Origin of the sequence: Pseudomonas sp. GZJR-8 (genome assembly GCF_002916705.1) — a bacterium.
GTDB lineage: Bacteria > Pseudomonadota > Gammaproteobacteria > Pseudomonadales > Pseudomonadaceae > Aquipseudomonas > Aquipseudomonas synxantha_A.
Window position 1 is genome coordinate 1 of record NZ_JXSI01000020.1, and the last position, 57,671, is coordinate 57,671.

Annotated in this window: 48 protein-coding genes (1 of these 48 running past the window's edge); 25 read left to right on the plus strand and 23 right to left on the minus strand. The window is 60.9% G+C overall.

Features of this window, described 5'->3' with window-relative positions; translation table 11 throughout:
* Positions 1-158 precede the first annotated feature (158 nt).
* Positions 159-779: a TetR/AcrR family transcriptional regulator gene (locus tag TK42_RS26025; protein ID WP_005789320.1), complete on the minus strand. Its 621-nt coding sequence runs from the start codon at positions 777-779 to the stop codon at positions 159-161.
* A gap of 117 nt (positions 780-896) precedes the next feature.
* Between TK42_RS26025 and copC the strand changes: the two genes are divergently transcribed.
* From copC to TK42_RS26065, 8 genes are all read left to right on the plus strand, one after another.
* A complete protein-coding gene (gene copC / locus TK42_RS26030; protein WP_103735470.1) occupies positions 897-1,262 on the plus strand; it encodes a copper homeostasis periplasmic binding protein CopC in 366 nt (121 codons plus the stop codon).
* 3 nt (positions 1,263-1,265) lie between these two features.
* A complete protein-coding gene (gene copD / locus TK42_RS26035; protein ID WP_103735471.1) occupies positions 1,266-2,123 on the plus strand; it encodes a copper homeostasis membrane protein CopD in 858 nt (285 codons plus the stop codon).
* Positions 2,124-2,384: 261 nt separating this feature from the next.
* Positions 2,385-3,647, plus strand: a complete 1,263-nt coding sequence (locus tag TK42_RS26040; RefSeq protein WP_103735472.1) for an OprD family porin — start codon at positions 2,385-2,387, stop codon at positions 3,645-3,647.
* A gap of 170 nt (positions 3,648-3,817) precedes the next feature.
* Positions 3,818-4,636, plus strand: coding sequence for an NAD(P)-dependent oxidoreductase (locus tag TK42_RS26045; RefSeq protein ID WP_032880497.1), 819 nt, complete (start codon positions 3,818-3,820; stop codon positions 4,634-4,636).
* A 30-nt stretch (positions 4,637-4,666) separates the two neighbouring features.
* Positions 4,667-5,542 carry an SMP-30/gluconolactonase/LRE family protein gene (locus tag TK42_RS26050; RefSeq protein WP_032880494.1) on the plus strand — a complete coding sequence of 292 codons (876 nt, stop codon included), beginning with the start codon at positions 4,667-4,669 and terminating at the stop codon, positions 5,540-5,542.
* A 51-nt stretch (positions 5,543-5,593) separates the two neighbouring features.
* Complete coding sequence (locus TK42_RS26055; RefSeq protein ID WP_103735473.1) at positions 5,594-6,556, plus strand: TRAP transporter substrate-binding protein; 963 nt, start codon at positions 5,594-5,596, stop codon at positions 6,554-6,556.
* A 63-nt stretch (positions 6,557-6,619) separates the two neighbouring features.
* Positions 6,620-7,147, plus strand: a complete 528-nt coding sequence (locus TK42_RS26060; RefSeq protein WP_005789330.1) for a TRAP transporter small permease — start codon at positions 6,620-6,622, stop codon at positions 7,145-7,147.
* A gap of 1 nt (position 7,148) precedes the next feature.
* Positions 7,149-8,429: a TRAP transporter large permease gene (locus TK42_RS26065; RefSeq protein ID WP_078821744.1), complete on the plus strand. Its 1,281-nt coding sequence runs from the start codon at positions 7,149-7,151 to the stop codon at positions 8,427-8,429.
* A gap of 578 nt (positions 8,430-9,007) precedes the next feature.
* On the opposite strand, the gene TK42_RS26075 is transcribed toward TK42_RS26065, so the two are convergent.
* The 7 genes from TK42_RS26075 to TK42_RS26105 form a co-directional block, all read right to left on the minus strand.
* The gene (locus tag TK42_RS26075; RefSeq protein ID WP_103735474.1) at positions 9,008-10,153 is read right to left on the minus strand and encodes an HlyD family secretion protein; all 1,146 of its coding nucleotides are present in this window, start codon (positions 10,151-10,153) and stop codon (positions 9,008-9,010) included.
* The gene (locus tag TK42_RS26080) at positions 10,150-11,793 is read right to left on the minus strand and encodes an MFS transporter (protein ID WP_032880488.1); all 1,644 of its coding nucleotides are present in this window, start codon (positions 11,791-11,793) and stop codon (positions 10,150-10,152) included. Before TK42_RS26080 ends, TK42_RS26075 begins: the two co-directional genes overlap by 4 nt.
* A 162-nt stretch (positions 11,794-11,955) precedes the next feature.
* A complete protein-coding gene (locus tag TK42_RS26085; RefSeq protein ID WP_103735496.1) occupies positions 11,956-16,629 on the minus strand; it encodes an SET domain-containing protein-lysine N-methyltransferase in 4,674 nt (1,557 codons plus the stop codon).
* Between the two features lie 111 nt (positions 16,630-16,740).
* On the minus strand, positions 16,741-21,840 hold the full coding sequence (locus TK42_RS26090; protein WP_256584802.1) for an SET domain-containing protein-lysine N-methyltransferase: 5,100 nt from the start codon (positions 21,838-21,840) through the stop codon (positions 16,741-16,743).
* 309 nt (positions 21,841-22,149) lie between these two features.
* Positions 22,150-22,956: a sulfite exporter TauE/SafE family protein gene (locus TK42_RS26095; RefSeq protein WP_005789338.1), complete on the minus strand. Its 807-nt coding sequence runs from the start codon at positions 22,954-22,956 to the stop codon at positions 22,150-22,152.
* Positions 22,957-24,201, minus strand: a complete 1,245-nt coding sequence (locus TK42_RS26100) for an FAD/NAD(P)-binding oxidoreductase (protein ID WP_103735476.1) — start codon at positions 24,199-24,201, stop codon at positions 22,957-22,959. It abuts the gene before it with no gap.
* A gap of 51 nt (positions 24,202-24,252) precedes the next feature.
* Entirely contained in the window at positions 24,253-24,588 is a 336-nt protein-coding gene (locus TK42_RS26105) for a helix-turn-helix transcriptional regulator (protein ID WP_005789341.1), read from the minus strand.
* A 94-nt stretch (positions 24,589-24,682) separates the two neighbouring features.
* On the opposite strand from TK42_RS26105, the gene TK42_RS26110 reads away from it, so the two are divergent.
* The gene (locus TK42_RS26110) at positions 24,683-25,546 is read left to right on the plus strand and encodes an MBL fold metallo-hydrolase (protein WP_032880479.1); all 864 of its coding nucleotides are present in this window, start codon (positions 24,683-24,685) and stop codon (positions 25,544-25,546) included.
* Positions 25,547-25,664: 118 nt separating this feature from the next.
* On the opposite strand, the gene bkdR is transcribed toward TK42_RS26110, so the two are convergent.
* The gene (gene bkdR / locus TK42_RS26115) at positions 25,665-26,153 is read right to left on the minus strand and encodes a Bkd operon transcriptional regulator BkdR (protein ID WP_005789440.1); all 489 of its coding nucleotides are present in this window, start codon (positions 26,151-26,153) and stop codon (positions 25,665-25,667) included.
* Between the two features lie 195 nt (positions 26,154-26,348).
* Between bkdR and TK42_RS26120 the strand changes: the two genes are divergently transcribed.
* The 6 genes from TK42_RS26120 to TK42_RS26145 all read left to right on the plus strand — a co-directional run bounded on the left by TK42_RS26120 (position 26,349) and on the right by TK42_RS26145 (position 32,965).
* Entirely contained in the window at positions 26,349-27,584 is a 1,236-nt protein-coding gene (locus TK42_RS26120; protein WP_005789442.1) for a 3-methyl-2-oxobutanoate dehydrogenase (2-methylpropanoyl-transferring) subunit alpha, read from the plus strand.
* 1 nt (position 27,585) lies between these two features.
* A complete protein-coding gene (locus tag TK42_RS26125; protein WP_005789444.1) occupies positions 27,586-28,644 on the plus strand; it encodes an alpha-ketoacid dehydrogenase subunit beta in 1,059 nt (352 codons plus the stop codon).
* A complete protein-coding gene (locus TK42_RS26130; RefSeq protein WP_103735477.1) occupies positions 28,645-29,907 on the plus strand; it encodes a dihydrolipoamide acetyltransferase family protein in 1,263 nt (420 codons plus the stop codon). It abuts the gene before it with no gap.
* Positions 29,908-29,911: 4 nt separating this feature from the next.
* Positions 29,912-31,291 (plus strand): dihydrolipoyl dehydrogenase, encoded by a 1,380-nt coding sequence (gene lpdA, locus TK42_RS26135; RefSeq protein ID WP_103735478.1) that lies wholly within the window; start codon positions 29,912-29,914, stop codon positions 31,289-31,291.
* Positions 31,292-31,495: 204 nt separating this feature from the next.
* A complete protein-coding gene (locus TK42_RS26140; protein ID WP_005789450.1) occupies positions 31,496-32,515 on the plus strand; it encodes a branched-chain amino acid aminotransferase in 1,020 nt (339 codons plus the stop codon).
* 171 nt (positions 32,516-32,686) lie between these two features.
* Positions 32,687-32,965: a hypothetical protein gene (locus TK42_RS26145; RefSeq protein ID WP_103735479.1), complete on the plus strand. Its 279-nt coding sequence runs from the start codon at positions 32,687-32,689 to the stop codon at positions 32,963-32,965.
* Positions 32,966-33,005: 40 nt separating this feature from the next.
* On the opposite strand, the gene TK42_RS26150 is transcribed toward TK42_RS26145, so the two are convergent.
* Positions 33,006-33,893: a GNAT family acetyltransferase gene (locus tag TK42_RS26150; RefSeq protein ID WP_103735480.1), complete on the minus strand. Its 888-nt coding sequence runs from the start codon at positions 33,891-33,893 to the stop codon at positions 33,006-33,008.
* A 326-nt stretch (positions 33,894-34,219) separates the two neighbouring features.
* On the opposite strand from TK42_RS26150, the gene TK42_RS26160 reads away from it, so the two are divergent.
* From TK42_RS26160 to TK42_RS26170, 3 genes are all read left to right on the plus strand, one after another.
* Positions 34,220-35,116 carry a VOC family protein gene (locus TK42_RS26160; RefSeq protein WP_103735481.1) on the plus strand — a complete coding sequence of 299 codons (897 nt, stop codon included), beginning with the start codon at positions 34,220-34,222 and terminating at the stop codon, positions 35,114-35,116.
* Complete coding sequence (locus TK42_RS26165) at positions 35,113-36,504, plus strand: alginate export family protein (protein ID WP_103735482.1); 1,392 nt, start codon at positions 35,113-35,115, stop codon at positions 36,502-36,504. The genes TK42_RS26160 and TK42_RS26165 overlap by 4 nt, the downstream gene beginning before the upstream one ends.
* A gap of 97 nt (positions 36,505-36,601) precedes the next feature.
* A complete protein-coding gene (locus TK42_RS26170; RefSeq protein ID WP_005789458.1) occupies positions 36,602-37,420 on the plus strand; it encodes an alpha/beta fold hydrolase in 819 nt (272 codons plus the stop codon).
* 54 nt (positions 37,421-37,474) lie between these two features.
* Here TK42_RS26170 and TK42_RS26175 read toward each other — a convergent pair whose 3' ends face one another.
* Complete coding sequence (locus TK42_RS26175) at positions 37,475-37,861, minus strand: DoxX family protein (RefSeq protein ID WP_032880465.1); 387 nt, start codon at positions 37,859-37,861, stop codon at positions 37,475-37,477.
* Between the two features lie 196 nt (positions 37,862-38,057).
* On the opposite strand from TK42_RS26175, the gene TK42_RS26180 reads away from it, so the two are divergent.
* Positions 38,058-39,056: an NAD(P)H-quinone oxidoreductase gene (locus TK42_RS26180; RefSeq protein WP_032880463.1), complete on the plus strand. Its 999-nt coding sequence runs from the start codon at positions 38,058-38,060 to the stop codon at positions 39,054-39,056.
* 71 nt (positions 39,057-39,127) lie between these two features.
* On the opposite strand, the gene TK42_RS26185 is transcribed toward TK42_RS26180, so the two are convergent.
* From TK42_RS26185 to TK42_RS26195, 3 genes are all read right to left on the minus strand, one after another.
* Positions 39,128-40,258: an alkene reductase gene (locus tag TK42_RS26185; RefSeq protein ID WP_032880461.1), complete on the minus strand. Its 1,131-nt coding sequence runs from the start codon at positions 40,256-40,258 to the stop codon at positions 39,128-39,130.
* Between the two features lie 78 nt (positions 40,259-40,336).
* A complete protein-coding gene (locus TK42_RS26190; protein ID WP_103735483.1) occupies positions 40,337-41,014 on the minus strand; it encodes a type 1 glutamine amidotransferase domain-containing protein in 678 nt (225 codons plus the stop codon).
* The gene (locus TK42_RS26195) at positions 41,011-41,640 is read right to left on the minus strand and encodes a TetR/AcrR family transcriptional regulator (RefSeq protein WP_032880456.1); all 630 of its coding nucleotides are present in this window, start codon (positions 41,638-41,640) and stop codon (positions 41,011-41,013) included. Before TK42_RS26195 ends, TK42_RS26190 begins: the two co-directional genes overlap by 4 nt.
* Before the next feature lie 172 nt (positions 41,641-41,812).
* On the opposite strand from TK42_RS26195, the gene TK42_RS26200 reads away from it, so the two are divergent.
* Positions 41,813-42,751, plus strand: coding sequence for a GlxA family transcriptional regulator (locus TK42_RS26200; protein ID WP_032880454.1), 939 nt, complete (start codon positions 41,813-41,815; stop codon positions 42,749-42,751).
* Between the two features lie 179 nt (positions 42,752-42,930).
* On the opposite strand, the gene TK42_RS26205 is transcribed toward TK42_RS26200, so the two are convergent.
* Complete coding sequence (locus tag TK42_RS26205) at positions 42,931-43,437, minus strand: GNAT family N-acetyltransferase (protein WP_103735497.1); 507 nt, start codon at positions 43,435-43,437, stop codon at positions 42,931-42,933.
* Between the two features lie 180 nt (positions 43,438-43,617).
* Between TK42_RS26205 and TK42_RS26210 the strand changes: the two genes are divergently transcribed.
* Positions 43,618-44,490, plus strand: coding sequence for an undecaprenyl-diphosphate phosphatase (locus TK42_RS26210; RefSeq protein ID WP_103735484.1), 873 nt, complete (start codon positions 43,618-43,620; stop codon positions 44,488-44,490).
* Here TK42_RS26210 and TK42_RS26215 read toward each other — a convergent pair.
* The 5 genes from TK42_RS26215 to TK42_RS26235 are packed head-to-tail and all read right to left on the minus strand — an operon-like array spanning position 44,487 to position 48,933.
* Complete coding sequence (locus TK42_RS26215; protein WP_032880448.1) at positions 44,487-45,449, minus strand: Dyp-type peroxidase; 963 nt, start codon at positions 45,447-45,449, stop codon at positions 44,487-44,489. The genes TK42_RS26210 and TK42_RS26215 overlap by 4 nt on opposite strands.
* A gap of 50 nt (positions 45,450-45,499) precedes the next feature.
* The gene (locus TK42_RS26220) at positions 45,500-46,318 is read right to left on the minus strand and encodes a sugar phosphate isomerase/epimerase (protein ID WP_103735485.1); all 819 of its coding nucleotides are present in this window, start codon (positions 46,316-46,318) and stop codon (positions 45,500-45,502) included.
* Position 46,319: 1 nt separating this feature from the next.
* Entirely contained in the window at positions 46,320-47,519 is a 1,200-nt protein-coding gene (locus tag TK42_RS26225) for an NAD(P)/FAD-dependent oxidoreductase (RefSeq protein WP_103735486.1), read from the minus strand.
* Complete coding sequence (locus TK42_RS26230; protein ID WP_032880442.1) at positions 47,519-47,842, minus strand: MocE family 2Fe-2S type ferredoxin; 324 nt, start codon at positions 47,840-47,842, stop codon at positions 47,519-47,521. The genes TK42_RS26225 and TK42_RS26230 overlap by 1 nt, the downstream gene beginning before the upstream one ends.
* Positions 47,839-48,933: a fatty acid desaturase family protein gene (locus TK42_RS26235; protein WP_103735487.1), complete on the minus strand. Its 1,095-nt coding sequence runs from the start codon at positions 48,931-48,933 to the stop codon at positions 47,839-47,841. The genes TK42_RS26230 and TK42_RS26235 overlap by 4 nt, the downstream gene beginning before the upstream one ends.
* A gap of 163 nt (positions 48,934-49,096) precedes the next feature.
* Here TK42_RS26235 and TK42_RS26240 point away from each other — a divergent pair, with 163 nt between their 5' ends.
* Entirely contained in the window at positions 49,097-50,146 is a 1,050-nt protein-coding gene (locus TK42_RS26240; protein WP_103735488.1) for a LacI family DNA-binding transcriptional regulator, read from the plus strand.
* A 627-nt stretch (positions 50,147-50,773) separates the two neighbouring features.
* Here the strand turns inward: TK42_RS26240 and TK42_RS26250 are convergent.
* Entirely contained in the window at positions 50,774-52,735 is a 1,962-nt protein-coding gene (locus TK42_RS26250; RefSeq protein ID WP_103735490.1) for a sigma-54-dependent Fis family transcriptional regulator, read from the minus strand.
* 184 nt (positions 52,736-52,919) lie between these two features.
* On the opposite strand from TK42_RS26250, the gene TK42_RS26255 reads away from it, so the two are divergent.
* From TK42_RS26255 to TK42_RS26265, 3 genes are read left to right on the plus strand one after another with little or no spacing between them, the layout of a single operon-like run.
* On the plus strand, positions 52,920-53,939 hold the full coding sequence (locus TK42_RS26255; protein ID WP_103735491.1) for a Gfo/Idh/MocA family oxidoreductase: 1,020 nt from the start codon (positions 52,920-52,922) through the stop codon (positions 53,937-53,939).
* On the plus strand, positions 53,936-54,715 hold the full coding sequence (locus TK42_RS26260; protein ID WP_103735492.1) for a TIM barrel protein: 780 nt from the start codon (positions 53,936-53,938) through the stop codon (positions 54,713-54,715). Before TK42_RS26255 ends, TK42_RS26260 begins: the two co-directional genes overlap by 4 nt.
* A 19-nt stretch (positions 54,716-54,734) precedes the next feature.
* Positions 54,735-55,661 carry a sugar ABC transporter substrate-binding protein gene (locus TK42_RS26265; RefSeq protein WP_103735493.1) on the plus strand — a complete coding sequence of 309 codons (927 nt, stop codon included), beginning with the start codon at positions 54,735-54,737 and terminating at the stop codon, positions 55,659-55,661.
* Between the two features lie 59 nt (positions 55,662-55,720).
* On the opposite strand, the gene yghU is transcribed toward TK42_RS26265, so the two are convergent.
* The gene (gene yghU / locus TK42_RS26270) at positions 55,721-56,551 is read right to left on the minus strand and encodes a glutathione-dependent disulfide-bond oxidoreductase (protein WP_103735494.1); all 831 of its coding nucleotides are present in this window, start codon (positions 56,549-56,551) and stop codon (positions 55,721-55,723) included.
* Between the two features lie 42 nt (positions 56,552-56,593).
* Positions 56,594-57,671: the 3' portion of an MFS transporter gene (locus TK42_RS26275; protein WP_046072167.1), read on the minus strand. The gene runs 149 nt beyond the window's last position; 1,078 of the gene's 1,227 nt are visible here — the last part of the coding sequence; its start codon lies beyond the right edge, outside the window; its stop codon occupies positions 56,594-56,596.

Sequence of the window (57,671 nt, forward strand, 5' to 3'; positions counted from 1 at the left end):
TCGAATTCCGGCCAGCGTGGTTTAACGGGGCGCCTAAGATCAAAAGCAGATCAAGAGCAGATCAAGAGCGGCTCGCTTCGCATCGTGGTTACTGGTGACTGCTACGAAGTTGTGTAGATACCCATGCTGCGATGGGGCCCTCAGCCTCACCACAAGGCTCAAGGCTCCAATCCGATCCCCCGCAAGATCACACTGGTCACCGTCTGAATCGCCTTTTCGAACTGCATATCCGACAACGGCTGGTGATCATTCAAAATCTTCACCTGGTGATCAAAGTCGGCATAGTGCTGGGTCGAGGCCCAGATCATGTAGAGCAGACTCGACGGTTCCACCGGCAGGATGCGTTTGTCTTGCACCCACTGGCGAATCTTCGCTTCCTTCATCTTGGCCCAGTCGTACAGGCTTTCATCCAGGGCCTCACCGAGCGTGGGCGCGCCGTGGATGATTTCATTGGCCCAGACCTTGGAGCCATACGGCCGCGTACGCGAGCGCTGCATCTTGGCGCGGATGTAGCTGCTGAGCACCACCCGCGGATCATCGAAGGTTTCGAAGCTCAGGGCATCCTGCTTCCACAGCTCCAGCAGGTCGAACAGCACCGCGCTGTACAGCTCGCTCTTGGTGGTGAAGTAATAATGCAGGTTGGAACGCGGCAGTTGCACCTCTTCGGCGATGTCGGCCATTGCGGTGCTGCCGTAGCCTTTTTCAGCGAAGACTTTTTCCGCCGCCAGCAGGATTTTCTCGACGTTGACCCGACGGATTCCGATCTTGTGATTGCCCATAAGGGCTCCCTGACAACAACACGAATTAAAGACTACCACCAGCTCTAGATCGGGGCGACAGGCCAAGCCGAAACTTCGTACACTGCCCGCTCCCTACCCATTGATTGGTATTGAACAATGTTGATCAAGAAAGCCCTGACCACCCTCGCCCTGCTCACCTCCCTGCTGGGCGCCTCGGCGGCATTTGCCCATGCCCACCTCAAGAGCGCAGAACCTGCGGCCAACAGCAACGTCGCCGCACCGAAAGACCTGCGCCTGACCTTCACCGAAGGCGTCGAAGCCACCTTCACCAAGGTGTCCCTGAGCAAGGACGGCACTGAAATCGCCATCAAGGGCCTGGAAACCCCGGACGCGGACAAGAAAGTCCTGGTCGTGACCCCTGCCGCCCCGCTCGCGAGCGGCAATTACAAAGTGGTGTGGAATGCAGTGTCGGTCGACACCCACAAGAGCAGCGGTACATACAGCTTCAAGGTCGGCCAGTAACCCATGGCAACCCTGCTGGTGCTATGCCGTTTCCTGCATTTTATGGTCGTGCTGCTGATGTTCGGGGCTTGCGTGCTCCGACCCTGGCTGCTCGGCGCCCAGGTACAACCGGCTCTGGACCGGCAACTGCTATGCATCACCCGTGGCCTGGCCTGGCTGGGGCTTGGCTCCGGCGTGGCGTGGCTACTGCTGATCACCGCCAGCATGGCCGGCAGTTGGGACGCGGCGCTGCAACCGGCCACCGTGCAATTGGTGCTGGGCAAGACCTTTTTCGGCCAGGTATGGTCCTGGCATCTGCTGCTGAATGTTCTGCTGGTGATCGTGCTGATCAAACCCTGGCCAGCCTTGCGTTTGCCATTGATCACCCTGCTGCTGGCGACCCTCGCGCCGGTGGGCCATGGCGCCATGCTCGACGGGCTGAGTGGGCAATTGCTGATCCTCAACCAAGTGGTGCATCTGCTCTGCGTGGGGGCCTGGCTGGGTGGGTTGCTGGTGCTGGTGCTGATCCTCAGGCACGCGCAAGAGCACCGGCTGGAGCCGATTTTGCGGCGCTTCAGCGGCGTGGGTTACGGCCTCGTCGCCGGCTTGCTGGTAACCGGTTTGATCAATGTGCGCGTGCTCACCGGGCAACTGTGGCCCACGCCACTGTTCAATGGGTTTGCCTTGATCCTGCTGATCAAGGTGGGGTTGGTGGCGGGGATGTTGGGGTTGGCGCTGCTGAACCGGTTGCGTATCGAACGCTGCGAACAGCGCTTGGGCAGTTTGAAAGCCAGCGTGATGATGGAATGGCTGCTGGGGGTCTGCGCAGTAGCCGCCGTTTCACTCCTTGGCACCCTGCCTCCGATGGTTTTAACGGTATAAAAAACCAGGTTTAACTCAATCAAATGTGGGAGGGGGCTTGCTCCCGATAGCGGTGTATCAGTCAGATCATCTGTGACTGACACACTGCTATCGGGAGCAAGCCCCCTCCCACATTGACCCTGCCCGCTTTAGATCAGGTCATACACAGTCATCGTATAACTTCTGCTTGACACACCCCGAAAACCCCGCAAATATCCCGCTCAATGTTGTACGACGACGTATAACAAATAATAAAAACAACAAAAGAAAGGGAGCCTCACTGTGAGTCAATTCGCCCGCAATTGCTCTGCACGCCTGGGCCTTATCAGCCTCGCTAGCCTGGCCGTCACCCTGCCCCTGTGCGTTCAAGCCGAAGGTTTTATCGACGACGCCAAGGCCACGCTCAACCTGCGCAACGCCTACTTCAACCGCAACTTCACCAACCCCGGCAACCCTCAGGGCAAGGCCGAAGAGTGGACGCAAAACTTCATTCTCGACGCCAAATCCGGCTTTACCCAAGGCACTGTCGGGTTCGGGATTGATGTATTGGGCCTGTATTCGCAAAAGCTCGATGGCGGCAAAGGCACTGCCGGTACTCAACTGCTGCCGGTGCATGACGATGGCCGCCCTGCCGACAATTTCGGACGCCTTGGGGTCGCGCTGAAAACCAGGCTGTCCAAGACCGAGCTCAAACTTGGCGAGTGGATGCCAGTGCTGCCGATCCTGCGTTCCGATGATGGCCGCTCTCTGCCCCAGACCTTTCGCGGCGGCCAGGTCACGTCCAATGAGATCGCCGGTCTGACCCTCTACGGCGGCCAGTTTCGCGGCAACAGCCCACGCAACGACGCGAGCATGGAAGACATGTTCATGAACGGCAAAGCTGCGTTCACCTCGGACCGCTTCAACTTCGGCGGGGGCGAATATACCTTCAACGACAAGCGCACCCAGGTCGGCCTGTGGTACGCCGAACTCACTGATATCTACCAGCAACAGTATCTGAACCTCACCCACAGCCAGCCGGTGGGCGACTGGACCCTGGGCGCCAACCTTGGCTTCTTCAACGGCAAGGAAGACGGCAGCGCCTTGGCCGGCGACCTCGACAACAAGACCGTGTTCGCCCTGCTCTCGGCCAAATACAACGCCCACACCTTCTACGTCGGCCTGCAAAAACTCACCGGCGACATTGTATGGATGCGCATCAACGGCACCAGCGGCGGCACGCTGGCCAACGACAGCTACAACTCCAGCTATGACAATGCCAGGGAAAAATCCTGGCAGGTGCGCCATGACTTCAACTTTGTCGTACTCGGCGTGCCAGGGCTGACCCTGATGAACCGCTATATCAGCGGCAGTAACGTGCACACCGCAGCGATCACCGATGGCAAGGAATGGGGACGTGAGTCGGAACTGGCGTATACGGTGCAAAGTGGTGCACTGAAAAACCTCAATGTGAAGTGGCGCAATTCGACAATGCGGCGCGACTTCAGCAATAACGAGTTTGATGAGAACCGGATTTTCATCAGCTATCCGATTTCGTTGTTGTAAGTTCCAGGGTCGAACTCGATCTCAAAGGTGCCACACATCCATGTGGAAGCTGGCTTGCCAGCTCCCACCTTTGATCTCATGCGCCTGGAAGGACGTTGACAACACCAAGAATCCCTAACACTATTTCCATATAGTCATACGACAACCTACAACAAAAATCTGGAACGCCCATGACCACCACAACCCCTGCTCCGTTTAACCGCCTGCTGCTCACCGGCGCCGCCGGTGGCCTCGGTAAAGTTTTGCGCGAACGTATGCGCCCTTACGCCAAGGTCCTGCGCCTGTCGGATATCGCCGACATGGCTCCCGCCATCGATGCCCGCGAAGAAGTGCAAACCTGCGACCTGTCCGACAAGCAAGCCGTGCACCAATTGGTAGAAGGCGTCGACGCCATCCTGCATTTTGGTGGCGTATCGGTAGAGCGCTCGTTCGAAGAAGTGCTCGGCGCCAATATCAGCGGCATCTTCCATATCTACGAGGCCGCACGTCGCCATGGCGTAAAGCGTGTGATCTTCGCCAGCTCCAACCATGTGATCGGTTTCTATAAACAGGGTGAACAACTCGACGCCCACTCCCCACGCCGCCCGGACAGCTACTACGGCCTGTCCAAGTCCTACGGCGAAGACATGGCCAGTTTCTACTTTGACCGTTATGGCATCCAGACGGTGAGCATCCGCATCGGCTCCTCGTTCCCGCAGCCGCAGAACCGCCGGATGATGCACACGTGGTTGAGCTTCGACGACCTGACCCAACTACTCGAACGCGCGCTGTACACGCCCGATGTCGGCCATACCGTGGTCTACGGCATGTCGGCCAACCTCGACACCTGGTGGGACAACCGCTACGCCGCACACCTGGGCTTTGCGCCCAAGGACAGCTCCGAAGTGTTCCGCGCCCAGGTCGAGGCCCAGCCGCCGGTCGCAGATGATGACCCGGCAAGGATTTATCAGGGCGGCGCGTTCTGCGCGGCAGGCCCGTTCGGTGACTGAGTGCACAGCAACCCAAAGGAATGAGTGGCCATGACTGCAGAATTGATTGTCGATGCCCGCAACGCCGTGGGGGAATGCCCGATATGGGTGCCTGAAGAAAACGCCCTCTATTGGGTGGACATCCCCAACGGTGGCTTGCACCGTTGGGACGCCTCTGCCGGGCACCTGCGTGCCTGGAAGGCCCCGCAGATGCTAGCCTGCATCGCCCGTACCCAAGCGGGCAACTGGGTGGCAGGCATGGAAACCGGCTTCTTTGAACTGACCCCGCACAACGACGGCAGCCTCGACACTACGCTCTTGGCCGGTGTCGAACATCCGCGCCCGGACATGCGCTTGAACGACGGCCGCTGTGATCGCCAAGGCCGCTTCTGGGCCGGCAGCATGGTGCTGAACATGGGGTTGAACGCCGCTGAGGGCACCCTTTATCGCTATGCGTCTGGCACGGCGCCCCATGCGCAGCTCGATGGTTTCATCACCCTCAACGGTCTGGCCTTCAGCCCCGATGGCCGCACAATGTATGCCTCTGATTCACACCCGCTAGTGCAGCAGATCTGGGCATTCGACTACGACATCGACACCGGTGCGCCGTCCAACCGCCGGGTGTTTGTGGACATGCATGACTTTCTCGGCAGGCCCGATGGTGCAGCTGTCGACGCGGATGGCTGCTACTGGATCTGCGCCAACGATGCCGGCCTGGTCCACCGTTTCACCCCCGACGGTCGCCTCGACCAGTCCCTCACCGTACCGGTAAAAAAACCCACCATGTGCGCCTTCGGCGGCAGCCGCCTGGACACCCTGTACGTCACCTCCATTCGTGACGATCAGCGTGACAGTTCGCTGTCCGGCGGCGTGTTTGCCCTCAACCCCGGCGTCAAGGGATTGCCCGAACCCCAGTTCATCCTCTAGCTGCATCGCTGTGCCTTGAATACAACAATAACAAGACAGGAATCACCGCCCATGGACTTCAAACGCACCTTGCTCGCTGCCACACTCGTGGCCCTCAGCAGCGCCGCCCACGCGCTGGAAATCAAGTTTGCCGATATCCACCCCGCTGGCTACCCCACCGTGGTCGCCGAAGAAAACATGGGCAAGGCCCTGACCCAGCAAAGCAAGGGCGAATTGACCTTCAAGTACTTCCCGGGCGGTGTGCTCGGCTCCGAGAAGGAAGTCGTCGAACAGGCCCAGGTGGGCGCCGTGCAAATGACCCGCGTCAGCCTTGGCATCGTCGGCCCGGTGGTGCCGGACGTGAATGTGTTCAACCTGCCGTTCGTGTTCCGCGACCAGGCGCATATGCGCAAAGTGATTGACGGCGAAATCGGCGATGAGATCCTCGCCAAGATCACCGATTCCGAGTTCGGCCTGGTCGCCCTCGCCTGGATGGACGGCGGCACGCGCAACCTCTACACCAAGAAACCAGTGCGCAAGATCGAAGACCTCAAGGGCATGAAGATTCGCGTGCAAGGCAACCCGATTTTCATCGAAGCCTTCAATGCAATGGGCGCCAACGGTATCGCCATGGACACCGGCGAGATCTTCAGCGCCTTGCAGACCGGGGTGATCGACGGCGCAGAAAACAACCCGCCGACGCTTCTGGAACACAACCACTTCCAGAACGCCAAGTACTACACCCTCACCGAACACCTGATCCTGCCCGAGCCCATCGTGATGTCGAAAATCACCTGGAACAAGCTCACCGCCGCACAGCAGGACATGGTCAAGGAAGCCGCCAAGGCCGCCCAGGCTGACGAGCGTGTGTTGTGGGATGCCAAGTCGGCCAGCAGTGAAGAGAAACTCAAAAAGGCCGGGGTCGAGTTCATCACCGTCGACAAAAAGCCCTTCTATGACGCCACCGCGCAGGTTCGCGCGAAGTACGGTGCGCCTTACGCCGACATCATCAAGCGTATCGACGCCGTTCAGTAACGCCCTCCTCCCTGACAAGGCCCGGCGCGGTCGGCATCGACGCGCCCGGTCACGGTGAACGCCATGAAGAATCTACTGCTGCGCATCAACGACCGTATCTACATGACCTGCATCTGGGTCGCCGGCCTCTCGGTCCTGGGGGTCGCGCTGATCATTCCCTGGGGCATCTTCGCCCGCTATATTCTCGGCACCGGCTCCAGTTGGCCGGAACCCTCTGCGATCCTGCTGATGCTGGTGTTCACCTTTATCGGCGCGGCTGCCAGCTACCGCGCCGGGGCGCATATGTCGGTGGCGATGATCACTGATCGCCTGCCTGATGCTCAGCGCCGCGTTGTCGGCATCGTCTCGCAACTGTTGATGGCGACCATCTGCCTGTTCATGACCATTTGGGGCGCCAAGCTGTGCCTGTCCACCTGGAACCAGTTCATGAGCGCCATCCCGACCCTGCGTGTGGGTATCACCTATATGCCGATCCCGATTGGCGGCTTGCTGACCTTGATATTCGTGCTGGAAAAACTCCTGCTGGGCGACCAGAGCCACCGGCGCGTAGTGCGTTTCGACCTGGTTGAAGAAAGCGAAGGGGCTGCCTGATATGGACGCATTGATTCTGCTGGGCAGCTTTATCGCCTTGATCCTGATCGGTATGCCGGTGGCCTACGCCCTGGGCTTGTCGGCGCTGATCGGCGCGTGGTGGATCGACATTCCGTTCCAGGCCCTGATGATCCAGGTGGCGGGCGGGGTGAACAAGTTTTCACTGATGGCGATTCCATTCTTCGTATTGGCCGGAGCGATCATGGCCGAGGGCGGCATGTCGCGGCGGCTGGTGGCGTTTGCCGGGGTGCTGGTGGGCTTTGTGCGCGGCGGGCTGTCGCTGGTCAACATCATGGCGTCGACGTTTTTCGGTGCGATCTCAGGCTCGTCGGTGGCCGATACCGCGTCGGTCGGTTCGGTGCTGATCCCGGAGATGGAACGCCGTGGCTACCCACGGGAGTTCGCCACGGCGGTGACCGTGAGTGGCTCGGTACAAGCGCTGCTGACCCCGCCCAGCCACAACTCGGTGCTCTACTCCCTGGCCGCCGGCGGCACGGTATCAATCGCCTCGCTGTTCATGGCCGGCGTGGTGCCGGGCCTTTTAATGAGCGCGTGCCTGATGGTGCTGTGCCTGATCTTCGCGAAAAAGCGCAACTACCCCAAGGGCGAAGTCATCCCCTTGAAGCAGGCCTTGAAGATCGCCGCTGATGCGCTCTGGGGCCTGATGGCCATGGTGATCATCCTCGGCGGCATCTTGTCGGGCATCTTCACCGCCACCGAGTCGGCGGCCATCGCGGTGCTGTGGGCGTTTTTCGTGACCATGTTCATCTACCGCGACTACAAATGGCGCGAGCTGCCCAAGCTGATGCATCGCACGGTACGCACCATTTCCATCGTGATGATCCTCATCGCCTTCGCCGCCAGCTTCGGCTACATCATGACCCTGATGCAGATCCCGGCGAAGATCACTACGCTGTTCCTGACCCTGTCGGACAACCGCTACGTGATCCTGATGTGCATCAACGTCATGCTGCTGTTGCTCGGCACGGTGATGGACATGGCACCGCTGATCCTGATCCTTACGCCGATCCTGTTGCCGGTGATCCTTGGTATCGGCGTCGACCCGGTGCACTTTGGCATGATCATGCTGGTCAACCTGGGTATCGGCCTGATTACCCCGCCGGTGGGTGCGGTGCTGTTTGTGGGTGCGGCGGTGGGCAAGGTAAGCATCGAGAAAACCGTGAAGGCGCTGCTGCCGTTTTATGCGGTGCTGTTTCTGGTGCTGATGGCCGTGACCTACATTCCGGCACTGTCGTTGTGGTTGCCGAGCGTGGTGCTGTAAACCCAATCGTCAGAACACAGGTGAGCAAATGTGAGAGGGGGGTTGCTCACCTGACGGCCTCACAATCGACAGGCGCCTACGTGACACACCTTGGTCAAATGTGGGAGGGGGCTTGCTCCCGATGGCGGCCTCCGGGCCGACCAGGGTGCTGGATCAGACCGAGTACATATCCGGTGTTTGGGTAACGGCCGCTATTGGTTCCGCTTTTACAGCGGGTCACTTTTGGAAAAGAGCCCCAAAAGTAACCAAAAGGGCTCTTGCCCCACCACTCGGCACCTCGCCTAGGCTCGGTGTGCCCGTAATCCGCCATGGATTTGGGGGGCCGCCGCCACGCGCCATCCATGGCGCGGGGCGGCTAAACCGGCATCCCTGCCGGTTTACCCCCCAAATCCCTGTCGAATTCCGGCCAGCGTGGTTTAACGGGGCGCCTGAGATCAAAAGCAGATCAAGATCAAGATCAAGATCAAGAGCGGCTCGCTGCGCATCGTGGTTACTGTTGGCGAATGCAAAGTTGTGTAGATACCTGTGCTAATCGGGAGCAAGCCCCCTCCCACATTTTGCTCTGCACTGTGTCAGGGTCAGGGTGGGCTGTTTTTCAGGCGCCCTGCCGTATCGATACTCACCACCACCGACAACCCAGGTCGCAACCGCTCGCTCTCGGCCTGGTCCGGGTCCACGGTAATCCTCACTGGCACGCGCTGGGCGATCTTGACGAAGTTGCCGGTGGCGTTATCCGCCTGCAACAGGCTGAACTCCGAGCCGGTTGCCGGCGAGATATGCTGCACCGTGCCATGGAATTTGCGATGGTTCAGCGCGTCAACGGTGAAGGTTACCGGCTGGCCGACCTGCACATTGTCCATCTGGGTTTCCTTCATGTTGGCGATCACCCACAGCTGCTTGGGCACCAGGGCCATCAATTGCGCGCCGGAGTTAACGTAGGCACCCAGGCGCACGCCGATCTGCCCCAACTGACCATCGCGTGGCGCGGTGATGCGGGTGTTGGACAAATCGATCCGCGCCAGCTCCACCGCCGCCTCGGCACTGGCGACTGCCGCTTCCAGGGAGCCGCGATTGACGATCACTGTTTGCAGGTCTTGCCGGGCAATTTCCAGGCTGGCCTGGGCCTGGGCTACGGCGGCAATGGTCTGGGCATTGGCGGCACGGGTCACGTCCAGCTCGCGCTTGGACACCGAGCCATCGCTGATCAATTCTTCGTTGCGACGCAAGTCAGCGGTACTCTTGCGCGCCTGGGCCTGGCTGTCGACCAGCGCGGCCTGACGCAGCTTGATGGTCGCTTCGGCGCTGTTGCGTTGCTGCACCACATTGGCCAGGGACGCTTTCTGCACGGCCAGCTGCGCCAGGGCCTGGTCCAGGCGCTGTTTGTAGATGCGGTCATCCAGGCGTACCAGCAGGTCCCCCGCTTTTACATACTGGAAATCCTGCACCGGTACTTCGAACACATAGCCGCCAAGTTGCGGGCCGATAATCGTCACCTGCCCGCGCACCAGAGCGTTTTCGGTGGTTTCCACCGCGCTGCTGAACGGCGGCAACTGCCAGGCGTACAGCACGATCAGCACACCGATGATGGCGATGGCGGCAAAACCCAGGGACGAGATGATGCGCACGCGCAAAGGCCGCATTTGCGTGGGCACGGCGCCCGGTGGCGTGCTGCCTTCCGGTGTGGCAGCGATGGCGGTTGTGGTGGTGGTTGAAGGTTCGGTCATGAAGTCGCGCCGCTGGGTTGAACAGGAGGGATTGCCTTGGTGGTGCTCATCAACCATAGGCTGCGGGTGAAGATCCACAGCATGGTCAGGATCGCAATAATCGCGATCAGCATGAACACATCGTTGTAAGCCATTACATTCGCTTCACGGGTGGCCGCCGTGGCCAGGCTGCGGATGCCCATCAGGTTGCGCAGTTCCGGGTCGGCGACGATGCCACCGTAGGCCGACCCGCCGCTCTGCACTCGCGCCGCCACACGGGGGTCGATCAAGGTCAGGTGCTCGACGATCATGCTTGAGTGATACTTCTCGCGCACGGTCTGGAAGGTGCCCAGCAACGCCGCGCCGATCAGGCCGCCGAGGTTCTGGCAAATCCCGAACATCACCGAGAAGCTCACCAGGTTGCGCGGGTTGGTCAGCACGTTTTTCGTGCCCAGCACCATGGTCGGCCCGAGGAAGAACGTGCCGCCAAAGCCTAGCAGGAACTGGCTGATGTAGAGGTTTTGCGGACGCGTGAGGTTGCTGGAAAAACTGTCCATCACCGAACCTGTCGCCATCAGTGCCAGGGAAATCACCAATGGCATCAACAGGTGCGCCGGGTTGATCGTCAACGCGCTGACCACCAGCCCGGCAATCGCCCCGGCCAGCATCACCACATATAAGGTATGCATTTGCTGGTAGCTCATGTTCAGCATTTGCATGAACCCCACCGCACCGGTGGATTGCTCGGACAGCACCATGCGAATCAGCACTACCGCCAAGGCCAGGCGAATCATCACGCCGCTGCCCAGCCAGCGCGTCATCAGCATCGGGTTGCTGCGGTTATGCTCGATGGCCAGCCCCGCCATGATCAGCACCAGCGAGCAGGCCGAGGCCACACCGATCCACGGCGCTTCCAGCCACCAGTCGATACGCCCCAGGGACAGCACCGCACACAGTAAAGCAACGCCAGTGGCAAGGATGGCGAAGGTGAGGAAGTCGAGTTTTTCAAAGGTCTTGAAGCGGTCACCGGGCGGCAGCTTGAGCAGGAACACGCAGCCAAGGCAGATCAGCGCCAGGCCCAGTTCAAACAGGTACAACCCGCGCCATTCGGCGATCTGCAGCAAGTCTTCGGAAAACAGCCGCGCCAGGGGCAGCGCCAATTGCGCGGTGCCCAGCCCCAGCACCAGGGCTTTCAAGCGCCACTTGGCCGGGAACGCCTGGATCATGTAGTACAAACCCAACGAACTCAGCGCCGCGCCGACCATGCCGTGAGCCGCCCTCACCGCAATGGCCGAGTTGAGGTCGTTGACAAACAAGTGGCCGAAAGTCACCAGCGCATACAACACCAGGAATACTTCGGTAAACGCACGCAGGCCGAACTGCTGACGAAACTTCACCAGCAGCAGGTTCATGCACACGTTGGTCATGACATACGCGGCGGGCAGCCAGGCCATTTCCGCGGTGGTCGCGCCCAGTGCGCCTTGCAGGTATTGCAGGTTGGCGATAACCAGGGCATTGCCCAGGCCACCGGTGATTGCTACCAGCACGCCCACCAGCGCAAACAGCCAGCGCCTGTGGGTGGGGTGCAGCGGCGTCGACGGCGAGCCGGGCAGGCTCGGCCGCTCGTGGGGCTGCCAGGTGTGGGGGGTGTATTTATCCATTCGGTGACCTTGGTGAGCCGACGTGCAAGGTCGGTGAAGCGCTTACTCAGGTAGTAGTAAACCTGAGCAGCGCGCATCTTTCCATGGCGAACGCACAATTGATCTTCAAACGGCCTAAAAGGCGGCATCGGCTGGCCCACTGCCTGCGCCGAGCGGCTCACCTCAACGATCGGGGTCCGGCTTGATCGCTATCTCAGGCACAGGGTTATAGAACGGCCCATAGTCGAGCAGCAACTCATCACCTTTCTTGATGTCTTTGAGCGCCACATAGAACGTCAGGTTTTTCCCGACCGCCACGGAAACGACATTGTTCGACTTCCACGCCGGCCCATTGCGCAGTTGCGAGGTATTGATCAGGCTCAGAGTGTTACCCGTGTGCAGCCCACTCACCGTACGCACACCCGAACGTGTACCGAACAGGTAAGTCAGTACAGCCCGGGAGCCTTGCTTACGTTGCTCCTTGAACAACGACGCCTCGTCTGCATGGTACTTGCCGGCATACGGGCCAAGCACTTCAAATTGGGGGATATCGCGCCGCGCCCACACCGATGCGCCGCGCGCCGGCCCACCATCATCCAGCGGCGTGACCACTTCCAGGATTTCATCAAACCGGGACTGGTGCTGGCATTCGGTCCGCAGCCAGTCTTTGATCGACGCCTTGATCCGGGCTGAAACGCGTGCCTTGGTTGCGCTATCCAGACCGTCAAGCACACCATTCCAGTGGGCGATACGGATGTCCTCGATAGGGCCTTCAAGTGATTGGGTCAAGCTGAGCCTGGGGTTCGTCGGGTCCTGCAGAATCGGCAGAGTATTGTCGATCTGATGACGAGGTAGTACAGGGGAAACGTCGGGTTCAACCTTGATAACGACGATGTCCGAAGACGAACCTGGGATCTGTTCGCTGTGTGGCGTGTCGGTGTGAGTGTTCAGATCCGAAGATTTCGACGGCGGCGGATCCAGAGGGTCTTGCGCGGGCCGTTTTCGTGTTGCACTCGCAGCCGGTTGCTCGGGCACGGGGAGCTGCGGGATATCTTGCTCTGCCCGATTGAGGCGTTGCACGGTCACCGTTTTTAAAGAGCCATCGGCGTTAACGTACTGATGCCAAGTGTTTGGGTTGAGCCCATGTTGGCTCAAAAACTGCGACGGCGTGACTGACCTGTTCGATTGAGCGAAGAGCGCCCGCCACTGGCGTAGATGGTCATCAGTAAGCGCGGTATAGGTGAGACCGGCCGCCCTGTTCAACAACGCTTCACCGGCCGGCCCAAGGCCACCATCTTGCCGCACACCATTTTTGAACGTACTCGGATTAAGGTGATGATGGCCGGCAAATCCGTTCATGGTCATTGCGTCACGCGCCTGCTGCGTCTTGCTTTGCCAATCACGTATATGCGTTTCGGTCAGTGTATTGAAGGGTGTATTGGCCGCGCGGTCGCGCACAATCTTGCCGGTATCACTCAACTGGCCGTCAGGCTGCACATAGTAGGCAAAGGTTTTCGGCGAGAGTTTCCTCTGCTGGGCAAAGTCCTCACGGGTAATGCTGCGCGGTTGCGCGGACGACAACGCCTCCCACTCCTGTAGATGTTCACCCGTAATGATCTGTTTGCGTGCCGAAGTCTGGAAGGTGGGGGCGAGCGCGGTGTTTTGCTCGGCCTGATTGAGACGTCGCACGGCCGCCTCTTTCAAGGAACCATCCTTTTTAACGAAGCGACTCCAACTGCCTGGGCTGAGCCTGTGTTGGCTCATGAACTGCGCTGACGTCACTACGTTGTTCGGTTGTGCCAAGAGCGTGCGCCACTGGTGTAGATGCTCATCGGTAATTACCTCATAGGCAGTACCGGCAGCCCTGCCCAATAGCTCTTCACCCTCTGGCCCCAGGCTGCCATCGACCCGCACATAATTTTTGAGCGTATGCGAATTCAGGTGATGATGAACGGCAAACCCGTCTAAGGTCATGGCGCCACGCTCATGCCGAGTCAAGCTTCGCCAACTCTGGATATGCGCTTCGGTCACCTTGTTGAACGGCGTGTTGGCGGGGCGGTTGCGCACGATCAAGCCAGTCTCGCTCAGTCGACCGTCAGCTTTCACACAGTACTCAAACGTTTTCCAGGGCAGTTGGTGCTGGCGGGCAAAACCCTTGGGGGTAAGCCTTATTTGCTCCTGGCGCGGCAATGCTTCCCACGCCTGCAAATGTTCAGCGGTGATTTGCTTTGCACCACCGGTTGCCCCCAGGCGGTGCCATTGGTCACCCTGTATATGCTGGACCAACAACTCGGTCTGCCGGTTGTTGTGATAAACCCGGGCCTGCACAACGCCGTCCTCCGTGCGCGACACCTGGCGGACTTCGTACACCGCCGCCTTACCGTGGCTGTCGATATGACGTATATGAGACAGGTGCCCATCGGCGGCCACATACACGCCCTGGCCATTACGTGAAAGGCCAGCAATACGCGACTCAGGCACGTTGAACTGACCAAACCATTCATGGCTCAGTTCGCTCACTTCTTCGAGGTGCGGAGCGCCCACCTTACCGGCGACAGCCTGGGTTGCGACCACGAACTCTTCGAGCGGGCTGCCATAGGGTCGCATCGCGTCGGCATCAAAAGCATACCAATGGCCGTTCTTGAGCACGGCGGCTCCCTCCACCGTCTGTTCGGCCACCTTCACCACGCCTGTCGCCGCTGCGTCATACTGCTTGCTGATCGCCTTCAATACGTCGTAACTGCCGGTGGCACCTCTGAGTTTATTGACGGTTTTGGACAGTACATACAAGCCGCCGCTGCCCACTAGCCTTGCCAAATCCCCCAAACCACCCACCGGATTGAGCAAGTCAATCGTGGCGACGCCAATGACTTTGGCAGCCTTTAGCACCTTTGCACCGCTGGAGAGAACAGCGCTGCCGATCTTGAGCAGTTTTCCAGCCGTGGCGGCCCCCGCAGTAACAAAGCCGAAGATGTCCAGCATGAGATCAAATGCTGCCTCACCATATTTACCATTCTGAATATTGACGATGGCCGATCTGAAGGGGATCAGGTTCAACAAAAAATCGTTCAACGGCTTGGGGCTGTAATACTCGTCGAGGGGTGTCTGCCCGCGCGCCTGTTCTTTTATAGCGGGATCATCGAGATCAAGGTGTTGGACAAAGGCGTCGGCAATCGAACGGGATCGAGCGCTGGTGAAACTATTCACAAGTGCGTCACTCAACGGGCGTTCACGACCCAGATCATCTGCGTTATGACGGGGCGTGAACGCTTTGGTCGTAGAAACATTTTTGCCTGCCCTGGACTCCTGAACCTGCGCTGCGTACACGCTCGCCCTTTCAATCGAGCCTTTATTGAAGTCGATGACGTAGGCTTTTGTTGTGCCATGCCATTCAGTTGTGACCAACAGTCCAGGTTTATTTTGAGCCTGCGTATTATTGAAATGACCATCCATGACGTATGAGCCTTCTTGGAAAAAGCTGATTTTTCCAAACTCCAAGCTCCTCCTATCCGCAGATGGTAGCTGCGAGATCAGGTGCCTGACGGTTGTATTGATCGCAGCCTTTTTTGCTTGGATGGCGCTGGTGAACTGCTGTTCGAAAGCCTCCCGAACGCCGAACGTAGGATTATTGTTCAGCGCCTCTACGGGGATGCGGGAGTCGCTCGACTTCAGCGGCCTCGGATTCGGCAAGTCCATCTTGGCGTAGTCCAAGAGTGAATGTGTGCCGCTTATCCCGTTTTGCCCGTGCTCCACGCGAGACGCATCAGTGCTGAGTGCTTTGACTTCAAACAGCGCGCCCAAGTCTCCAAACCGCTCCTGCAACTTGAACTGTGCGATTTCTGTTCGCGTCGGTATTGCCTTGTCCAGTATTTTTGAAGCAGACATCCGCTCATCAAGCTGTTGGTTGAACTCGGTTCTGACGGTTTCAAGTTGTGCAGCGGTGTAGGTGTCAGCGTTTCTTTTGGGGATGATTTCATTCGCAACGCCCCAATCGAGTAACGCGGCAGCCTGGGCATGCTGAGTGGCCACAGGGTCAACCCGTCGGGCGTTTTCAGCCTCGCTCATGACCTGCGCAAACGTCATGCCGGGAACTTTGCCCGGTGCCTGCGCTTCGCTCGTCATGGCGGCAATGGTCAGGTTGGCCCAGGCCTGGCTGCCGACTTTCACCGTCGGGGGAATGTCTTTGATCAGAAACTGCGGAGCCGACTTGGCCAGCAACAGGTACGCACCGACTTTTGCCAGCGCAACGCTGGTTTTGCCGGTGCGACTTAAGTGTTCGGCCAAGCCTTCCACGACTGCCGATGGGGGGTGGCCCCAATAATGGTCACTGGCCAGGTCGAACCCAGCTATTTTGTTGCGCGCCGGGGCGCTGATCGACTCATGATCCATCTGCAACGCGATGCCTGCCAGCAGGTAATCCGTCACGCTGCTCGCGCTGTCAATGCCCTGCATTCTTTGTTGCAGCGCTTTGCCCATCCGTTGTCCCTGGGGGGAACGGATCAGTGCTTCGAGCATCTTGGCAGGGTCGTCCTGCACAGACGCCGGGAGAGGCTGGCGATACCGCAAGAACTCCAGCACGCCGCCTTTGGTTTGCATCACCAGCGGCTGATCGCCCAGATGATGTGCGTGATTCATCGTGATAAGACGCAAGCGTCGTTGTTCGTCTGCGCTCAAGGGAACCGGCCAGGACAATGCCCCGCCCAGATGCCCCAGCGAGGGGGCGGGGTTGCCGGGCAACGGCACATCCTGGTTGGGAGGCTGGGGAGTCAACGAGGTGTCGGTCACGGGCGCCGACTGATTTTCAGCAGCAGGCGGTGAAAGCGAAAAATGCGTGTGTGCCGCGCTAATGCTTGTCATAAAAAACGACCTGTCCATTGTCGAGGAAGCGTCCTGACGAAAGCGCCTGCTGGCGCTTTCGCTCATTCATGGGGTGCTAGGGGGCGGAGGCTGACGCGCCGAGCACTGAACTCAGCGATCAGGATCCGGTTTGATCGCAATATCAGGTACCGGTTTATAGAACGGTCCATAGTCCAGCAATAACTCTTCCCCTTTCTTGATGTCCTTCAGCGCCACGTAGAACGTCAGGTTTTTCCCGACCGAGATGGACACGACATTGTTGGACCTCCACGCTGGCCCATCGCCCAGTTGCGAGGTGTTGATCAGGCTCAGGGTGTTGCCCGTGTGCAGCCCACTCACCGTCCGCGTACCCGAACGGGTACCAAACAGGTAGGTCATTACAGCCCGCGAGCCTTGCTTGCGTTGCTCCTCGAACAACGACGCCTCGTCTGGGTGATATTTGCCTGCATACGGACCAAGCACTTCATATTGAGGAATATCGCGCCGCGCCCACACCGAAGCGCCGCGAGCCGGCCCACCATCGTCCAGCGGCGTGACCACTTCCATAGCCTCCTCAAACCGAGACTGGTGTTGACCTTCGGTTCGCAGCCAGTCTTTGATCGATTCCTTGATCTGGGCTGAAACGCGCGCCTTTGTTGCGCTATCCAGCCCGTCAAGCACACCATTCCAGTAGGCGATACGGATGTCATCGATAGGACCTTCAAGTGCTTGAGTCAAGCTGAGCCTGGGGTTCGCCGGGTCCTGCAGGATCGGCAGTGTGTTGTCGATCTGATGGCGGGGCAGTGTCTGGAAATCACTGGGCTCAACCTTGATAACGACAGGCGGGACTGCCAACGTTGGCCCCGGGGCCTCTACGCCCTGAGGCGTATCGGCGTGCAAGGTCAGATCCGCAACCTTCGCTTGCGGCGGGTCCAGAGACTCTGATGCCGGTCGTTTTCGTGCCGTATCCACAGCCGGTTGCTGGGGCGTGAGACGCGGTCCAGTGTTTTGCTGTAACCGTTCGAGACGTTGGACAGCAATCGCTGTAAAGGAGCCGTCACTTTTAACGTACTTCGTCCAGACGCTTGGATTGAGCCTGTGCTGGTGCAAGAACTGCGCTTGCGTCATTGAGTTGTCCGCATTGGTGGCACGCACTTGCCACTGGCGTAAAAGGTCACTGGTGATCCGCCTATAGGTGCCATCGGTTGCGCTGCTCACCAGTGCTTCGCCGGTGGCCGACAGGCTACCGTCTGCCCGTACATGTGATCTGAATGAGTGTGCACTGAGGTTATGGTGACCGGCAAAACCTTCCCTGGTCATGGCGTCCCGCGCCTGCTGTGTCATGTTTTGCCACGCCTGGATGTGCGTCTCGGTCACCTTGTCAACCGGTGTGTTGGCCGCGCGGTCGCGCACAAGCTCGCCGGCAGGGCTCAGTTTGCCGTCAGGCTGCACGTAGTGATCAAAGGTTCTATGGGAGATGTGTCTATGTCGGACAAAGTTCTTACGGGCAGAGCCTTGCTGTTGCGCAAGCGGCAGCGCCTCCCAGTCGCGCAGATGCTCGGCGGTGATCAATAGCATCGGCGCCCTCGGAGCATGGGCCGCGGGCCCCAGTGCAGCGCGCTCAAGACGTTCCCTGGCGGTGTTTTTCAAGGAGCCGTCAGGGTTGACCCAGTCCCTCCACGTAGCAGGATGGAGCCCGTTCTCGCGGGTGAACTGCGCTTGCGTGACCGCGTTATCCGGGCTCTCGAAGTGCGCTTTCCATTGGCGAAGATGGTCATCGGTAATTCTGTTAGGGACGACCCCGGCTACCCTGTCCATCAACTCCCTGCCGACTGGCCCCAAGGTCCCATCTCGCCGCACATGCGTTTTGAACGAGCCCGGATTGACGTGATAAAGCTCGGCAAACCCTTCGAGGGTCATTACGTCACGCTGCGCCTGTGTCATGTCTTGCCAGTCACGGATATGGGTTTCAGTCACCGTATAGAAGGGCGTGCCGGGCAGGCGGTCGCGCACTGCCACACCGGTAGCGGTCAGTTGACCATTGGGTTGCACGTAGCGCTCAAAAACTCTCGGGTGGAGGTGTTTTTGCCGGGCGAACCCCTCACGGGTAAGGCTTTGTTGTTGCTCCAAAGACAGCGCCTGCCAAGCGCGCAAATGATCAGCCATGGAGGGCGGGGCCTGGCCTGCGGACGCCAGTGCGGCATTTTGCCGTGCCTGTTCCAGGCGCTGCGCGCCCATTTCCTTTAAAGAACCATCCGCCTTGACGTACATCTCCCAGCTACGTTGGCTGAGCCCGTGTTGGCTAACAAACTGCGCAGACGTCAATGAGTTGTCCGGGCTCCTGAAAAGCTCATCCCACTGGCGTAAATGATCATCGGTAATTTGGTTGCTTCTGGGGGCGACGGACGACTTGAGCAACGCTTCGCCCCTGATCATCGGGGTGCCATCCCGGCGCACATAACTTTTGAATGTTCCTGGTCGAAGGTTATGAAGGCCGATAAATCCGTCCAAGGTCATTTCGTCACGCGCCGCTTGTGTCATGTTTTGCCAATCACGCACATGCGTTTCGGTCACCTTATCGGTGAATGCGTTGGCGGGGCGGTCACGCACGATCACACCGGTATCGCTCAACTGGCCGTCAGGTTTCACGTAGTACTCAAAGGTTTTCTGGGGGAGGTGATTCTTTTTGGCAAAGCCCTTTCGGGTAAGACTGGCCTGTTCATCCGGCGACAACGCCTCCCAGGCCCGCAAATGTTCAGCGGTGATCTGCCCGCCACCGGGCGCCCCCAGGCGCTGCCATTCGTCCCCTTGTACATGCTGGACCAGCAACTCGGTTTGCCGGTTGTTGTGATAAACCCGCGCCTGCACAACACCGTCGTCCGTGCGCGAAACCTGGCGCACCTCATATACCGCTGTATCACCGTTGCTGTCGGTATGGCGTATATGCGACATGTGCCCATCGGCCGCCACATACACCCCCTGACTATTGCGTGACAGCCCCACGATTTTGCTGTCTGGCACTTTGAAGTGCCCGAACAGCTCATGGCTCAACTCACTCAGCCCATCAATGTGCGCCGTGTCCACCTCACCGTCGACAGCCTGGGTCGATACTTTGAACTGCTCAAGCGGGCTGCCATAAGGTCGCATAGTGTCAGCGTCAAATGAATACCACTTGCCGCCTTTGAGCACAGCAGCCCCTTCCACTGTCTGGCCTCCCACCTTCAAGGTGCCTGTTGCTGCGACGTCGTACTGTTTGCTGATAGTTTTCAACACGTCGTAGCTGCCAGTGGCGCCTCTGAGTTTGTTGACGGCCTTGATGCCTTTGGACAGTACATAGAGGCCAGCAGTACCCACCAACCTGGGCAGATCGCCCACCCCTCCCACAGGGTTGAGCACGTCAATGGCCGCCACACCGATGACCTTGGCCGCCCGCAGTGCCTTGGCGCCGGTGGAAAGCGCCGAGCGGCCGACCTTGAGCAATTTTCCGGCGGTGGCGGTACCGGCGGTAAGAAAGCCGAAAACATCCAGCAAGAGATCGAAAGTCCCGTCGCCGTACTTGCCATTTTGAAAATTGACAATGGCGGACCTGAAGGGGATCAGGTTCAACAAAAACTCGCTCAACTGCGCGTTCGCCGTGTCCAAGGCAGTCTGCTCGCGGGCTTGCAACTTGATAGCCGGATCGTCGAGATCCAAGTGCTCGACAAAGGCCGTGGCAATCCCATGGGATCGAGCACTGGTAAAGCTCTCCCATGGCCCGTTATCCAACGGGCGCTCACGCCCAAGATCATCTGCTTTGTGGCTGGGCGTGAACGTTTTGGTTGTCGTTACCTTGTTGCCAACCCTGTCCGCCCTGATCTTCGTATCGTAAAGGCTCGCTGTTTCAATCGTGCCTTTATTGAAGTCGATGACGTAGGCGTGCGACACGCCTTGCAGTTCAGTTTTAACCAGCAGCCCCGGTTTATTTTGACCATACGTATTATTGAAATGACCATCCATGACGTATGAGCCTTCCTGGAAAAAGCTGATTTTCCCAAACTCCAGGCGCTGGCGATCTTCCAACGGCAGTTGCGAAATCATGTGCCTGACCACTGTATTGACGGCGGCCTTTTTTTCCTCGATCGCACGGCTGAACTGCCGTTCGAATTCAGCCGGCACGCCAAACTGCCGGTTGGCGTTCAAACGCGTTAACACCCTTTGCAGGTCATTGCCCTTGAGTGAACTGCTCGGTTCATACGCCCTGAAGGGCCGGGGTTCCAGCCAGTCGATCATGGCGATATCCAATAGCGAAATCCCTCCCCCTTCAATCGCCACGTAGTGCTGATCAATCGCGAATGCTTTCTCTTCGAAAAATGCGCCAAGGTCGCCAAAACGCTCCTTGAGCTTGGCCAGTGCGATCTCTTTTCGAGTGGGCAGTGCTGTGTCCAGTGCCTGGGAAGCAACGAGCCGGGCGTCCTGTTGCGCGTTGAATGCGACCCTTGCCGATTCAAGTTGCGCGGGGAGATAGTCGCCATCCTGTCTTTTTGTGAGCACGCCGCTCGCCACGGCCCAGTCCAGCAATGCCAGGGTTTGTGCCGCTTGGGTAACTGCAGGGTCGACCCGCTGCGCTTCTTGCGCCTCACTCATGACTTGGGCAAACGTCATACCAGGGACTTTGCCGGGTGTGTGCGCCTCAATCGTCATCGCAGCCATCGTCAGGCTGGCCCACGCCTGACTGCCAACCTTTACGGTCGGGGGAATGTCTTTAATCAGAAACTGCGGTGCCGCCTTGGCCAGCAACAGGTACGCACCGACACTCGCCAGTGCAGCGCTGGTTTTGCCAGTACTGCTCAAATGTTCGGCCAAGCCGGCCACAACCTTGGAGGCGTGGTGCCCCCCACGTGTGTCACTGCCCAGGTCGAAACCGGCAACGCTGTTGCGAGCGGGCGCAGTGATCGACTCAGGGTCCATCTGCAGGGCGATAGCGGCCAGCAGGTAATCGCTTGCGCTGCTTTCGCTGTCAACGCCTTGCATGGTTTGCTGTAGCGCTTTGCCCATCCGCTGCCCTTGCGGGGAGTTGACCAGTGCCTGGAGTATTTTAGCCGGGTCGTCGCCCGCCTCTGCCGGCAGCGGCTGCCGATACCGCAGAAACTCCAGCACCCCGCCCTGGGTTTGCATCACCAGCGGCTGATCGCCAAGGGCGTGTTGGTGATTCATCGTGACAAGACGCAAGCGCCGCTGTTCGTCTGCGCTCAAGGGAACCGACCAGGATAATGCGCCTCCCAGATTACCCAGCGAGGGCGCCGGGCTGCTGGGTATCGGTCTATCCTGGCTGAGACGAGGGGACGTCATTGAGGTGTCGACGCCGTCGGTCACAGGTAATGACGGATGTTCATCTGTCGGCAGGGGAAGCGAAAAATGCGTACTTGCAGCGGTAATGCTTGTCATAAAACGCCTATGCGTAGTCGAGGAGTCCGGCGCTTGCGGCCGCTCACTGAGTGTCAGCACCCAATGAGGAGGTTCCCGACCAACTGCAAGACTTCGTGACCGTGCACCGGTACCGCGTCAGAGCAACGCGCTGACAAACATGCCAATCGCCACCACCCCACACAGGCTGGCGAACCCCACTTGCAACACCCGCGCGGGGATGACCGAACACAACCGCCTTCCCGCCAACATGCCGACGACACTCGCGCCGATAAACACCCAGCCCACCGGCTCGATGCTCACGCCCGCATGAAACGCACCGGCCACGCCGATCAGCGATAGCAGGCTGACCACCATCAACGACGTGGCGACGATCCCACGCATCTGCACGTCGGTCAGTTGTTTGAACGCCGGCACGATCAGGAAGCCGCCGCCCACGCCCAGCAAGCCCGATACAGCACCCGTCACAGCTCCCAGCGCAGCCAGGGTGGCGCTGCACTTGGCGGTCCAGGAGAAGCGCCCGGTTTGTTGATCCAGCATGCAATTCTTCTGGCCCCATGAAGCGGCGCCATGGTCACTCGGCCCCGCCTCGCGCTTTTCCCGTTGCAGCATGCGCCAGGCCACCAGCACCATCAGCGCGCTGAACAACCCCATCAGCACCGGCTCCGACAGTTGGTGGGCGACGAACACGCCCAACGGCGAAAACAGCGCGCCGAGCAAGGCGATCAACAACGCCGCACGGTAACGCACCAGGCCATGGCGCAAGCCATCGATGGCCCCCACCGCCGCTGCCGCACCCACTGCGAGCAACGACACCGGCGCGGCCTGGGTCATCGTCAACCCCAGCCCCAGCACCAACGCCGGCACCCCAAGGATGCCGCCGCCCGCGCCGGTCAGGCCCATGACCAGGCCCATCAATACACCCAACAGACTGGCCAGCAGCATTCAGTCCACCTTGCTCAGACGGGTCAGCCACTCGCGGCCCTTGAGCATACCGTTCCAGTAGAACCACGGCAGCAGCGTGGCCTTGAGGAACCACATCGAACGGCGCGCCCGAGTCGGGTCCAGGGGAAAGGTCGGCAGCAGCTTGCCGCCGTAGCCGAACTCGGCCAGTACCACCTTGCCCTTCTCCACCGTCAGCGGGCAGGAGCCGTAGCCGTCGTATTTGAGCGGCAATGGCGCCTGTTTGCGCAGGGCCAGCAGGTTCTCGGCCACCACCACGATTTGCTTGCGCACCGCGGCCGCTGTCTTGGCGTTGGTGGTGCCGCACACATCGCCCAGGCCGAAGACGTGCGGGTAGCGCAAGTGTTGCAGGCTGTTGGGGTTTACTTCGCACCAGCCGGCGGCGTCGGCAAGCTCGCTTTCGCGGATAAAGTCCGGGGCCAGCTGCGGCGGCACGACGTGCAACATATCGAAGGTTTTCTCTTCGACGCTCACGTTGCCTTCGGCGTCCTTGACTTCGAACCAGGCTTTACGCGCCGGGCCGTCGACTTTTACCAGGTTGGAGTTGAACGCCAGGCGCGCCTTGTATTTTTCGACGTATTTCATCAACGGCGGCACAAAGGTCGCCACGCCGAACAACGCAGCGCCGGCCAGGTTGAACTCCACCTCGATGTTTTTCAGTGCACCCTGCTTGAGCCAGTGATCACAGGACAGGTACATGGCTTTTTGCGGCGCTCCGGCGCATTTGATCGGCATGGCGGGCTGGGTGAACAGCGCCTTGCCGCCCTTGAGTTGCTGCACCAGTTGCCAGGTGTAGGCGGCGTGCTCATAGCTGTAGTTGGAGGTGACGCCGTGCTGGCCGAGGGTGTCTGGCAAGCCCTCGATTTTCTCCCAGGCCAGACGCAGACCGGGGCAGACGATGAGGTTTTGCCAGGTGACGCGCTGACCGCTGTTGAGCACCAGGGTTTGCTCGTCGGGCAGCACTTCGCTGACGGCGGCCTGTACCCAACTGACGCCATTGGGCAGCACATCGGCCAGGGGGCGGCGGGTCTTTTGCAGGTCGTAGGCGCCGCCGCCGACCAGGGTCCAGGCCGGTTGGTAGCAGTGGTAATCGTTGGGCTCGATCAGGATGATGTTCAACTGCGGATCGCGCTTGAGCAGGCTGGCCAGCAGGCCGATGCCTGCCGAGCCGCCGCCGATGACTACGATATCGCCACTGATGGTCGGTCCCCAGTGTTGTTCGGTCATTGTCTACTGCCTTTTTGAGTCAATGCACACAAGGGTCGCTGCCGGATGGCGTCACGCCCAGCTTTTTATGACCGCGCCGCAATACAGCCCGGACAGGGTCTTCATCACTTGAATCACTTCATGGCTAGCCAGCCCGTAGAAAATGTATTTGCCTTCTCGGCGGGTGGCGACCAGCCCTTCATCGCGCAGGATGCCCAACTGTTGTGACAGCGTGGGCTGGCGCACGCCAGTCAGGGCTTCCAGCTCGCCGACGTTGCGCTCGCCCTGGGTCAACTGGCACAGGATCAACAGTCGGTCTTCATTGGCCAGGGCCTTGAGCAAGGAACAAGCCTTGGACGCCGACGCACGCAACTGGGCGACTTCGCCCTCACTCAAGGTAGATTCCATTTGCTTCGGGTCCTTTATGTCACTTAAGCTCAAAACATTATGTGTAAACGTAAACTGATTGTAACCACTTTTTTCTTCATTGGGGACAGCCGCCATGCCAGCGTTGATTCAAGCCTTTCTGGATGACGCATCGTCGACCTATACCTACATCGTCTATGAAGCGGATGGCGGCCCCTGTGCCATTGTCGACTCGGTACTCAACTACGACCCGGCGTCGGGGCGTACCGATACCGCCCAGGCTGACAAGGTGATCGCGTTCGTGCGCGAGCATGGCTTGCAGGTGCAGTGGTTGCTGGAAACCCACGCTCATGCCGATCATCTGTCCGCCGCGCCCTACCTGCGTCGCACCTTGGGCGGCAAGATCGCGATAGGCGAATCGATCAGCAAGGTGCAGGGTGTGTTCAAAAACCTGTTCAACCTGGAGCCGGAATTTCGCGTCGACGGATCGCAGTTCGATCACCTGTTTGCGCCGGATGAGGTCTTTCATATCGGCGGTTTGAAAGCCCAAGCCCTGCATGTGCCGGGACACACCCCTGCCGACATGGCCTACTTGATCGACGGCCGCTTGATCCTGGTGGGCGACACGCTGTTCATGCCCGACGTCGGCACCGCCCGCTGCGATTTCCCCGGCGGCGATGCGCGGCAGTTGTACGCATCGATGCGCAAGCTGTTGGCGTTCCCCTCGGATACCAAGCTGTATGTGTGCCATGACTATCCGCCAGAGGGGCGTGAGGCCAAGTGCCAGACCACTGTGGCGGAACAAAGGGCGGGGAATATTCATGTGCACGATGGGGTGGATGAAGCGGCGTTTGTAGAGATGCGCACCCAGCGTGATGCCGGGCTGGGAATGCCGACCTTGTTGCTGCCGGCGATCCAGGTGAATGTGCGGGCGGGGCATATGCCGCCGGCGGAAGAAAACGGCGTGACCTACCTGAAGATCCCCCTCAACCAACTTTGAAATACAGTAAAAAATGTGGGAGGGGGCTTGCTCCCGATAGCAGTGGATCAGCTACACATAAGTTGACTGTCACACCGCCATCGGGGCAAGCCCCCTCCCACATTTTTACCGCGTTGAGTCAGTTGCCCAGGCTGATGCCGTTGGCTGGCAGCGGCAGCGCCGTCTTGTAGCGCACCTGCTTCAAGGCAAAGCTGGAGCGAATGTTTGCCACCCCCGGCACCTTGGTCAAAAAGTCCATCATGAAACGCTCCAGCGACTGGATCGTCGGCACCAGCACGCGGATCAAATAATCCGGATCACCCGCCATCAGGTAGCACTCCATCACCTCGGGACGGTCCGAGATCGCCCCTTCGAACTGCTGCAACGCCAACTCATTCTGCTTTTCCAGGCTTACATGGATGAACACATTGACGTGCAGCCCCAGCAGGTCAGCATCCAGCAACGTGACCTGCTCACGAATCAGGCCCAGTTCTTCCATCGCCTTGACCCGGTTGAAACACGGCGTGGGCGACAGGTTGACCGAGCGGGCCAGGTCGGCGTTGGTGATGCGGGCATTCTCCTGCAGGGCGTTGAGAATGCCGATATCGGTACGGTCCAGTTTGCGCATGAGACAAAATCACCTGTTTATTATGTTTATGCAGTTTTTTTATCCGCAAATGACGGTGAGCGCAATGAAACACAGATAAATATTCTTCTACGCCACGCCTATGATTGTTGTAGGACAAGATTTCTTCTACCCGAAGACTGACTGTCAGCTAGCGCGCCCACTACAAGAAATTCACAAGATAGAGCGTAGAAAGCCATGACCCAGCCGTATGCACCGCTGCGCCTGCACGTTCCCGAACCTTCGGGCCGTCCAGGCTGCAAGACCGATTTCACCTACCTGCGTCTGACCGACGCCGGCCTGGTACGCAAACCCGCCATCGACGTAGAACCCGCCGACACCGCCGACCTGGCCAAGGGCCTGATCCGCGTGCTCGACGACCAGGGCCAGGCGCTCGGGCCGTGGGCCGAGGGTGTTTCGACCGAGATCATGCGCAAAGGCATGCGCGCCATGCTCAAGACGCGCATCTTCGACAACCGCATGGTGGTCGCCCAGCGCCAGAAAAAAATGTCGTTCTACATGCAAAGCCTTGGCGAAGAAGCCATCGGCAGCGCCCAGGCCCTGGCCTTGAACATCGACGACATGTGCTTCCCCACCTATCGCCAGCAAAGCATTCTGATGGCCCGCGACGTGCCGCTGGTAGACCTGATCTGCCAACTGCTGTCCAACGAGCGCGACCCGCTCAAGGGTCGCCAGTTGCCGATCATGTACTCGGTCAAAGAGGCGGGCTTCTTCACCATTTCCGGCAACCTCGCCACCCAATTCGTGCAGGGCGTGGGTTGGGGCATGGCTTCGGCGATCAAGGGCGATACCAAGATCGCCTCGGCCTGGATCGGCGACGGCGCCACCGCTGAATCGGACTTCCACACCGCCCTCACCTTCGCCCACGTCTACCGCGCGCCGGTGATACTCAACGTGGTCAATAACCAATGGGCCATCTCCACCTTCCAGGCCATCGCCGGTGGTGAAGCCACCACTTTCGCCGGACGCGGCGTGGGCTGCGGCATCGCCTCCCTGCGGGTAGACGGCAATGACTTTATCGCGGTGTATGCCGCCTCGGCCTGGGCTGCCGAACGCGCACGGCGCAACCTGGGGCCAACATTGATCGAGTGGGTCACCTATCGCGCCGGCCCGCACTCCACCTCCGATGATCCGTCCAAATACCGTCCAGCCGACGACTGGAGCCACTTCCCCCTGGGCGACCCGATTGCCCGTCTCAAGCAGCACCTGATCAAGATTGGCCAGTGGTCCGAAGAGGAACATGCAGCGGTCAGTGCCGAACTTGAAGCCGAAGTGGTCAAGGCGCAGAAGGAAGCCGAACAGTACGGCACCCTCGCCGGTGGCCAGATTCCAAGCGCCGCGACCATGTTCGAGGACGTCTATAAAGAGATGCCGGAGCACTTGAAGCGCCAGCGTCAAGAGTTGGGGGTGTGACATGAACGACCACAACAACAGCATCGAACTGGAAACCGCCATGACCACCACCACCATGACCATGATCCAGGCCCTGCGCTCGGCCATGGATGTGATGCTCGAACGTGACGACAACGTGGTGGTGTTCGGCCAGGACGTCGGCTACTTCGGCGGCGTATTCCGTTGCACCGAAGGTTTGCAGACCAAATACGGCAGCTCACGGGTGTTTGACGCACCGATCTCGGAAAGCGGCATCGTCGGCGTAGCCGTGGGCATGGGTGCGTATGGCCTGCGCCCGGTGGCGGAAATCCAGTTCGCCGACTACGTCTACCCCGCCACCGACCAGATCATTTCCGAAGCGGCGCGCCTGCGTTATCGCTCGGCCGGCCAGTTCACCGCGCCCTTGACCATGCGTATGCCCTGCGGCGGCGGCATCTACGGCGGCCAGACCCACAGCCAGAGTATCGAAGCGGTGTTCACCCAGGTCTGCGGCCTGCGCACGGTGATGCCATCCAACCCCTACGACGCCAAGGGCCTGCTGATTGCCTCCATCGAGAACGATGACCCGGTGATCTTCCTGGAACCCAAGCGCCTGTATAACGGCCCGTTCGACGGCCACCACGATCGCCCGGTAACGCCGTGGTCAAAACACCCGCAAGCGCAGGTTCCGGACGGTTACTACACCGTTCCCCTGGACGTGGCCGCCATCGTGCGCCCAGGTTCGGCTGTGACGGTGCTGACCTATGGCACCACCGTGTATGTGTCGCAAGTTGCCGCCGAAGAAACCGGCATCGACGCCGAAGTCATCGATCTGCGCAGCCTGTGGCCGCTGGATTTGGAAACCATCGTCAAGTCGGTGAAAAAGACCGGCCGTTGCGTGGTGGTGCATGAAGCCACGCGCACCTGCGGCTTTGGCGCCGAACTGGTATCGCTGGTGCAAGAGCACTGCTTCCACCACCTGGAAGCGCCGATCGAGCGCGTCACCGGTTGGGATACGCCCTACCCGCACGCGCAGGAGTGGGCGTATTTCCCAGGGCCGTCCCGAGTGGGCGCGGCGTTGAAACGGGTCATGGAGGTCTGAATGGGCACGCACGTTATCAAGATGCCGGACATTGGCGAAGGCATCGCGGAAGTTGAATTGTCGGTGTGGCATGTGAAGGTCGGCGACCTGGTGGTTGAAGACCAGGTGCTGGCGGATGTGATGACCGACAAGGCGATGGTGGATATTCCCTCCCCCGTCCACGGCAAGGTGATTTCCCTGGGCGGCGAGCCGGGTGAAGTCATGGCGGTGGGCAGTATTTTGATCAGCATTGAAGTGGAAGGCGCAGGCAACACCAAGGATGTGCCGGTGGCTGCCGAACCGATGAAGACCACGCCTGTCGTTGAAGCCAAACCGGTCACGGCACCCGTTCAAAGCAAACCGGCTCCAGCCGTGAACGCGCCACCAGCGCCCGTGGCCCGCGAAGCCAGCGAGCGCCCGTTGGCCTCCCCTGCCGTGCGCAAACATGCGCTGGATGCCGGGATTCAACTGCGCCTGGTCCATGGCACAGGGCCTGCGGGCCGGATTCTGCACGAAGACCTGGAGGCGTACCTGCACCAGGGGCCGGCCACCAGCGCCAGCGCCGCCAACCCTTACGCCGAGCGCAATGATGAACACCAGATCCCGGTGATCGGTATGCGCCGCAAGATCGCCCAGCGTATGCAGGACGCCACCCGGCGCGCCGCGCATTTCAGCTACGTGGAAGAAATCGACGTCACCACCCTCGACGAGTTGCGCGTGCATCTCAACGAAAAGCACGGTGCGACACGCGGCAAGCTGACCCTGCTGCCGTTTATCGTACGGGCCATGGTGGTGGCGCTGCGCGACTTCCCGCAGATCAACGCTCGCTACGACGACGAAGCCCAGGTCATTACCCGCCTCGGCGCGGTACATGTGGGCGTCGCCACGCAAAGCGACGTGGGCCTGATGGTGCCGGTGGTGCGTCACGCCGAAGCCCGCAGCCTGTGGGGCACTGCCGAAGAAATCGTGCGCCTGGCCAATGCCGCACGCACAGGCAAGGCCAGCCGTGAAGAGCTGTCCGGCTCGACCATCACCCTGACCAGCCTGGGCGCCCTGGGCGGCATCGTCAGCACGCCGGTGCTGAACCTGCCGGAAGTGGCCATCGTTGGCGTCAACCGCATCGTCGAACGGCCCATGGTGATCAAGGGCCAGATCGTGGTGCGCAAGATGATGAACCTCTCCAGCTCCTTCGATCACCGCGTGGTCGACGGCATGGACGCGGCGCAATTCATCCAGGCCATTCGCGGCCTGCTCGAACAACCCGCCAGCCTGTTCCTGGAGTAAGGGCATGACTCAGACATTGCACACCACGCTGCTGATTATCGGCGGCGGCCCCGGCGGCTATGTGGCGGCGATTCGCGCCGGCCAGCTGGGCATCCCCACCATACTGGTGGAAGGCCAGGCACTGGGCGGCACCTGCCTGAACATCGGCTGCATTCCGTCCAAGGCGCTGATCCATGTAGCCGAGCAGTTCCAGCAGACCGTGCATCACAGCCAGGGCTCACAACTGGGCATTGAAGTGGATGTGCCGACCCTGGACATCCGCAAAAGCGTGGAATGGAAAGACGGCATCGTCGATCGCCTGACCACGGGTGTCGCCGCGCTGCTGAAAAAACACAAGGTGCAGGTCGTTCACGGTTGGGCCAAGGTTATCGACGGCAAGACTGTCGAGGTGGGCGACCAGCGCATCCAGTGCGAACACCTGCTGCTGGCCACCGGTTCGAAAAGTGTCAACCTGCCGATGCTGCCGATTGGCGGGCCGATCATCTCGTCCACCGAAGCCTTGGCACCGACCCGCGTGCCCAAGCGCCTGATTGTGGTGGGCGGCGGTTATATCGGCCTGGAACTGGGTATCGCCTATCGCAAGCTCGGTGCCGAGGTCAGTGTGGTCGAGGCCCAGGAACATATCCTGCCCGCCTACGATGCCGAGCTGACCTTACCGGTGGCCGAGTCCCTGAAGAAACTCGGGGTGAAGCTGTACCTTGGGCACAGTGTCACCGGCTTTGCCGACAACAAGCTGCAAGTGCGTGCGCCCAATGGCGACACCTTGGCGCTGGACACCGACCAGGTGCTGGTAGCCGTTGGGCGCAAACCCAACACCCAAGGCTGGAACCTCGAAGCGCTGAACCTGGACATGAACGGCGCGGCGATCAAGATCGACAGCCGCTGCCAGACGAGCATGCGCAATGTGTACGCCATCGGCGACCTCAGCGGCGAGCCGATGCTGGCGCACCGGGCCATGGCCCAGGGCGAGATGGTGGCCGAACTGATCAGCGGCAAGACCCGCGAATTCAACCCGGCCGCGATTCCAGCGGTGTGCTTTACCGACCCGGAACTGGTGGTGGTCGGCAAGACCCCGGACGAGGCCAAGGCTGCCGGGCTGGACTGCATCGTGTCGAGCTTCCCGTTCGCCGCCAATGGTCGGGCCATGACGCTTGAGTCCAAAGCCGGTTTCGTGCGGGTGGTGGCGCGGCGTGACAATCATCTGATTGTCGGTTGGCAAGCCGTGGGGGCTGGGGTGTCCGAGCTGTCTACCGCGTTCGGCCTGAGCCTGGAAATGGGCTCGCGCCTTGAGGATGTGGCCGGCACCATTCACGCCCATCCGACCCTTGGCGAGGCGGTGCAGGAAGCGGCATTGCGGGCACTGGGGCACGCCTTGCATCTGTGAAACTGCGGTGACGCTATCGCAGGCAAGCCGGCTCCCACATTTGGAATGCAGTCAAATGTGGGAGCCGGGCTTGCCCGCGATGACGGTGGACCAGCCAATACAAAGGCTCAATGGTCCACCCACCCGCTCCCACACAAGCCAAGAATGCAGTATTGTTGCTCCCATCCAGAAAAAAATCCGACTTGACCAGAGATAGAGGGTGTCATGGGTAACGAAAGCATCAATTGGGACAAGCTGGGTTTTGACTACATCAAGACCGACAAGCGGTTTCTCCAGGTCTGGAAAAACGGCGAATGGCAGGAAGGCACCCTGACCGACGACAACGTGCTGCACATCAGCGAGGGCTCCACCGCCCTGCACTATGGCCAGCAATGCTTCGAGGGCCTGAAGGCCTATCGCTGCAAGGACGGTTCGATCAACCTGTTCCGCCCGGACCAGAACGCTGCACGTATGCAACGCAGCTGTGCCCGCCTGTTGATGCCGCATGTGTCGACCGAAGACTTCATCGACGCCTGCAAACAAGTGGTCAAGGCCAACGAGCGCTTCATCCCGCCGTATGGCAGTGGCGGCGCGCTGTACCTGCGCCCGTTCGTGATCGGCACCGGTGACAATATCGGCGTACGCTCTGCGCCGGAGTTCATCTTCTCGGTGTTCGCTATCCCGGTCGGGGCCTACTTCAAAGGCGGCCTGGTGCCACATAACTTCCAGATCTCCACCTTCGACCGCGCTGCGCCGCAAGGCACCGGTGCCGCCAAGGTCGGTGGCAACTACGCCGCCAGCCTGATGCCGGGCTCTGAAGCGAAGAAATCCGGCTTCGCCGACGCGATCTACCTGGACCCGATGACTCACTCGAAAATCGAAGAAGTCGGCTCGGCCAACTTCTTCGGGATCACCCACGACAACCAGTTCATCACGCCAAAGTCGCCTTCGGTGCTGCCAGGCATCACCCGCCTGTCGCTGATGGAACTGGCCCAGACCCGCCTGGGCCTGGACGTGGTCGAAGGCGAAGTGTTCATCGACAAACTGGACCAGTTCAAGGAAGCCGGCGCCTGCGGTACTGCTGCGGTGATTTCACCGATCGGCGGCATCCAGCACAACGGTAAGATGCACGTGTTCCACAGCGAAACCGAAGTCGGCCCGGTTACCCAGAAGCTCTACAAAGAGCTGACCGGTGTGCAGACCGGTGACGTTGAAGCGCCAGCGGGTTGGATCGTCAAGGTTTGAAAATGATCTGAACCTGCCACTTCAGAAAAGGCCCATTCACCGCTGTCGGTGAATGGGCCTTTTTTATGCGGTGGGTTACTGGATGTGCAATCACCTGTGAAGATTGACAGTAGACAGTAAAAATCGGCACACCTAAGTTAACTCTCCTTCTAAACCCAGCAGGAGCCCATCATGGCGATCTATGAATTACGTGTGTCCGCAGAAGATTTCGAGAATGACGGTAGTAAAGAAATCGTGATGGAAACTTACATTAACAACGACCTTGATTGGGCCGTTTACGCGTCATCCAGCAAGCACGACGGGATTTACGATACCGCCTCGGCACCCGATGACGTCGACGGCGATGGAGACTACGATAACGATGACAAGGCGCATTACCTGAACGTCGCCAACGCTTTCGCCAAAATGACAGCCTATGCCATAAAAAAACGAAAAAAAGCGAAGAAATAAAGCTCACCAGCCATGACCAGGTTGCCGTCGGTCATGCGCGTCAACCGTTGATATTTTCTGCAATCTTCTTGCCCATACTGATCCTCGGCTCCACCCCATACCCCAACGCCTCATAAAACCCCACCACAACGTCATTGCCGCCGGTGATCTGCAGGTTGATCTTCATGCAGCCCAAGGCCGTCAACACCTGCTCGGCATGGCGCACCAGCGACGATCCCAAACCATGGCGACGATAGTCGGCATGCACCGCCACCGAGTACAACCAGCCACGATGGCCGTCATAGCCCGCGAGAATCGTACCAATCACGGCTTTCTTGTCGGTGGCCACGAAGAACAGCCCATCGTTGACCGCCAGCTTCTTGTCAATCGCCAGGCTCGGCAGGTTGTGTGCGGTGTCATAGCCAAACGCCTGCTGCCATAACTCAATCACTTGGGCGCGATGCTGCCGGTCGCGGTAGGGGCCGATGGGATGCCGTGACAGCAAGGTCTTTTCCATGACCAGCGTGCGCTCGTTGCCATGGTAGACATCGCGCACGGTGTGAAAACCCAGCTTGCTGTAGAACGGCTCGGCGGTCAGTGATGACGGCACACTCAACACCGTCACCCCGGCTTCGCGGGCACGCAGTTCGATCTCGATCATCAACAAACGGCCGATACCCTGCCCTTGCAGCTCGGGATTGACGAAGACCGAACGCACCACGTTGGCATCAAGGGCAGCGGTGGCGACGATTGAATGGTCCTGGGTAGCCACCAGCACAATACGGCGGTTGAGCAGTTCCAGAACCGCATCGGGCGTGAAGTGAGTGGCGACGCGAGCAATCACATCTGCTGGATAATCCCGTGCATTGCTGCTGTGCAAGGCCGCCAGAATGACCTGGCTGATGCCCTGGGCATCGGCTGCTTGGGCGAGACGAACAACGGTCGACATGACTCCTCCTGGCTGGCGCGACTGTAATGAACACCCCACTGTGCATGTGGAAGGGAGCTTGATCCCGATAGCGGTGGGTCAGCTAAAGATAAGCTATACGCCTCGTTGATGCCCTGCATATCGATCATTTCCACATCCCGGACAATCCTCTGTTCGGCGCAGAACCCAGCATCTCCCGGGCTTTCTGGATACGGCCGATCAGCGAACCGCAACAGGTGCGGGCAATGCCATTGACGCTGAACCGTTCAACCAAGCACGCCCATACAATCGGCGTCACCGCCCGCCCCCTAAGCTTTTGACTTTCTTAAAAGCGCTGGAGAGTAGGCATGTACAGAAAAGTGAGGGCGGTAACCCTGGCCGTGACATTGCTGGCCGGGGCCATGGCGGGCAGCGCATGGGCGGCCACGCCGGCAGTGGCTGTGGCGCCGCAATACGACACCAGCCATGTGTATGTAGCACCCGCTGATGTAGAGGGTTTTGCCCAGAGTTTCCTGGCCACGTTCGGGGGCAAGAGCACGCCCCAGGTGGTGGTCAATGTGCTGCCGGTGCCGAGCAGCACCACTTCGCAACTGTTGCAGACCCCTGCCGGCACGGTGTCACTGTTCGGCTTCACCACGCCCATCCCCCATCCTTTCGGCCAGGAGCGCAATGGTTATCTGGTCAAGGACATGGACGTGGCCCTGAAGGCAGCTCGGGACAACGGCGCTGCGGTCATCGTCAGCGATTTTCCCGATCCCATCGGCCGCGATGCGGTGGTGCAGTGGCCGGGCGGCGTGAACATGCAGCTGTATTGGCACACCAAGGCTCCCGACTACGCCGCCTTCCAGACGGTGCCGGAAAACCGCGTGTACCTCAGCGCCGATCGCGCCGACCGCTTTATCAAGGCGTTCGTTGGCTTCTCCCACGGCAAAGTGGTAGCCGATGACAAGCACGCACCTGCTGTGGAGGTGGGCCAGGCTGGCGGCACTTACCGACGCGTCGAAATCACGTCGCCCTTTGGGCGTATGGCGGTACTGGTGACCAACGGCCAACTGCCCTACCCCTTTGGCCATGAAACCACCGGCTATGAGGTAGCCGACCTGACGGCCACCCTGGCCAAAGCCACGGGCTCGGGCGCTACCGTACTGGTGCCGAGCTTCGCCAGCAAAGGCCGTCGCAGCGCATTGGTGCAATTCCCGGGCGGTTACGTCGCGGAAATTCACCAACTCATCGCGGCGAAATGATCCGTCGTACAGGCTGGGGCCTGGCCGTGCTGTGGCCGCTGGTGGTGGGCAGCGTACATGCCGACAATCAACCGACCCGCCCGGCCATCAAGGCCAATCGCTGGCAGGAAGACTGGTCTGTGCTCAAGGATCCGGCATTGCGCACGCAACCGTTGGACAACCTCAAGTACATCCCGCTGTCCGCCGCCAACCCGTTCACCTACCTGTCCATGGGTGCGACGTTGCGCGAACGCTTCGAGATGAACGACGCCAGCGGCTTCGGCGTGCGCGATGTAGCGCGTGATCGCTACCTGATCCAGCGTTTTCAGGTGCACGCCGACTTGCACCTCAACGAACACTGGCGGCTGTTCACCCAGTTGGAAGATGTACGGGCCTATGACAAAACCACCATCGGCGGCGCCGACCAGAACCGCGTAGACCTGCGCCTGGCCTTTGCCGAATACGTGAAGACCTTCAGCGCCGGCACCTTTAAGGCTCGGGCGGGTCGCCAGGACTTTGCCTTCGATTTGCAGCGCTTTATTTCGTCGCGCGATGGCCCGAATGTGCGCCAGTCCTTCGACGCGCTGTGGGCCGATTGGGAAACGCCCCAGTGGCGTTTTATCGGGATCGCCAGCCAACCGGTGCAATACCAGGATGGCCGGCACTTTGACGACAAATCCAATCGTGACGCGCGCTTCCACATGCTGCGGGTCGAGCGGCTGGTGGGCGGCAGCAATGAGTTGTCGGCCTATTACGGCGTCTACGAGCGCCGTGCCGCCCATTACCTGGATGCCGACGGCAACGAGACCCGCCAGTTGCTCGACGTACGCCTGGGCGGCGCGGCCCGGGGCTTCGACTGGGATATCGAAGCCATGCTGCAAAAGGGGTCGGTGGGCAGCCAGGCGATCCGCGCCTGGGCCGGCGGCAGCCGTACCGGCTACACCTTCGACACGCTGGCCTGGACACCGCGCCTCGGCCTGCAAGTGGATGTCGCCTCCGGTGACCGCAAGCGCGGTGATGGCCGCGTCGGCACCTTCAACCCACTGTTCCCCAACGGCTACTACTTTTCCCTGGCCGGTTATACGGGCTACAGCAACCTGATCCACGTCAAGCCATCAATCACCGTCAAACCCATCGCCAAGCTGAGCGTGCAAACCGCTGTCGGCCTGTTGTGGCGGCAGACCACCGCGGACGCGGTTTATACCCAACCCAACCTCGCCGTCGCCGGAACGGCTGGCCAGGGTCAACGCTGGACCGGCGCCTATGGCCAAGTGCGCACCGACTACGCGTTTACCTCCAACATCAGCGGTGCAATCGAGGCCGTGCACTACGCGGCTGGCCAGACCCTGCGTGATGCCGGTGGGCACGACAGCAACTACCTGGGCATGGAACTCAAGTTCAGTTGGTAACCTCAGGCGAGCACACCCATACAAGCCTGGGCTCAGGTTAACGGCAATAGTGATACGGTTTTTTCAGCGCTTTTTTAACTCAAGCAAGGAGATTCAGATGAGCACCTTCGTTGCCAAAGACGGTACCCAGATCTACTTCAAGGACTGGGGCAGCGGCAAGCCCGTGCTGTTCAGCCACGGCTGGCCGCTGGATGCCGACATGTGGGAATACCAGATGGAGTACCTGAGCAGCCGCGGCTTTCGTACTATCGCGTTCGACCGCCGTGGCTTTGGCCGCTCGGACCAACCCTGGACCGGTAACGACTACGACACCTTCGCTGACGACATCGCGCAGTTGATCGAACACCTGGACTTGAAGGACGTGACCCTGGTGGGCTTTTCCATGGGTGGCGGTGATGTGGCGCGCTACATCGCCCGCCATGGCAGCGCTCGTGTCGCCGGCCTGGTGTTGCTGGGTGCCGTGACGCCGATCTTCGGCCAGCAGCCCGACTATCCCCAAGGCGTCCCCACCGAGGTGTTCGATGGCATCAAGGCCGGCCTGTTGAAGGATCGCGCCCAATTCATCAGCGATTTCAATACGCCGTTCTTCGGTATCAACAAGGGCCAGCAAGTCTCGGAGGGTGTGCTCAGCCAGACCCTGCAGATCGCGATGCTTGCCTCGCTCAAGTCGACCGTGGATTGCGTCAGCGCCTTCTCCGAAACCGACTTCCGCCCGGACATGGCCAAAATCGACGTGCCGACCCTGGTGATCCATGGCGACGGCGACCAGATCGTGCCGTTCGAAACCACCGGCAAGGTGGCTGCCGAAATGATCAACGGCGCGCAACTGAAGGTCTACAAGGATGCACCCCACGGGTTTGCCGCGACCCACACCCAGCAGCTCAATGAAGACCTGTTGGCGTTCCTCAGCCGCTGAACCGCTTGCAACCTCCTCTCCTTGTTTGGCCGGGTTCGCCCGGCCTTTTTTTGCTCAGGCAAAGCGCTGAACCACTACCAGCCGCCCCGGCCCGGCAATGAGGATGCTGGTAAAGATGATCAACAGCAGCCAGCCGAACTGCCCCTCCCACAGCGTCCACTCTGGATGCACCACCAGCAAAGCGATGACCAGCACCGCCAGGATCGGCACGCACGCCAGGCGCACCAGCACGCCCGCAATGATCAGCAATGGGCACAGCACCTCGGCAAAGATCGCCAGCAGCAAGGTGACCTGGCCCCCCAGGTGAAACGGGTCTTCGATCAGCTTCAACTGTTCGCCGTAGTTGAGCAGCTTGGGCAACCCATGCACACACAACAGGAACACCGCCCCGCTGACCCGCAGGAACAACAGTCCGGTATCCTGATTTCTCGCTTCGTTCATACGCCACCTATGTCCGTCAATAATGATCGACGGCCAGTGTGTCCAAAGCCGCGCCGACGCACTTGCAGGCTTGTGCTGAAATCCTGCTGTTGCCCCAGGCCGTTGCATTGCCGAAAGAACCCGGCATGATCTTGCTGAACTGCCGACCCGGCGCTACGGTCCCAACCCATACGCTCATCGCTACAGGAACTTTTCCATGACGCTCCCCCAAGAAATGACCCTGATCGAAATCACCACGCCTGGCGGCCCCGACGTCTTGCAGCCACGGCGCGCCGACGTGCCAGTGGCCGGGCCAGGCGAGATTCTGATTCGCGTGCACGCCGCCGGGGTCAACCGCCCAGACGCGCTGCAACGCGCCGGCAAATACCCGATGAAACCCGGCATGAGCCCGATTCCCGGGCTGGAAGTGGCCGGTGAAGTGGTGGCGCTGGGCACTGGCGTGACTGAATACAGCCTGGGCGACAAGGTGTGTGCCCTGACCAATGGCGGTGGCTATGCGCAGTTTTGTGCGGTGCCGGCCAGCCAGGCGCTGCCGGTCCCGGCGGGCATGGACTGGATTCAGGCCGCCGCCGTGCCGGAAACCTTCTTCACGGTCTGGGCCAACCTGTTCGGCCTCGGCGGTGCCCATAAAGGCCAGCGCGCCTTGATCCACGGCGGCACCAGCGGCATCGGCACCACCGCATTGATGCTCTGCCAGGAGTTCGGTATCCAGGCATTCGCCACCGCCGGCAGCGCAGACAAATGTGCCGCGATTGCCAAGCTGGGCGCCGAACCGATCAACTACCGCGAACAGGAGTTTGCCGAGGTCATTGCCCAACAGACCGATGGCAAAGGCGTCGATGTGATTCTCGACATCATGGGTGCCTCGTACCTGAACAACAACCTCAAGGCCCTTGGCATGGACGGTCACCTGGTGATGCTCGGCTTCCTCGGTGGCGGCAAGGCTCATGACGTCGACCTGCTGACCATCCTCGCCAAACGCGCGGTGATCACCGGCTCCCTGCTGCGCGCCCGCACCCGCGAAGAAAAGGCCGCGATTGCCGAACAGCTACGCGACTACGTGTGGCCGGTGCTCAGCGCCGGGCGCTGCCTGCCGATCATCGACAAGGTCTACGCATACACCGACGCCGCCCAGGCCCATGCGCGCATGGAAGGTGGGGATCACATTGGCAAGATTGTGTTGCGGGTGGAGTGAGGCGCTTTCCTCAATCCTTGGCGACCGGCCAAGTTTGACGGTACTCGGCACAAATGTGGGAGGGGCGTGTGTCACTCCGGTTCGGCATACACCGGATAATCCACATACCCCGCCTGAGTCCCCCCATACAAGCCCTCTGCCTTCAACGCATTCAATGGCCAGCCATTGAAAATCCGCTGGGGCAGGTCTGGGTTGGCAATGAACGGCCGTCCGAAGGCGATCAGGTCCGCCAGCCCTGCCTCTACCAGCCGTGTACCGCGCTCGGCGGTGTAGCGGCCGGCGTAGATGATCCTGCCGCTGAAGGTGCGGCGCACGGCCTGGCGGAATGTTTCAGGCAGGTCCGGCGCGTTATCCCAGTCGGCTTCGGCGATGGAAACATAGGCGATGCCCGACGCTTCCAGCACTTTGATCGCTTCGATATAGGTACGGTGCGGGTCCTCTTCCACCAGGCCAATGTAGACCCGATCCTGATCGGTACCGCTGAACAGCGGCGAAAAGCGCACGCCCAGGCGCTGCGGCCCCACCACCTTGCACACCGCCTCGACAATCTCGCGCAGCAAGCGCAGGCGATTGTCCAGCGAACCGCCGTACTCATCCTCACGGATGTTGGAGTGGGCCGAGATGAACTGATTGACCAAATAGCCGTTGGCCGCATGGATTTCCACACCATCGAACCCGGCGTCCAGGGCATTGCGAGCAGCCTGGGCGTAGTGCCCGACCAACTCGTCGATTTCCAGCGTGCTCAACGCACGAGGCACGGGTGGCTGCACCAGCTCACCCACACCCGGACCGGTTTCAATAAAGGCTTTGGCTTGCAGCGCCGGCAGTGCAGACGGCCCCACCGGTGCAGCGCCGCCAGGTTGCAAGGCGTTATGGGACACCCGCCCCACGTGCCATAGCTGGGCAAAGATCACCCCACCCTCGGCATGTACCGCTGCGGTGACCTTGCGCCAACCCTCGATCTGCGCCGGTGTATGGATGCCCGGCGTCCATGCGTAGCCCTGGCCGCGCGGTTCGATCTGCGTACCCTCGCTGACCATGAAGCCGGCACTGGCACGCTGGCGGTAATATTCGGCCATCAGGTCGGTGGCGATATTGCCCGGCTGGGCGCTGCGCTGGCGTGTCAGCGGCGGCAGCACAACGCGATTGTTCAAGCGATGATGCCCCAGCTTTATCGGGGTGTTCAAAATGCAGTCAGGCATGGGGATATTCCAAATTCAGAACGAACGAAAACCCTGGCGACTCCTGGGAGTCGCCAGCGCGTACCTCGGTTTATTAACTTAAGCGCTGAGTGTCAGCAGGGCCTTGGCCACGTCGCTGGAGCTGCCCGGGTTCTGCCCAGTGACCAGCAAGCCATCGGTAATCACAAAGGATTGCCAGTCGGCACCCTTCTCATACTTGCCGCCCAGTTTTTTGAATTCATCTTCAATCAGGAACGGCACGACATCGGTCAACTCCACCGCGGCTTCCTCCGAGTTGGAGAACCCGGTCACACGGCGGCCCTTGATCAACGGCTCACCGTTGACTGCCTTGACGTGGCGCAAGGCACCCGGTGCATGGCAGACAAATCCGATGGGTTTGCCGGCCCGTTCGAACGCCTCGATCAACGCGATGGACACCGGCGACTCCGCCAGGTCCCACAGCGGGCCGTGGCCGCCAGGGTAGAACACGGTGTCGAAGTCGGCGGTGTTGACCGTTTCCAGCTTCACCGTGGTAGCCAGGGCCTGCTGCGCAGCCGGGTCTGCGGCGAAGCGCGCTGTCTGCTCGGTTTGCGCATCCGGTTCATCGCTCTTCGGGTCCAACGGCGGCTGGCCGCCGGCCGGGGAAGCCAGCACCACATCGGCGCCAGCGTCCTTGAACGCGTAATAAGGGGCGGCAAACTCTTCGAGCCAGAAGCCAGTCTTGCGCCCGGTATCGCCAAGCTGGTCGTGAGAGGTCAGTACCATTAATACTTTCATTTTCCAGTGCCTCGATCGATGTGAGTAGCAGGGTTTTCAGGGCCGCCCAACAACTGTTGGGTCAGCAGCAGCGCCTCGCAGAACGGCGCAGTGGTACGGGTGATCTTGCCCATGACGCTGGTTCCCAGCCACAGCGCATACAAGCGCTTGGCAAGGCTGTGCGGAGCGTGCTCGAACCTGAGCGAGCCGTCTTCGACCCCGCGCTCCAGGGCCAGCGCGAGTAACTCGATGGTGCGCGAAGTACCGCGCTGCAACGCCAATCGCATCGGCTCTGACAGGTCAGAGACTTCAGCCCCCAACTTGACGGCCAGGCACTTGCCGGTATCGGTGCAGCCAGTGTGGTTGTCGATCCAGCCTTGCCAATAGCGCATCAACTTGGCGTGATGGGTTAAACCCGGCTGATCCAACAGCTGCTGCATACCTTCGACGTACTGATCGAAATAGGTATCGAGCAACACCACGCCAAACGCATCCTTGGAGTTGAAGTAGTGATAGAACGAGCCCTTGGGTACTTGTGCGGCGTGCAGGATTTCGTTCAAGCCCACCGCGGAAAATCCCTTGGCACCGACGATGGATTGCGCACGTTCAAGAATCGCTTGCCGTGCACTGCTGCTTGCGTTGCTCATGCTTGCCTCCGTGCGATTAGACCAGTCGTCTAGTTCGTTGGGGCCATGTTAGGCAGCGAGGCAACCACTCACAATGTCATATCCGCAAGGATTCCGGACATGCGCCAAAGTCGGTTGCCGTTTGCCCGGTACACGCCGACAATCCCCTCTCCCTGCCCCTTGGAGAGATGCAATGCACAGCGTTGCGCTGATGGTTTACCCGAACTTCCAGTCGTTGAGCCTTAGCCTGGGCTCGGTGTTCGAGTGCGCCAACCTGCTGCGCGGCGAGCCGGCCTATGAATTTCACCTGGTATCGGAAAGCGGCGGCGCGGTGATGACCTCCCAGGGCTTTTCAGTCAATACCAACGCCATCCGCCCAGAGGGTTATGACACTCTGATCGTCAGCGGCTACCTGGAGTTTCGCCTGCCGGAGGCCAACCTGCTGGAACTGGTCAAGGCAGCATCAGCACAGTCGCGTCGGGTGGCCTCGTTATGCATGGGCATCTTTGTGCTGGCAGAAGCGGGCCTGCTCGCCGGCAAACGCACCACCACCCACTGGATCCACGCGCCGGCGTTTCGCAAGCGCTACCCGGATATTCGCCTGGAAGAAGACAAGTTGTTCGTGGTGGACGGCCAGGTGTGGACCGGTGCCGGCATGAGCGCCGGGGTCGACCTGGCACTGGCGATGGTGGAGAACGACCTGGGCAGCGACCTTGCGCGCCGCATCGCACGCAAGCTGGTGATAGCCCAGCGCCGCGGCAGCGAGCAATCGCAACTCTCAACCTTGCTGGAACTGGACCCCAAATCCGACCGCGTGCAACTGGCCCTGGCCTATGCGCGTGAAAACCTAACCCATGATTTATCGGTAGAAGCCTTGGCCGAAGTCGCCCGGCTCAGCCCGCGCCAGTTCAGCCGAGTGTTTCGCGAAGAAACCGGGCAAACCCCGGCCAAGGCCATCGAAGCCCTGCGGGTGGAAGCGGCGCGGGCGATGATGGAAACCAGCCGTCACCCGGTGGAAGTAGTGGCCCGCGAAACCGGGTTTGGTGATCGCGAACGCATGCGCCAGGCGTTCCTCCGTGCATTCGGGCAGCCGCCCCAGGCGATGCAGCAGGTGTTGTTCAATCCAGGCTAGGGGCGTAGCCGAGTTGTTGGCGTTCGAACTGTGGGAGGGGGCTTGATCCCGATGGCGGTGGGTCAGCCGCAATATCAGGTGACTGGCCCACCGCTATCGGGAGCAAGCCCCCTCCCACATTTTGATCTCGGGGCATCAGTTACGGTGTGCAAGCCTTTAACCTCAGCACAACCCGCCCGTCAGTGCAGCGAAACCCGCGTAATCAGGTAGCTCACCAGCTGCGGATCATCCTCCAGTTCAATCGTCTGCACCGGGCGCGGCAGGGTATCCAGCACGGTACGCCAGAACGCCTGGGACACTTCGTCCTGATCATAGAAACGCACCAGCCAATTGGCCTCGCCGCTGCACAGTACCTGGCTGGCAATGGCGCGGCCGATACCTTTGCGCCGATAACGCTTGAGGATGAACAGGTCGGCCAGTTCCAGGGCCTCGATACCGGGCAATTCGCTGCCCTCGATCAACAGGAAACCGGCGATATAACCATCGACCAGCAACAGGTTGGCGCTCCACTGCGGGTCGTGCCAGTAGCGGGCCAGATGCTCGTCGTGGATGTAGAAACGGCCATCGGCCTCAACATCTTCCTGTTCCCAGTCCGAGGACTCGTAGGCGTAGTACTGGTATAGATTGCGAATCAGCTCGGCGTCTTCAGGGCCGGTCTGGATCAATTCAACGGTGGTTTCAGGCATGGGGCTCTCGGTGGAAAAACGCAGGGCGCCATTGTTCACAAAAGTGCCTGCCACGCCAATGGCTTGTCGAATCCTTTCTATTGGCTGAACCGAATGCAAATAGCGGTTGCCCTGGCCAAATTCCTGAAACGTTTAGAATAAACTTCGCCGGTTTCCACCTTTCGCTCAAGGACACGTATTGTGACCAACGTCTGTACCGCCGGCCTGGATGTGGGCTTTGCCTCCCTGAATTACCTGCAAATTTTCATCCTGGGGGTAATCCAGGGCATCACCGAATTGCTGCCGGTGTCGTCCACCGCCCATATGCGCGTGGTGCCCGCCCTGCTCGGCTGGCAAGACCCGGGCTCGGCGTTTTCGGCGGCCATGCAATTGGCCGCGCTGGCGGCAGTGGTCAGTTACTTCTGGCGGGATGTGCGCCAGGTCACCACCGGCAGTATCAGTGCGGTGCGCCGGGGCGACTATAACGATCGGTGGTTCAAACTGGCGGTGGCGATCGTGCTGGCGACTATCCCGATTGGAATTGCCGGGTTGGCGCTGTCTTCGACCCTGAATGCATGCAACTCGCCATTGCGCGGGCTGATGGTGATCGGCATTTCCTGCGTGGTGATGGCGGTGTTGCTGGCACTGGCCGAAGTGCGCGCCCGCCATACCCGCGACGTAAGCCAAATGCGCTTGCGCGATGCGCTGATCGTGGGGGTGGCGCAGATCGGCGCGTTGATTCCTGGGGTGTCGCGTTCGGGCTCCACGCTGACCGCAGCGCTGTTCCTGAATTTCAAACGTGAGGAAGCGGCGCGCTTTTCTTTCCTGCTGGGCCTGCCGGCCATTGCCCTGGCCGGTTTGAAAGAACTGTGGGTGCTGCTGCGCGCCGACCTCCCTGCCCACGCCTGGCCGCACTTGATCTTCGGCCTGGTGGTGGCGAGCATCTCGGCGTTCTTTGCGATCTGGGGCCTGATGAAGTTCCTGGAGCGCTTCTCCACCTGGCCGTTCGTGATCTACCGTGCGCTGCTGGGGATCTTCCTGATTGTGGCGGTCAGCAGCGGGTTGTTGAGTTAAGCCGCCGGTTCGCGGTCGGCCAGCGCTTCAAGCAGGTCGGCCGAGGGCACGAAAAACAGGCCGCCAGTCACGGCGGTACTGAAGTCGAGCAAGCGGTCATAGTTGCCGACCGGGCGGCCAACGAACATGTTTTCCAGCATCTGCTCCAGAGGCTGCGGCGAGCGTGCGTAGCCGATGAAATAGGTGCCGAACTCGCCGGCACCGGGGCGGCCGAAGGGCATGTTGTCGCGCAGGATCTTCACTTCCTCACCGTTCTCGTCAGTGATGACGGTCAAGGCGCTGTGGGAGTTGCTCGGCTTGGTTTCTTCGTCCAGTTCGATATCTGCCAGTTTGGTGCGCCCGATTACCTTCTCCTGGGCTTCTACCGTCAAGCCGTTCCAGGCGCTCATGTTGTGCAGGTATTTCTGCACCACTACGTAGCTGCCGCCCTCGAACTGAGGGTCTTCGTCACCGACCAGGGTGAATCTTTCGGCCTTGCGCCCTACCGGGTTTTCGGTGCCGTCGACAAAACCGATGATGCTGCGCATATCGAAATAGCGGAAACCCTGGACCTCATCCACCACCTTGACGCTATCGCCCAAGGCAGCCATCAATTGGGTCGCCAGCTCGAAACACAGGTCCATCTGCTCGGCGCGGATATGCAGGAGGATATCGCCCGGGGTCGACACCGCCTTGCGCCCTTCTACACCGAATTCGCGGAACGGATGCAGCGACGCCGGGCGAGGCGCGCCGAACAGCCGATCCCACGCATCCGAGCCAAACCCGCAGACGCAGGTCAGGTTGCCCGACGGCACGCGCTTGCCCACCGAGCGCACAAGGCCTGCGATGTCGGCGCACCAGGCACGCACGTTTTCAACTGCATCGGGGGCCAGGGTGGCGACCATGAAAATCGCGCTGCTGGTGATCGGGTGGCACACGGACTGCGGTTCGAGAGGTGGCTGGACAGGGCAGGTTTTCATCAGGCAGATCCATAGGCTAAGGTCGGTTTGAACCGACGCAGGTTAGCAGATCAGCCGTGACAACTGGCCCACACCTGGCGAATCAGCGCCTTCATCTTGAGCGCCTCGGCCCAGCGATCAGTGAGTTCTCGCCCCATTGCATCGGTGATCGCATAGGGTGGCGGGCCCAGTTCGCAGGTGAAGGGCAGGCTCTGGGGCGCGTCGGCACGGGTCAGCCAGTCGTCGATCCCATAGCGCCACCAGCCGGTAAAGCGCTCGACCCAAGGCTGGTGCTGAGGAAAATCCAGGCCAACCTGCACCTGCTCACTGCTGGCGACGCGGCCATGAAAGCCCCAGCTATGGCGCAGGATCGTGCGTATCTGCTCGTCGTCTTCCAAGGCTCCGGGTTCTGGCAACTCGCGGCCGACGACGTAGTGGGACAGGTCCGCGAGCAGTTTCAGGTCGGGCATTTGCGCCAGCAGGTCGAGGGTGAACAACAGGTCGTTGGTCAGTCGATAACGGTGGGTTTCCAGCAGGATCGGGAAGTCCACCTGTTCGGCCAGGCGCTGCCAGCCTTCGATCAGCCTGACCGCCTCGGCCTGGGTACGCGGGCGCACATCGGCTTGCAGGGTGAGGTGGTGACAACCGTAGCGGCCGATCACTTCCAATGCCCTGGCCAGATCATCCACCGATTGCGGGAACAGTTGACCTTCGATCTGCAAGCCTCTGGCCGTGGCGGCAGCGTACAAGCGCGAGACTGCGGCCGGCGTCCAGTAATGGTCGGTGATGCCGTCAAAACCGGCGGCGACGATGCGGTCCAGTTGCGCTTCTTGGCTGCCGGGCTCGGTTTGCATGGCCCATAGTGATTGGAATACCAGGAGTTGGTGCATCTCAACCTCGCAGCAGGTGTTTGAGGGACGTATCGGCATCTGCCAGGCTCGCCACGTCAAGCGCAATGCTTGCAGTGATCAAGCGCTCGCACAGCTTGATGTCCCTGGCGGCGCGGTTGCCCGGAGCCCAGCCGAAAGCGCCTTGCAATCGGGCGTTGGTGTCTAGGCAAAACAGCAGCAGGCCACCGTCGGGCAACGCACGACTGACCGACCGCGCAGTCATCGCCCCGACGGAATGCAAACCCCAGTCGAATTGGTCGGACCAGAAACCCGGGACCCTCTCGAACGGCAGTTCTTTGCCCAACAGATTCAACGCAGCGTGACGCCCCTGGGCCTCGGCGTTGCGCCAGGTTTCCTGACGCTGATAGACGCCGCCGAGACGAAACTCACAGACATCCCCCGCCGCGTAAATATCCGGTGCGCTGGTACGCAGGCACGCGTCGACCCGAATGCCCAGCCCTACTTCCAGCCCGCCCGCCGCTGCCAGCTCAATGTTGGGTTGCATACCAATACCGACCGCCACCAGGTCACAGGGCACCCGTTGCCCATCGACCAGTTGCACGGCGTCGGCGTGGACGCACTCCAGGGCAACGTTCAAGTGCACGTCCACACCCTGCTGACGATGCAGCGCCAACAGCGCTTCACTGATCATTGGCGGCAGCGCCCGGGCGGCCAGCCGCGGCCCCGCTTCCAGCACCGTGACCTCGCAGCCCAGGCCCCGCGCCGTAGCGGCGACCTCCAGGCCGATAAAGCCCCCACCGACCACCACCAACCTGGCGCCTGGCTTTAATTCATTGCGCAAGGCCAACGCTTCATCATGGGTGCGCAGGTAGAACACGTTGGCCTGCTCCTGGGGCAAGCGTCGCGCCCGGCCTCCGGTGGCCAGCAGCAGGCCGGCATAGGTCAACCATTGGCCGTCAGCCAGTTGCAGCCGATGATGCTGCGGCTCCAAACGGCTGGCGGGGTTGCCGGCGATATGCTCAATGCCAAGCGCAGCCAACCGTGCACTGTCGCACAGGCTGCATTCCGCCAGGTCCGTCGAGCCTTGCAGCACGCCTTTGGACAACGGTGGGCGTTCGTAGGGCAAGTGCGCTTCATCGCCGATCAGGATCAGGCGCCCGCTGTAACCTTCTTCACGCAAGGTCAGTGCCGCACGTCCACCGGCATGACCAGCGCCGACGATGATCAGGGTCTGGTTCATCATCCGGCCGTGACAGCGAGCAGTACCCGCCCCGCTTCGACCCGCACCGGGTAGGTCTTGAGGTTGACGCACACCGGCGCGCCCAGGGCTTGGCCGGAACGGTAATCGAAGCGCCCGTTGTGCTTTGGGCACTCGATCACATGGTCCATCACCAGGCCGTCCGCCAGGTGGATTTTCTCGTGGGTGCACAGGCCGGCGGTGGCGAAGAATTCATCCTCGGCCGAGCGGTACACCGCGTAGGTGTGAATACCGTGGTCGAAGCGCAGCACGTCTTCTGCTTCTATTTCGCCCACGGCGCAGACGTCGATCCATTGATCGTTCATGCATTTATCTCCAATGACTGGCTTTTACTGTGGGGCGAGCAAGCTCCCTCGCCACGGGTCGGGCGTTGGACGAAATAGCTGGGGTCGCTGCGCTGGCGCCAAATAGTGGGAATGATTTCCTGGTAGGCCTCCCACAGGTTGGCATACGGCGGTGGGCAGTCGCTGCGGATCTCTTCGTGCAGTTGACCGAGCGCGTGGTAAGGCACCATCGGGTACATGTGGTGTTCGAGGTGGTAGTTCATGTTCATGTAGATAAAGCGCAGCACCCGGTTCATGTAGATGGTGCGGCAGTTGCTGCGGTGGTCGAGCACATCTTCGGCCAGGCCCACATGCTGGCTGAGGCCGAACAGGTAGCCGAGCCAGGCACCATAAAGACTGGGCAAGCCCACCAGCATCAGCGGTAGCCAGCTGTGCAGGTACAACGCGGCGCCGATGATCAGCGCATAAATCCCAATCCATATACGTGCGGCACGGAATACCTTGGGCCATTCGGATTCAGGGATGAAGTCTTGCTCCTGGGCACTCATGCGCCCGAGCGCATGGCGGGCTACGCCGCTGAAGGTCTTCCAGGCCAGGGGCAGGTTGAACAGGCTGAGGGCCATCATCCACAGGCTCGGCGGGCGCGGCTCGACGATCTCCGGGTCGCGGCCGACGACGATGGTGTCGGTGTGATGACGGGCATGGCTCCAGCGCCACACGTGAGGTTCGAACAGGCACATGAAGCTCGCCGCCTGGTACAACGCATCGTTCATCCAGCGGGTCTTGAACGCAGTGCCGTGGCCGGTTTCGTGCCAGCGCGGGTTGGACGCCGTTCCGTAGAGCACGCCATAGGCGAGAAAAAACGGTACGCAGGCCCAGGAGCCCCAGAACCAATAGCCGCCAAAGCCTGTGGCCAACAGCGTCGCAGCCCAGATGGCCGTGTCGAGCAAGGCCGGGCCATCGCGGCGTTGCATCAGTTCTTTCATGCGTTTGCGCGAGATGGGTGACTGGTACCAGTTGGCCGAGACCAGACCCTTTTCGGCGGCACGGGCCGCTTCGGGCCCGGTGAGGCTGTAGTCGCGCCGGGCGCGGTAAGCGGTGTGTTCAGGCATTGTTATTGTTCTCCGCAAGCGTAGGGTTTCAGGTGCTTTGCGGAACCAACCATAGAGCGCAGCCAAATCACCCTCAAGGCCTTGAATCCATTCCCTATCAAGCTATCATCCAGGCCCAGCGGGGCTTGATAGTTTTCTATCAAGACGCTCAAGGGGCCTGCCAATGCACAACCATAAACGCCCAACCATCGCCACCGTTGCCGCCCATGCGGGGCTCAGCGTAGCCACCGTCGACCGCGTGTTGAACGCCCGCGCTCCGGTCAACCCCGGCACGGCCGAACAGGTGTTCCAGGCTGCCGAAGCGGTGGGCTATTTTGCTGCGCGCCTGATCGGCCAGCGCATCCGCGAACGGCGGCCCACCTACCGTTTCGGCGTGCTGTTGCTGGGCACCGCCCAGGCCTTCTATGCCAACCTCGCCCAGTCAATAAGCGATGCAGCGCAGCATCACGCCACCGCCAACCTGAGCTGCCAGTTCGACTACATCAACGACCGTTCACCGAATGCCATCGTCGCGCAGATCGAGCAACTGGCGGTGCAGTGCGACACCCTGGCGGTGGTCAGCTTCGCCCATCCGCTGATCAACGCCTGCCTGGCGCAGATTCGTGAAGCCGGCGTACCAGTGGTTGCGCTGCTGTCGGATATCCATGAGCAGGCCCTCGAACCCTATGTGGGCCAGGACAACCACGTGGTCGGGCGCACCATGGGCTGGCTGCTGGCGCACACCTGCGGCGCACGCAAAGGCAGCGTGGGCATCCTGTTGGGCGGCCATCGTTTTCTCGGGCATCAAGCACGGGTCGAAGGCTTGCACAGCTACCTGGCCGAACACGCGCCGGGGCTCAAGCCATTGGAGCCGCTGATCAACCTGGACAACTGCGACATCACCGAGGAAGCCACCCTGGACCTGCTCAGCCGCCATACCGATTTGCGTGGATTATGCGTGGTAGGCGGTGGTGGCGACGGCGTGATCAACGCCCTGGCCCAACTGCCCAAGCGCCCGGCGCTGTGCTGCATTCTGCAGGAGTCGACCGAACTGTCACGCCAGGCGTTGAGCCGCGGCTTGATCGATGTGGTAATGGACTCGCAGCCGCGGCAGACGGCGGCGGCGCTGGTGCAACTGCTGGTGCAGTTGCTGAATGACGAAGGCTTCGATCCTGTGCGGCATCGGGTGCATATACCACCGCAGATAGTGACCCCGGAAAACATGGGCACCTGAGACACAAAGAACACAATGTGGGAGGGGCGGTGCAACGATTCGACCTCGATGGCAATGAACCCGTCAAAAATTCAGAGGCTGAAACACCGCTATCGCGGCATGGGTATCTACGCAACTTTGTAGCTGCCGACCGTAACCACGATGCGAAGCGAGCCGCTCTTGATCTTGATCTCAGGCGCCCCGTTAAACCACGCTGGCCGGAATTCGACAGGGATTTGGGGGGTAAACCGGCAGGGATGCCGGTTTAGCCGCCCCGCGCCATGGATGGCGCGTGGCGGCGGCCCCCCAAATCCATGGCGGATTACGGGCACACCGAGCCTAAGCGAGGTGCCGAGTGGTGGGGCGAGGACCTTTTGCTTACTTTTGGCTGGGCCGGCATTCCGGTCCTTCCAAAAGTGAGCCGCTGTAAGAGCGGAACCCTAAGTAGCCGTTACCGCAGGAATGGATATGTACTCGGTCTGATCCAACATCCTGGTCGGCTGTCAGGCCGCCATCGGGGGCAAGTCGAATCGTCGCACCGCCCCTCCCACATTTGGATCGCGGGGCATCCCTTAGTTAGCGGTCGACTGTCAGGTCGCCATCGGGAGCAAGCCCCCTCGCACATTTAATCTGCACACGGGCAATCATTCACCGCCCGCGAAAATCCCCTGCACTCAAACCAAACCGCCCCATCTTGTTGTACAGCCCACCCCGCGACACGTTGAGTTGCCGGGCCGCCAGGCGAATGTTGCCACCCGTGTTTTTCAGCGCAGCGACGATGGCGTGCAGTTCATGGCTGCTCAGATCCTGCGCGGGCTGGGGCTGGTAAAGGCGCAGCGTCGCCCGTTGCTGGGTTTCCAGCGGCAAGTCAGCCGGCTGGATCAACTCGCCCATCGCCAAGTTGGTCGCCCGTTCAATGGCGTTTTCCAATTCACGCACATTGCCCGGCCAGCCATGGGCTGACAGCAGCGCCAGCGCCTCCGGCGAGAAACCCTGCACTGGCTTACGCAACGAACGCGCACAGCGCTGCAGGAAATGCCGTGCCAACAGCGGGATATCCTCGCGGCGCATACGCAACGGCGGCACGGTGAGGTTCAACACATTGAGGCGGTAGTAAAGATCCTCACGAAACGCACCTTCGGCCACTGCCTGGCTCAAGTTGCGATGGGTGGCGGCGATGATGCGCACGTCCACTGGCCGCGAATTTTTCGCGCCCACGCGCGTCACTTCCCCCTCCTGCAACACCCGCAACAGGCTGACCTGGGCATCGAAGGACATGTCGCCAATTTCATCCAGGAAGATGGTGCCGCCATCGGCTAATTCAAACTTGCCCGCCGACCCTCCTCGCGCCGAGCCGGTGAACGCGCCTTCGACATGCCCAAACAGTTCGCTCTGCACCAGGTCCCGGGGGATGGCGCCGCAGTTGACCGCCACGAACGGGCCGTTGCAACGCTCGCTGGCGTTATGAATGGCCTGGGCAAACAGCTCCTTGCCGGTGCCGCTTTCGCCGAGGATCAAGGTGGTGGCGTCGCCGCGACTGGCGATGCGCCCCAGGTGCAGCGCGTCCTGGATCGCCCGTGAGGTGCCCTGGATGGTGTCGAAGGTATAGCGCGCCTGAGTACCGATAAGGCGCCGGGTGATTTCGCGGATGCGGCGGTTTTCGCGCACCGACACGATCACCCCGCCCTGCTCCAGCGGGCATACCGAGACCAGGCAGGCGAGCGGGCTGCGGTCGCGCAGCTCAAAGGTGCAATCAAGGTCGCGCACCGGCTCACCCAGCGCGTCGCTCAACTCATTGCACCCCAGGCGCTGGAACGGACTGCCGATCAGCTCCAACCCCACCCCGAACAGTTGCCGCGCATAGCGGTTGAGCGCCTTGATGCAGCCATGCTCGTCCAGCACCACCAAGCCTTCGTTCAGCACTTCGAGCACCGCTTGTTGTTCTTCCAGCAACACCTGCAGCGCCATCTGCCGCGACACCGCTTCGGCTGCCGCCTGGACAGTGCCCAGGGTATGGAAATGAAACCAGCCGGGCTCGGCGGTCAGCGTGAGCATGGCCAATGTCAGGCCCTGGGCATCCTTGATCGGCGCAGCGGCGCAGTGCATGCGGCGCTGGCGCAGGGCGCCGGCGAAGTTCTCCTCGGCCAACACGTACATCAGGCGATCTTCGGCCAGCGCCAGCCCGGTGCAGTTGGTGCCCTGTACCGATTCCAGCAGGCGACTGCCGACGGGGGTGATGTCCAGCCCGCAGAAATACAGGGTGGTGCCCTCGGCATCGGTAACGTTGATATGGCCGCGTGGGTTATAGGCCAGCAAGCCGTGCATGACCTGCGCGGCAGCGGCGATCAGTACGCGGTGATTGGCCAGGGTTGCCGCCAGCGCTTGGGCGGCCACGAAACGGTAGTGGCTTTCATCGGGATCGATACCCGCCTCGATACTGCGCCGCCAGGAATCCCAGATGACCTGGCGCACTCCGGCCGGGCGCTCGACCTGGCCAGACCGACACGCTCGCCAGCCCTGCTCCAATGCAGCGACGGGGCCGTCATTCAGCGCATCAGGTCCAAGGGCCGTGAGGTATTCGAGGTCTTGCACGCTGAATGTGAGGCTCATCAAGGCATCCATGTTCATATTTTTGACATGTCAGTATAGACATGTCATCTGAATGAACACATTTTGTTTACTGATTTTAATAACCTATTAAAAATCAGTTATTTATGAGTTGGCACACCCCTTGCTCTTACCTCTATGCCAGCCAGGACTGTCCTGCGGGCCAACAATAAAAAGGGGTCACTTCATGAGTACACAGAATATCCGCCTGGGCTTGATCGGTGCCGGTCGCATGGGCAGCTTCCACGGCCTTACGGCGGCCCGCCACATCCCCGGCGCCTGCCTTGCCGCCATCGCCGACCCCACTCCAGGCCAGGCCGCACGCCTGGCAGCAGAGCTGGGGGTGGACAAGGTCTACACCGACCCACAACAGCTGTTGAACGACCCCGATATCGACGCAGTGCTTATCGCTTCCCCCGCCCGTAGCCACGCCGACCTGGTGATCAGCGCCGCCCGTGCCGGCAAGGGCATCTTCTGCGAAAAACCCATGGCGATCACCCTGGATGAAGCCGATCGCGCCATCGCCGCTGCCGCCGACGCCCGCGTGCCGTTGCAGGTCGGTTTCAATCGGCGTTTCGCCAAGAGCTTCCGTACCGCGCACCTCGATGTCGCCGCCGGCCGCATCGGTACGCCGCAGTTGCTGCGCTCGCTGACCCGCGACCCGACACTGAACAACCCTGCCAACTCGCCGCAATGGGTGATCTTCCTGGAAACCCTGATCCACGACTTCGACACCCTGCGCTACCTCAACCCCGGCGCCGAAGCGGTGCAGGTGCATGTGATGGCCGACGCGCTGATCGCACCGGCGTACAAAAGCCAGGGTTTACTGGACACCGCCGTGGTCACGATCCGCTTCGACAACGGCGCCATCGCCACCGCCGAGGCCAACTTCCAGGCGGTGTATGGCTACGATGTGCGCGGTGAAGTGTTCGGCAGCCAAGGCATGCTGAGCATGGGCAGCCTCAATGACTGCGACCTGGTGCGCTACCTGGCCGAGGGCATCCAGGCCGACACCCAACGAATGGACACTGACCTGCTGCGCGACGCCTACATTGCCGAACTCAACCACTTTGTCGACTGCCTGCGCAGCGGCGCCAAGCCCCTGGCCAGCGGTGAGGATGCGCGCGCGGCCCTGGCGATTGCGCGCGCTTGCATTGAGTCGTACGAAACCGGCAAGGCCGTGGCCGTGCAAGGGGCGCGCCCATGATGCCGTTCACATTGGCCGTCAGCGCCGAGATGGTGTTTCTCGACCTGCCCTTCATCGAACGGGTCAAACGTATCCACGCCCTTGGGTTCAGCGCCGAAATCTGGAGCTGGACCGACAAGGACATCGACGCCCTGGCCGCGACCGGCGCGGACTTCACCTCGATGACCGGCTACATCAGCGGCACCCTCACCGACCCCGAAGGCAGTCGCCAACTGCTCGACAGCGCCCGCGAATCCCTGGGCATCGCCGAGCGCCTCAATTGTCCCAGCCTCAACCTGCACGGCACCGGCCTGGGCGACGGCGGCTTGCCGGTGCAGCCGGTCAGCCAGACCACCGGACGCATGTGGCTGAGCGCCTGCAAGACCCTGGAAAAAATCGCGCGCCTGGGGGAAGACGCCAGCCGTGTGTTCCTGCTGGAAAACCTCAACACCGCCGTCGATCACCCCGGCACGCCGTTCGCCCGCGCCGACGACACCCTGGCCCTGATCGAAGCCGTGGGCAGCCCGCACCTGAAGATGAACCTGGACCTGTACCACGCGCAGATCGGCGAAGGAAACCTGATCGAATTGATCCAGCGCGCCGGCGGCGCCATCGGTGAAATCCAGGTGGCCGACGTGCCCGGGCGCAAGGAGCCCGGCACTGGCGAAATCCACTACCCGGCGATTGCCCGCGCGTTGCACGCCATGGGCTACACCGGCGTGGTAGGCCTGGAGGGCTGGGCCAGCGGCACCAGCGAATTGGCCCTGGAGCGCTTCCGCCAGGCATTCACCCTATAACAATAAAAGGAACACCCTTATGCATCGTTATTCATTGCTAGTGGCCGCGCTGCTGGTGCTGTTCAGCCAATGGACTTTCGCCGCGTACCGCATTGGCGTGAGCATTGCCCGGGTCGACGATAACTTCATGACCTATGTACGTAGCGGCCTTGAGGCCGCGGCGAAACAGCAGGACGTGCAGATCCAGTTCGAAGACGCCCAGGGCGATGTCGTGCGCCAGCTCAACCAGGTCGAAGGTTTTCTCAACCAGAAAGTCGATGCGGTGATCGTGCTGCCGGTCGACACGGCTGCCACTGCCAACATCACCCGCGCCGCCGTGGCGGCCAAGACGCCACTGGTGTACGTCAACCGCCACCCGGATGAACGCACGCTGCCAAAGGGCGTGGTTACGGTGGCGTCCAACGACATCGAGGCTGGGCAATTGCAGATGCGCTACCTCGCGGAAAAACTCGGCGGCCAGGGCAACGTGGCGATCATCATGGGCGACCTTGCGCAGAACGCCACCCACGACCGCACCGAGGGCGCCAGGCAGGTGCTCAAGGACTTTCCCGGTATCAAGATCGTCGAGCAGCAAAGCGCCGAGTGGCAACGCAACAAAGGCATGGACCTGACCAGCAACTGGCTGCTGGCAGGCACGCAGTTTGATGCGATCGTGGCCAACAACGATGAAATGGCAATCGGTGCGGCCATGGCATTGCAGCAAGCGGGCAAGGCCAAGGGCCAGATTGCGATCGTCGGCATCGACGGTTTGCCCGATGGTTTGGCGGCCATCAAGCGTGGGCTGCTTGCTGCGTCAGTGTTCCAGGACCCCAAGGCCCAGGCGACCCAGGCGGTTCGAGCGGCGATCAAAATGATCAAGGGCGAACCGATTGAAGCCGAAGTGTGGGTGCCGTTTGAACTGATCAAACCTGAGCAGGTGGCGGTATTCGAACAGCGCTACAAGTAAACCGAAGCTAAGGAGATCCAAATGTGGGAGGGCAAGCCCCCTCCCACACTGGATCTGAATCAGTCCAGGTCACTCGCGTCATGCCGTTCGGGCAACTGCTCCTCACCCGACACCCTGTTCACCCGTCGCCCGCGCTGCACCGCCGGCCGGGCGTCAATTGCGTCGGCCCAGCGCAGCACGTGTTTGTATTCATGCACCGAGAGAAACTCCGCCGAGTCGCCGTACAAGCGGCCTTTGACCAGCCCGCCGTACCAGGGCCAGATGGCGATATCGGCAATGGTGTACTCATCGCCGGCGATGTACTCGCTCACCGCCAGGCGCTTGTCCAGCACATCCAGTTGGCGCTTGGCTTCCATGGCAAAACGGTTGATCGGGTACTCCATCTTGCTCGGCGCATAGGCATAGAAATGCCCGAAGCCACCCCCCAGGTAGGGCGCGCTGCCCATCTGCCAGAACAACCATGACAGGCATTCAGCCCGGGCCGCAGGCTCGCTGGGCAAGAACGCGCCGAATTTCTCGGCCAGGTACTGCAGGATCGCGCCGGACTCGAATACCCGAATCGGCGTGGCACCACTGCGGTCCATCAGGGCCGGAATCTTCGAATTCGGGTTCACCGCCACGAAGCCACTGCCGAACTGGTCGCCGTCGCCGATCTTGATCAGCCAGGCGTCGTACTCGGCGCCGGTGTGCCCGAGGGCCAGCAACTCTTCAAGCAGGATCGTGACCTTCTGCCCGTTGGGCGTGGCCAGGGAATACAGCTGCAGCGGATGCTTGCCGATCGGCAGCTCTTTATCGTGGGTAGCACCCGCGATGGGCCGGTTGATACTGGCGAAGGTGCCGCCGCTCTCGGTGTCCCAGGTCCAGACCTTTGGGGGTACATAATCAGCCATGCCACTGCTCCTCAGGGATTGTGATCAACGAAGCGTTCCAGACTAAACCAAAGACGGGTGATGCGTCACACCGGCATCCCGGTCTTGTCGAGGCACCTGTACGCGCAGGGCGATAAGCAAGGCCGCGAGCAACATCAATACACCCGCACCCACAAATACCCCACCAATGCCGCTGACGCTGAACATCAACCCGCCACCGGCAGCCCCTGCGGCAATCGCCGACTGCACCGAAGCGACCACCATGCCGCCGGCACTTTCGGCCTGGTCCGGCACGGCACGGGCGACCCAATTGGACCATGCCACCGGTACGCCGCCGAACGCCATGCCCCACAGCGCCAGGAGCAACGCCTGGCCCGGCAGTGACACCGGCAGCCAGACCAGGGCCAGCGCCGCAATGCCTACCAGCACCGGCATCAACACCAACGTCCCACGCGGGTGGCGCACCAGCAGCCAACCGGCGAGCAAGGTGCCGACGAAATTCGCCACGCCGAAGCCCAGCAGCATCAGGGCCAGCCCTTGGGTATCGACGCCGGTGGTGCTTTCCAGGAACGGGCGAATATAGGTGAACAATGCGAAATGCGCGGTATGTACCAGCACGCAACCGAACATGCCCATGGCGATACCCGGGCGCAGCAGCACTTCCAGCACGGTACGCAGGCGCGCGGTACCATTGGGCACCAGGCGCGGCAGGGTGAACGCCTGGAACGCCAGGGTCACCGCACCCACGGCAGCCGCTGCGATAAACGCACTGCGCCAGCCGTACAGGCCACCCAAGTAGCTGCCCAGCGGGACGGCGACCACGGTGCCCGCCGCAATCCCGCTGAAGATGATCGACAGCGCCCGTGGCAGGGAAGCCGCCGGCACCAGACGCATGGCCACCGCCGCCGCCATGCTCCAGAAACCGCCCAGGGCGATGCCCAGCAGGATGCGCATCAACAGCAGCACGGTCAGGCTGGAAGACAGCGCCACCAGCAGGTTGGAGGCAATCATCAGCGTGGAGAACCCCAGCAGCACCACGCGCCGGTCGATGCTTCGGGTCAGGCCGGGCACCAGCAAGCCGGCAAACAACGCCACCACCGCCGTCACCGTCACGGCCTGGCCGGCCAGCGCTTCCGAAACA

Bases quoted from the DNA above. Each gene is read 5' to 3' on its own strand.
- TK42_RS26025 (WP_005789320.1), bottom strand. From the start codon at position 779: ATGGGCAATCACAAGATCGGAATCCGTCGGGTCAACGTCGAGAAAATC.
- copC (WP_103735470.1), top strand. From the start codon at position 897: ATGTTGATCAAGAAAGCCCTGACCACCCTCGCCCTGCTCACCTCCCTG.
- copD (WP_103735471.1), top strand. From the start codon at position 1,266: ATGGCAACCCTGCTGGTGCTATGCCGTTTCCTGCATTTTATGGTCGTG.
- TK42_RS26045 (WP_032880497.1), top strand. From the start codon at position 3,818: ATGACCACCACAACCCCTGCTCCGTTTAACCGCCTGCTGCTCACCGGC.
- TK42_RS26050 (WP_032880494.1), top strand. From the start codon at position 4,667: ATGACTGCAGAATTGATTGTCGATGCCCGCAACGCCGTGGGGGAATGC.
- TK42_RS26055 (WP_103735473.1), top strand. From the start codon at position 5,594: ATGGACTTCAAACGCACCTTGCTCGCTGCCACACTCGTGGCCCTCAGC.
- TK42_RS26060 (WP_005789330.1), top strand. From the start codon at position 6,620: ATGAAGAATCTACTGCTGCGCATCAACGACCGTATCTACATGACCTGC.
- TK42_RS26065 (WP_078821744.1), top strand. From the start codon at position 7,149: ATGGACGCATTGATTCTGCTGGGCAGCTTTATCGCCTTGATCCTGATC.
- TK42_RS26075 (WP_103735474.1), bottom strand. From the start codon at position 10,153: ATGACCGAACCTTCAACCACCACCACAACCGCCATCGCTGCCACACCG.
- TK42_RS26080 (WP_032880488.1), bottom strand. From the start codon at position 11,793: ATGGATAAATACACCCCCCACACCTGGCAGCCCCACGAGCGGCCGAGC.
- TK42_RS26085 (WP_103735496.1), bottom strand. From the start codon at position 16,629: ATGACAAGCATTAGCGCGGCACACACGCATTTTTCGCTTTCACCGCCT.
- TK42_RS26095 (WP_005789338.1), bottom strand. From the start codon at position 22,956: ATGCTGCTGGCCAGTCTGTTGGGTGTATTGATGGGCCTGGTCATGGGC.
- TK42_RS26100 (WP_103735476.1), bottom strand. From the start codon at position 24,201: ATGACCGAACAACACTGGGGACCGACCATCAGTGGCGATATCGTAGTC.
- TK42_RS26105 (WP_005789341.1), bottom strand. From the start codon at position 24,588: ATGGAATCTACCTTGAGTGAGGGCGAAGTCGCCCAGTTGCGTGCGTCG.
- TK42_RS26110 (WP_032880479.1), top strand. From the start codon at position 24,683: ATGCCAGCGTTGATTCAAGCCTTTCTGGATGACGCATCGTCGACCTAT.
- bkdR (WP_005789440.1), bottom strand. From the start codon at position 26,153: ATGCGCAAACTGGACCGTACCGATATCGGCATTCTCAACGCCCTGCAG.
- TK42_RS26120 (WP_005789442.1), top strand. From the start codon at position 26,349: ATGACCCAGCCGTATGCACCGCTGCGCCTGCACGTTCCCGAACCTTCG.
- TK42_RS26125 (WP_005789444.1), top strand. From the start codon at position 27,586: ATGAACGACCACAACAACAGCATCGAACTGGAAACCGCCATGACCACC.
- TK42_RS26130 (WP_103735477.1), top strand. From the start codon at position 28,645: ATGGGCACGCACGTTATCAAGATGCCGGACATTGGCGAAGGCATCGCG.
- lpdA (WP_103735478.1), top strand. From the start codon at position 29,912: ATGACTCAGACATTGCACACCACGCTGCTGATTATCGGCGGCGGCCCC.
- TK42_RS26140 (WP_005789450.1), top strand. From the start codon at position 31,496: ATGGGTAACGAAAGCATCAATTGGGACAAGCTGGGTTTTGACTACATC.
- TK42_RS26145 (WP_103735479.1), top strand. From the start codon at position 32,687: ATGGCGATCTATGAATTACGTGTGTCCGCAGAAGATTTCGAGAATGAC.
- TK42_RS26150 (WP_103735480.1), bottom strand. From the start codon at position 33,893: ATGTCGACCGTTGTTCGTCTCGCCCAAGCAGCCGATGCCCAGGGCATC.
- TK42_RS26160 (WP_103735481.1), top strand. From the start codon at position 34,220: ATGTACAGAAAAGTGAGGGCGGTAACCCTGGCCGTGACATTGCTGGCC.
- TK42_RS26165 (WP_103735482.1), top strand. From the start codon at position 35,113: ATGATCCGTCGTACAGGCTGGGGCCTGGCCGTGCTGTGGCCGCTGGTG.
- TK42_RS26170 (WP_005789458.1), top strand. From the start codon at position 36,602: ATGAGCACCTTCGTTGCCAAAGACGGTACCCAGATCTACTTCAAGGAC.
- TK42_RS26175 (WP_032880465.1), bottom strand. From the start codon at position 37,861: ATGAACGAAGCGAGAAATCAGGATACCGGACTGTTGTTCCTGCGGGTC.
- TK42_RS26180 (WP_032880463.1), top strand. From the start codon at position 38,058: ATGACGCTCCCCCAAGAAATGACCCTGATCGAAATCACCACGCCTGGC.
- TK42_RS26185 (WP_032880461.1), bottom strand. From the start codon at position 40,258: ATGCCTGACTGCATTTTGAACACCCCGATAAAGCTGGGGCATCATCGC.
- TK42_RS26190 (WP_103735483.1), bottom strand. From the start codon at position 41,014: ATGAAAGTATTAATGGTACTGACCTCTCACGACCAGCTTGGCGATACC.
- TK42_RS26195 (WP_032880456.1), bottom strand. From the start codon at position 41,640: ATGAGCAACGCAAGCAGCAGTGCACGGCAAGCGATTCTTGAACGTGCG.
- TK42_RS26200 (WP_032880454.1), top strand. From the start codon at position 41,813: ATGCACAGCGTTGCGCTGATGGTTTACCCGAACTTCCAGTCGTTGAGC.
- TK42_RS26205 (WP_103735497.1), bottom strand. From the start codon at position 43,437: ATGCCTGAAACCACCGTTGAATTGATCCAGACCGGCCCTGAAGACGCC.
- TK42_RS26215 (WP_032880448.1), bottom strand. From the start codon at position 45,449: ATGAAAACCTGCCCTGTCCAGCCACCTCTCGAACCGCAGTCCGTGTGC.
- TK42_RS26220 (WP_103735485.1), bottom strand. From the start codon at position 46,318: ATGCACCAACTCCTGGTATTCCAATCACTATGGGCCATGCAAACCGAG.
- TK42_RS26225 (WP_103735486.1), bottom strand. From the start codon at position 47,519: ATGAACCAGACCCTGATCATCGTCGGCGCTGGTCATGCCGGTGGACGT.
- TK42_RS26230 (WP_032880442.1), bottom strand. From the start codon at position 47,842: ATGAACGATCAATGGATCGACGTCTGCGCCGTGGGCGAAATAGAAGCA.
- TK42_RS26235 (WP_103735487.1), bottom strand. From the start codon at position 48,933: ATGCCTGAACACACCGCTTACCGCGCCCGGCGCGACTACAGCCTCACC.
- TK42_RS26240 (WP_103735488.1), top strand. From the start codon at position 49,097: ATGCACAACCATAAACGCCCAACCATCGCCACCGTTGCCGCCCATGCG.
- TK42_RS26250 (WP_103735490.1), bottom strand. From the start codon at position 52,735: ATGAGCCTCACATTCAGCGTGCAAGACCTCGAATACCTCACGGCCCTT.
- TK42_RS26255 (WP_103735491.1), top strand. From the start codon at position 52,920: ATGAGTACACAGAATATCCGCCTGGGCTTGATCGGTGCCGGTCGCATG.
- TK42_RS26260 (WP_103735492.1), top strand. From the start codon at position 53,936: ATGATGCCGTTCACATTGGCCGTCAGCGCCGAGATGGTGTTTCTCGAC.
- TK42_RS26265 (WP_103735493.1), top strand. From the start codon at position 54,735: ATGCATCGTTATTCATTGCTAGTGGCCGCGCTGCTGGTGCTGTTCAGC.
- yghU (WP_103735494.1), bottom strand. From the start codon at position 56,551: ATGGCTGATTATGTACCCCCAAAGGTCTGGACCTGGGACACCGAGAGC.